This is a genomic window from Mesorhizobium sp. WSM4306, assembly GCF_007003975.1.
Classification (GTDB): domain Bacteria; phylum Pseudomonadota; class Alphaproteobacteria; order Rhizobiales; family Rhizobiaceae; genus Mesorhizobium.
This window is the reverse complement of the sequence record NZ_VFTC01000009.1, coordinates 54,028-109,424: the sequence shown is the minus strand read 5'-3', so window position 1 is coordinate 109,424 and position 55,397 is coordinate 54,028. Positions and strand designations below refer to the sequence as shown.

Below are 55,397 nucleotides of genomic sequence, written 5' to 3'. Positions count from 1 at the left end.
GCTGGCCGGCGACGTTTTCTACGACAGATCCTTTGCCGACACGCTGATGCCGTGGTTTTCGATACTGAAGGCGCGCGGCGCCGACGTCCTCGTTGGCGACCCCGGCCGCTCCTACATGCCCAAGGCCGGACTGGAGCCTTTGGCCGTCTATGAAGTGGCGGTGACGCGGGCGCTGGAGGATGCTCTGGTCAAGCGCACCACCGTGTGGCGCTTCGCTTGACGGCGCTGCCGAACAGGCGTTCCATCGCGAGATTGATTTGAAGAATACGCAAGTCGTTTTCCCAAACCGCTCGCGCTTTTGGGCGACATGCTTGAGGGGAGGACTTTATGGATTTTTCGGCAGTGAACTGGCTGGCGGTGGTTGTCGCGGCCGTGGTGGCCTGGCTGTTCGGCGCCGTCTGGTACATGGCTTTGAGCAAGCCGTGGCTGAAGGCGGCCAAGCTCGATCCGGCAACGATGAGCAGATCGAAGCTGCCCTTCGTCATCTCCTTCATTGCCGAACTCATCATGGCGCTGGTCGTGGCCCTGGTGGTTGGAGCGATGACGGGCGGCGAACCGGCCCTTACCGCCGGCCTGGTTTTCGGCTTCGTTCTTTGGCTCGGCTTTGTCGCCACGACGCTGTCGGTCAACCACCGCTATGAGAATTTCGGCTGGGACCTGACCCTGATCGACGGTGGCCACTGGCTCGGCGTGCTTTTGATCATCGGCGCGGTGATCGGCTGGTTCGGCGCACCGGTCGTCGCCGGCTGAGGCCTGCAGCAATCGTCAGGTCTTCGTCTTGGCGACTTCATCGAGGATCCATTCGCGGAAGGCGATGATGCGCGGATCGTCGGCAGCACTTTCGGGATAGACCAGGAAATAGCCGAATTCTGGCCCCACCCGCAGGCCGAGTTCAAAAGGTTGCACCAGCCTGCCCTGGGAAAGGTCGTTTGCCACCATGGCGAAGTCGGCGAGCGCGACGGCATTGCCGTCGAGCGCCGCCTGCACGGCATCGGTAGAGTTGCCGAACACGACGGTCCGGCTGTCATCGAAATCATTGACGCCGGCCGCCGCCATCCACATCCGCCAGTTTGGCCATGTCACGCCTTGGCGCGACCATTCGATATGGGCAAGCGTGTGATTGAACAGGTCGCGCGGCTCGCGCAGCGGCGGACCTGAGGTCAGCAGCGCTGGACTACACACCGGAATGAGGATGTTGTCGAACAGGCGATGGGCGCGAAGCCCCGGATATTTGCCGGCGCCGAAGCGGATGCCGACATCGACATCGTCGAGTTCGAAATCCCGCACTTCGTAGGCGATGTCGAACCGGAGCTCGATATTGGGCTGACGCTTGCGGAAATCGTCGACGCGCCGCATCAGCCATTTTGACGCGAACTGCGCGTCGAGCGTTACCTTCAGCAGCGCCGTGCCACGCGTCAGCTTGCGCGCCCGCGACACCGCCCGGTTGAGCAGGTCGAGCGCATCAAGCGAGGCTTCGAACAGCACCGTGCCTGCCTCGGTCAGCCGGATGGTGCGGCTGGTGCGGGTGAACAGCACGATGCCGAGCTGATCCTCGATTTCCTTGATCTGGTGGCTGACCGCGGCCGGCGTCAGCCCAAGCTCGTCGGCGGCACGGGTGAAATTAAGATGCCGGGCGGCGGCTTCCAGCGTCCTCAGCGCGCGGGTTCCAGGCAGCAGGCGAGACATCACCTTATCCTCAAATTAAACTTGACGATCCGAAAAGAACTACTCATTTCTCTCATAGATTTCAATGCGGCATGATGCATCCACCGACACACCATCAAGCCAGATTTGATATCTGGCGGAACACGGAGCACATCATGTCCATCATCGCTTTGAATTCGCAAGCCGCTCGCTCGAACTGGTTTGTCGCCGTAACGGATTGGCTTCGCCAGGCAAGGGTTGCAATCAACCTGCCACGCCAGGATGTCGAGGATCTGTCGGATCGCCAATTGCGCGACATCGGCGCCAAGCGCAAGGACGTAACCCGGGCAGTGGACCGGGAACTCGGCCGGCTGGGACTGCTGGATATCGGCTGGCAGAGGAACAGGCGGTAGTGAATAGGGAGTAGGGAGTAGGGAGTAGGGAAAATCCAGGCTGCGCCGACACCCGGCCCTACTCCCTACTCCCTACTCCCTACTCCCTACTCCCTACTCCCTACCTTACCACCCTCACCACCGTCCGGTCCGAAATCAGCGGAAATAGCCGCGCCATCGTCCGCGCGGTCACCGCCACGCAGCCTTGCGTCGGCGTGAAGCCGGGGCGCGCCAGGTGGAAGAAGATGGCGCTGCCGCGGCCGCGCCGCCGCGGCGCCATGTTCCAGTCCAGCACCAGGCAGGCGTCATAGAGGCGATCATCGCGCCGCATCCGCTCATGGCTGGCGCCGTAGGGGATTTTCACCGGCCGGTTATAGTTGCGGTCGTCCGGCACCTCGCACCAGCCGAGATCGGGCCCGATCGGCGCCATCGCCAGCCGGGTTTTGCGGGCCGCCGCAAAATGATCGCCCCGAAAATATCCCGATAGAATGCGCATCTCGCCAAGCGGCGTCGCGCCGTCGCCCTCGCGCTTGTTGGCGGAGATGCCGCCGCGTCCGAGCGCGCACGCGAACACCTTGCTGCCGGCCTGCAAAATCCCCTGGCTTGGGTTGCCGGGCCTCGCACGTACCACCAGCACCCGCAGCCCTTTAGGCAAAATTGCGCCGGCTGCATTGCGAACGCGTTTTTTCTTGTATGATCGTGTCACGGAACAAATCACTGTGATCGGACTGTTGCGCCGGTCAGCTTCCGCATAAATGGGGGTCGGTCAACTGAAAATTCTTTTCAAAACAACGGATTGATCCATGACATCACGTACCATTCTTATCGTTGACGACGATGACGACCTGCGCGGAACCCTCGTCGAGCAACTCGCCCTTTACGAAGAATTCGACGTCCTGCAGGAAGCGACCGCCGCCAAAGGTGTTGCTGCTGCGCGCGGTGGGCTCATCGACCTGCTCATCATGGATGTCGGCCTGCCCGACATGGATGGCCGCGAGGCGGTGAAGATCCTGCGCAAGGGCGGCTACAAGGCGCCGATCATCATGCTGACCGGCCACGACACCGATTCCGACACGATTCTGGGCCTCGAGGCCGGTGCCAACGACTATGTCACCAAGCCGTTCCGCTTCGCCGTGCTGCTCGCCCGCATCCGCGCGCAACTGCGCCAGCACGAGCAGAGCGAGGACGCCACCTTCTCGGTCGGTCCCTATACGTTCAAGCCCAGCCAGAAGCTTCTGATCGACCAGCGCGGCGCCAAGGTGCGGCTGACCGAGAAAGAGGCCTCGATCATCAAATATCTCTATCGCGCCGACCAAAAGGTGGTAACGCGCGACGTCTTGCTCGAGGAAGTGTGGGGCTACAATTCCGGCGTCACCACGCACACGCTGGAAACCCACGTCTACCGGCTCCGCCAGAAGATCGAGCGCGATCCTTCCAATGCTGAAATTCTTGTGACAGAAAGCGGCGGCTACAAGCTGGTTCCTTAAACATTTCATTATTCAATTGGCGGTCGGGGCGGGACTGTTTCAGGGTACGATCGGGCTGGAGGGCCTGGATCGACCCGCGCATCGGCCCGAAAATCGATTCGGTTTTTGGGAACAACGCTGCGCAGATTGAAAAATGTTGGAGCGTCCTTTGCGTGACCAGGAGGACGCGCGGCGCTCTAAGGGAGGGATTGGACTGACCGTTCGGGGACGCAGCTAGAGATGGCGCTGGATGACGACATCCGCATCCTGTCAGCCGTGAAGCTCTTTGAGGGTTTCACGCAGGAACAGCTGCGCCTGCTCGCCTTCGGCGCCGAAGCCACGCATCTGCAGGCCGACCACAAGCTTTACCGCGAGGACGACGAGGCCGATTCGGCCTATATCGTGGTCAGCGGCCGCATCGTGCTCTATCGCGAGCAGAATGGCGAACGCGTCCCGATCGGCACCGCCGGCCCCGGCACGATCCTGAGCGAACTGGCATTGATCGCCGACACCAACCGGCTGACCAGCGCATCGGCCGAGATCGATTCGGAAGTGATTCGGCTCAGCCGCAAGATGTTCCGTCGCATTCTCGAGGAATATCCCGACGTGGCGGTGAAACTGCACCAGCGCATCCTCGACGATTTCCAGGCCATGATCGCCCGCATCGAGAAACTGGCGCCACGGTTTGGGGGCTGACGGTCCCTACTCCAGATCGAACCGTGCAATCACCGGTACATGGTCCGACGGCCGGTCCCAGCCGCGTGCCCCGCGCAGGATTTCGTAGCCGGCAAAACTGGACACCAGGTTCGGCGACGACCAGACATGGTCGAGCCGGCGGCCGCGGTCGGACGCTTCCCAGTCCTGCGCGCGATAGCTCCACCAGGTATATAGCTTTTCTTCAAGCGGCACGTTGAGCCGCATCAGGTCCACCCAGTCGCCGGCGATGCGCATCGCCTCGAAATTTTCGGTCTCGACCGGCGTGTGGCTGACGACGTTGAGCAATTGCTTGTGGGACCAGACATCGTGCTCCAGCGGCGCGATGTTGAGGTCGCCGACCAGGATCGAGGCTGACACCTCATCGTGCGCCGCGCGGATGGCGTTCATCTCGGCGACGAAATCCAGCTTGTGGCGGAATTTCCGGTTGATCTCGGGATCGGGCTCGTCGCCGCCGGCCGGCACATAGAAATTGTGGATCAGGATCGCCTTGCCGCCGGCTTGTACCTTGACCGACAAATGCCGACTGTCGTCGATCTCGCAGAAGCGCCGCTTTTCGACAATCTCGATCGGCCGCCGCGCCACCGTGGCCACGCCGTGATAGCCCTTCTGGCCGTGGAAGGCGATGTGCTCGTAGCCGAGCTTGCGGAAGGCTTTTTCCGGAAACAGCTCGTCGGGAACTTTCGTCTCCTGCAGGCAAAGCACATCTGGAACATACTCGTTGAGCAGCCTCTCCACGATCGGCATGCGCAAACGCACGGAGTTGATATTCCAGGTGGCAACGGTAAAGGGCATGCGGCGGGGTCCGGACGGGCGCAAGGCCGCCAGGACCGGATGGTTCTGACGGGACCTTGTTTGAAGGGTCAATTCCGGAAACTACTGCCAGCCGGACGGTGCAAAGACAAGCCGGGTGCCGATTGTGAACCCCGGCGTCCTCAGGGCACCAGAAATTAGCGGTTGGCGCCGTTGGTGTTGACCTCGCGGTTCGCCTTATAATCGATGGCGAACGTGTCCGGCGGGAAGCTGACGCCTTCCTTGGTGTTGTAGATCATCACGGTCGTGTCCTTGCCCTGCGCGTCGGTGATGGTCCACTGGCGCAGATCATAGGATTTCGGATCGAACATCATGGTGATCTTCGAATTGCCGAACACCGACTTGTCGGCGAGCTGGATGGTGGTGAGGTCGCTCTCTTCCTTGATCGATTTGACGCGGCCACCGGAGAGGTCGATCCGGTTGTCGAGCAACAGCTTCAGCGGCGTCTTCGACAGCGGATAGAGATCGGACGTGTTCAGCCGCTTGTTGAGGATGACCACCGACTTGCCGTCGGAGATCACCCGGAAATTCGACTTGCCTTCATAGTTGAAGCGGATCTTGCCCGGCCGCTCGAGGAAGAACTTGCCGCCGGTCTGCTGGTTGTTGGGCCCGAACTGCACGAACTCGCCGCTCATCGATTTGACCGAGGAGAAGTGGTCGGCGATCTTCTGCGCCGCTGGCGGCACCGCGGCTTGCGCCGAGGCCAGGAGCTGGAACCCCGGCATGACATTGACAGCCGCGGCGCCGGCAAGAACCAGGCCGAGGCCTAGCAACTGGCGGCGGTTTGGAGCGAAATCGCTGAGGTCGTTTTTCATGCCGGTCACTCTCGTGTGGTGTATGTCTCGTTGCAGTCCGTGGACCCCCAGTTAGACTTAAGTTTGGCGGACCGGACAGCGCTCGGTCGCTGTAACGCACCAAAAGGTTCAAGGTTGCCCCCCGAGGGCTTGGCCCGGTCGTATCAGCTGATCAGAATTTGTCGTCCTCCGTCGGCACCAGGATCTCGCGTTTGCCGGCATGGTTGGCCGGGCCGACAATGCCTTCCTTCTCCATCTTTTCGATGATCGAGGCGGCGCGGTTGTAGCCGATGCCGAGCCGGCGCTGGATATAGCTGGTCGAGGCCTTGCCGTCGCGCAGCACCACGGCGACCGCTTGGTCGTAAGGATCGTCGGAATCCTCGAAATTGCCGCCACCGCCACCACCGCCCTTGCCTGACGGCTCGTCGTCTTCATCCTCGCCGTCATCCTCGGTGATGGCGTCGAGATATTCGGGCACGCCCTGCAGCTTCAGATGCGCGACGATCCTCTCGACCTCGTCGTCGGAAACGAACGGGCCGTGCACGCGCTGGATGCGGCCGCCGCCGGCCATGTAGAGCATGTCGCCCATGCCCAGCAGCTGCTCGGCGCCCTGCTCGCCCAGAATGGTGCGGCTGTCAATCTTCGACGTCACCTGGAAGGAGATGCGGGTCGGGAAATTGGCCTTGATGGTGCCGGTGATGACGTCGACGGACGGGCGCTGGGTTGCCATGATGACATGGATGCCGGCGGCGCGCGCCATCTGCGCCAGGCGCTGCACCGCGCCTTCGATGTCCTTGCCGGCGACCATCATCAAATCGGCCATCTCGTCGATGATGACGACGATATAGGGCATCGGCTCGAGATCGAGATTCTCGGTTTCGTAGATCGCCTCGCCGGTCTGGCGGTCGAAGCCGGTCTGCACGGTGCGCGAGATTTTTTCGCCCTTCTTCTCGGCCAGTTGCACGCGGGCGTTGAAGCCGTCGATGTTGCGCACGCCGACCTTGGACATCTTGCGGTAGCGGTCTTCCATCTCGCGCACGGTCCATTTCAGCGCCACCACCGCCTTCTTCGGGTCGGTGACGACCGGCGTCAAAAGGTGCGGGATGCCGTCATAAACCGAGAGTTCGAGCATCTTCGGATCGATCATGATCAGCCGGCAGTCCTGCGGCGTCAGCCGGTAGAGCAGCGACAGGATCATGGTGTTGATGGCGACCGACTTGCCGGAGCCGGTGGTGCCGGCGACCAGCACGTGCGGCATCTTGGCGATGTCGACGATGACCGCCTCGCCATTGATGGTCTTGCCCAGCGCCAGCGCCAGCTTGGCCTTGGTCGTTTCGAAATCGCGGCTGGCCATGATCTCCCTGAGATAGACGGTCTCGCGCTTGGCATTCGGCAGTTCGATGCCGATAGCGTTGCGGCCGGGCACCACGGCGACGCGGCAGGCGATGGCGCTCATCGAACGCGCGATGTCGTCGGACAGGCCGATGACGCGCGACGACTTGATGCCGGGCGCCGGTTCCAGCTCATAGAGCGTGACCACCGGGCCGGGCCGGACGGCGATGATCTCGCCCTTGACGCCGAAATCTTCCAGCACCCCTTCGAGCAGGCGCGCATTCTGCTCCAGCGCGTCCTTGGACAGGCTGGCGTCGCGCACCACATTCTTCGGTTCCGACAGGAAATGCAGCGACGGCATTTCGAACGTTTCCGAGCCGATCAGCGAGGTCTGCGCCTCGCGCTGGACGCGGGCGCCAGGGGCGGGACGCGGCGCAGGTGCTGCAACACGGGTCGCAGCATCGGAGCGGAAGTTCTGCACCTTGGCATTCGGCGAGGCACGGCGCTGGACCGGCTCGTCGTCGAGATCGACCTCTTCGTCACCATTGTCGAACCCGGCATCGAGAACGTCGTCATCGTCCGGATCGACGGAAACGCTGCGATCATTGACCATGGCTGCGAAGAATTCCGGCTCGACGCGGGCGCGCCCATCCGGGCTCATCCGCGCTTCGGCGAACTCGGCCGATTCGACCCGTTCAGCGGCACGGCGCCATGCGGTGGAGCGCTGCTCCATCTCCGGTTCGTACTCGTCGCGCTCCTGCTGGCGGCGCACAGCCCGGCGGTGCATCCACGCGCGGAAGGAGAGCCACCAGTGCGTGATTGCGCCGAGCGCCAATATGCCTTCATCGCCCTCATCCTCGTCTTCGTCGAAGAGCAGGTCGTCCTCACGGGGATCGGGCTCGGCAGTGCGCTCCATGACGGCAAAGCCGTTCTTGCGCGCAATCAGTGCCGAGCCATAGGCAAACAGCCACAGCGCCGGCGCAATGAGCACCATGGCAATGATGCTGGCAACGAGGCCGGTCGGGTAGCCGCCAATGAGCAGGCCCGGGACGTTGAGCACCATGTCGCCGAACACGCCGCCGAGGCCGGTCGGCAGCGGCCAGGTCTTGGGCGGCACCACGCAGCCGGCCATCGCCGCTGCATTGAGCGCGAAGCCGAACCAGGCGAGGCCGCGCTTCGGCAGCCTGTCGACGCCACGCGCCGAAAACAGGAGGAAGCCCCAGATCACCGCCGGCACCAGCGCGGCGACCGCGGCAAGGCCGAAGAACTGCATGGCGAGGTCGGAGAACACCGCGCCCGCATAGCCCATGGCGTTGGTGACGATGTTGTCGGTGGCGTGCGAGAAGCTCGGGTCGGCGACGTTCCAGGTGGCCAACGCCGCGACCCCAAAGGCGACCACCACAAACAGGCCAGCGCCCACAAGCCGCCCGACCTGGCGCCGCGCGAATGCCTGGATGCCGTGCCCCGTATCGGTCAGCGCGAGCGGTGCTGAAGCCCCTGAACGCATGCTCTTCCCCGTCTGCTTTTGCCTGGCCGGGCGCATGACGCACTCCGGCAGATTCGAACGCCAGACTATCGGGGGGAAGGTTAAGGCCGCATTAACTATAAGGCCGTGGGCGACGATCTTGCACAGAGCGCGCCACAGCCGTCTCGACTCATGCCTGCTGCGACAAAGGGATGCCAGCGGTGACACGGGACAGTTTTTCGCGCTTTGTCAGCGTCGGCTTCTCATAGGCTTTTTTCATGGTGAGTCTTCCTCTTGGAGCGAGTACTCGGCGACCTGCCCCCGCGCTTCGATCTCCCGCATGGGGAGAGCTGTAATAACAATCAATCTGCAGCTTCTGCGCCCGTTCCGAGAGGCGCGAGTCGAAGGTCACTCTATCGGCACCGACGCCATGGCGATGACGCGGGACAGTTTCTCGCGCTTTGTGAGCGTCGGCTTTTCGTAGATTTTTTTCATGCGTGCTTCCTGTTCGGACAAAGTCGCGGGTCTGGATGCCACACCCATCGGGCACTTTCATCCCCCGCGCGGGGGATGCGGACGACAATGGCGAGCCCTGGCCAGCCGGAATGCTTTGCCAAAAAAAGAGGCCCGGAATGACCCGGGCCTCAAAGCGTGAGCCCTTTTCGGGAGCGTCACGACGGGATGGGAGAATGCGGGGGCAGCCGAGGCCGCCCCCGGAAGGCTTACGAGTGATAGGCTGCTTCGCCATGCGCGGTCAGGTCGAGGCCTTCGCGCTCGGCGTCGGCCGTCGGCCGCAGACCGATGATCAGGTCGACGATCTTGTAGAGGATGGCGCTGCCGATGCCCGACCACAGCAGGGTCACCAGGACGCCCTTGCCTTGCGCCAGAAGCTGTGTGGCCGTGCCGGCATAGCCGGCGGCCAAGTCGGCGGTCGAATAATCGACGATGCCGGCGCCGCCGAGGGCGGGATTGACCAGTATGCCTGTGCCGAGCGCACCGATGATGCCGCCGATGCAATGGACACCGAAGACATCGAGGCTGTCGTCATAGTCGAACGTGTTCTTCACCACCGAGACGAAGAAGTAGCAGACGAAGGTGGCGACGATGCCAAGCACGATGGCGCCCATCGGGCCGGCATAACCGGCCGCCGGCGTGACCGCAACGAGGCCGGTGACCGCGCCCGAAACAGCGCCGAGCATGGAGGCTTTGCCGCGCAGCAGCGATTCAAGCACGATCCAGGTCACTGCCGCCGCCGCCGTGGCGACGAAGGTGTTGATCATGGCCAGCACCGCATAGGCGTTCGCTTCGAGGTTCGAACCGGCGTTGAAGCCGAACCAGCCGACCCACAGCAGCGAGGCGCCGACCATGGTCAGCGTCATCGAGTGCGGCGCCATGATGTCCTTCTTGTAGCCGATGCGCTTGCCGATCATCAGCGCGCCGACGAGGCCGGCAATGCCCGCATTGATGTGAACGACCGTGCCGCCGGCGAAATCGATGGCGCCGAAGCTGAAGATCAGGCCGGACGGGTCGGCATAGGCGCTCGGCCCCCCCCAGAACCAGACCATGTGCGCGATCGGGAAGTAGATGACCGTCACCCAGAGGATAACGAAAAGGATCAAGGCGGAGAATTTGACGCGTTCGGCGAAGGCGCCAACGATCAGGGCCGGCGTGATGCAGGCGAAAGTCATCTGGAAGACGACGAACACCAGTTCAGGAATGGCGACGCCCTTGCTGAAGGTTTCCGACAGCGTCGACACATTGACACCGGAGAGAAACATCTTGGAGAGGCCGCCGACGAAGGCGTTGCCCGGAGTGAAAGCGAGGCTGTAGCCGTAGAAAACCCAGATGATCATGACCACGCTGGTGATGGTGAAGACCTGCATCAGCACCGACAGCATGTTCTTGGTGCGAACCAGGCCGCCGTAGAAAAGCGCAAGGCCGGGAATGGTCATCAACAGCACCAGCACGGTGGAGATCATCATCCACGTGGTGTCGCCCTTGTCGACGGTAAAGGCCGGCGCTGCCAAGGCGACGGCGGGTGCCGCTTCCTGCGCCAAGGCAGCAACCGTGCCCAATGCTCCGAGCGCGAACGAGCCCAGCAGCGCGGAGCGCGCCACTGTCTTCAAGGTGGAAGGAATATTCATTGAACTCTCCATTGGAATACGTGTTCGCCGCTTAGAGCGCGTCGGTGTCTGTTTCGCCGGTACGGATGCGCACCGCCTGATCGATGCCGAAGACGAAGATCTTGCCGTCGCCGATCTGGCCGGTCTTGGCCGCCGCCGTGATGGCTTCGACAGCCTTGTCGACCAGGTCGGTGCCGACCGCGACTTCGATCTTGATTTTCGGCAGGAAACTGACCGCGTATTCCGCACCGCGATAGATTTCCGTATGTCCCTTCTGACGCCCGTAGCCTTTGACTTCGGTGACGGTCAGGCCCTGGATGCCGACGGCGGTGAGCGCTTCGCGCACCTCGTCGAGCTTGAACGGCTTGATGATTGCCATCACGATTTTCATAAGGTTTCACCCTTTGCTGTTGCGGTCCCCCGCGTTTGCACACCTTCACCGATCCCAAAAAGCCCGGAGAGTGCCCGACAGGATTCAAGCTCCGTGCCAGTTGCCGAAGCAGTGTGTTAACTCATTGTAAACAAACAGATTGCCGAGCACGCAGCAGCAAGGTGCACATCGTCACAAGACAGTCATTGATTAAAAAATAGGCAATTTTCAGAAAATGCCTATTCGGCAGGCGGGCGCTTCAGGCGGATCAGACCTTCCTGGGCAACCGAGGCAATCAGCATGCCGTCGCGGGCAAACAGCGAGCCGCGAGTGAAGCCGCGCGACCCTTGCGTCGACGGGCTGTCCTGCGTGTACAGGATCCAGTCGTCGAGCGGATGGCTGCGGTGGAACCACATGGCGTGGTCCAGGCTCGCCGCCTGGATGTCGCGGTCGAAAATGGCGCGGCCGTGCGCAAAGGTCGAGGTGTCCAGCAACGTCATGTCGGAGAGGTAGGCAAGCACCGCAGCCTGTATGCCACGGTCGGCCGGCACCGGGCCGGTGGTGCGGATCCAGATGTTCTGCTCCGGCTCCAGCTTTTCGCGGCTGGTGTAGTGTTTCAGCATCACCGGCTTCATCTCGATCGGCCGGTCGCGCTCCCAGTAGCGCCTGATGCCTTCCGGCACCGCCTCGCCGAATTTGCCCAGCAATTCGCGCTGCGACAACAGGCTGTCGGGCGCCGGCACGTCGCGCGGCATCGGCAGCTGATGCTCAAGCCCGACCTCGTCCTGCTGGAACGAGGCCTCCAGCGAAAAGATCGCCTGGCCGTGCTGGATCGCCACCACGCGGCGCGTGGTGAAGGAGCCGCCGTCGCGAATGCGGTCGACCTCGTAGACGATCGGCACCGTGGTGTCGCCCGGCCGCATGAAATAGCCGTGCAGGGAATGCACATGGCGCTCAGGCTCGACCGTGCGCTGCGCGGCGACCAGCGCCTGGGCGATGGTCTGGCCGCCGAAAACGCGCTGCCAGTCGAGCTTGGGGCTGCGACCACGGTACAGATTGTGTTCCAGCTGCTCGAGGTCGAGAATGCTGAGAAGCTCGTCCATGGCCGCTGTCATGCTTCGTGACCTCGTCGTAGGCAATTCCAGGAAAAGTGTGAGCGGTTTTTCCGTCCGGAATTGCGAAACAAAGACTTAGAGCGGTTCTGCGATTCCATGAAACGCAGAACCGCTCTAAGATGCTATGGCGGTTTCGGACAGGAATGGCGGGCAGTCAAGGGCGCAATGTCCCCGTGGGGGCAGGACGGTCATGGCTTCGAAAGGAATTGACATGGCAGACCGCAAGACGGACGCAAAAAACTCGCTCGACGTGCTGATCGCCGGCGCCGGCTATGTTGGCCTCGCCACCGCCGTGTCGCTGAAACAGGCGCGGCCGAACCTGGCAGTCGCCGTCGTCGATGCAGCCCCTGCCGGCGTCTGGCAGAAGGACGGCCGCGCCTCGGCCATCGCCGCCGCCGCTTGCCGCATGCTCGACCAGCTCGGCGCCTGGCAGGACATCGTCGGTCAATCGCAGGCCATCACCGAAATGATCATCACCGATTCGCGTACCGCCGATCCGGTGCGCCCGGTGTTCCTCACCTTCGACGGCGAGGTCGCGCCGGGCGAACCGTTCGCCCACATGGTCGCCAACCTCGATCTGAACGGCGCCTTGCGCCGCCGCGCGCAAAAGCTTGGCATCGATATCATCGAAGGTGTCGCGGTCAGCGCCTTCGACACGAACGGCGCTGGTGTCACCGTGCATCTGGCCGATGGCGCGACGCTCAAAGCGCGGCTGCTGATCGCCGCGGACGGCGTCAATTCCAAATTGCGCGACATAGCCGGCATCAAGACGGTGAAATGGGAATATGGCCAGTCGGGCATTGTCTGCACGGTGGCGCATGAGCGCCCGCACAATGGCCGCGCCGAGGAGCATTTCCTGCCCGCCGGCCCGTTTGCCACTTTGCCGCTGAAGCCGACCGAGGACGGCACCAACCGTTCGTCGCTGGTCTGGGTCGAACGCTCCGAGGATGCCGAAAAACTGGTCTCCGGCGACGACCTCGTCTTCGAGCATGAGCTGGAACTGCGCTTCGGCCTGAAGCTCGGCGAGATCCGCGTCACCGACAAGCCACGCGCCTGGCCGCTCGGCCTGACCATCGCGCGCGCCTTCGTCGCCCCGCGCATCGCGCTTGCCGGCGACGCCGCCCACGGCATCCATCCGATCGCCGGCCAGGGCCTCAATCTCGGCTTCAAGGATGTGGCGGCGTTGGCCGAAGTGATTGTCGAGGCCGATCGCCTGGGGCAGGACATCGGTGCGCTCGACGTACTCGAGCGCTACCAGCAATGGCGCCGCTTCGACACCGTGCAGATGGGCGTTGCCACCGACGTGCTGAACCGGCTGTTTTCCAACGACATCGGCCCGCTGCGCCAACTCCGCGACATCGGCCTTGGCCTCGTCGAGCGCATGCCCCGGCTGAAAGAGTTCTTCATCCGCCAGGCGTCCGGCCTGTCCGGCGACACGCCGCGGCTGCTCAAGGGCGAGGCGATCTAGCGGATTTTGTGGTGCGAGTGACAGACTATCGAAGGTCAGCGCCGCCCCTCATTGCCCTGCCGGGCATTTCTCCCCGTATAGTGACGGGGAGAAAGGGCGGACCGCACCCTCGGCACTATTTCTTGCAACGCTGGAGATTGGCGAAATCACCAAAGAGAGCGCCCCTCTCCCCGTCACTATACGGGGAGAGGATGCCGGCAGGCAGGTGAGGGGCGGCACCAACGATTGCAAGTGGATTGAATCCGAAGCAACCACCCCTCAGTTGACCTCAAAACCCAGCTTCTGCCGCAGCCTCAGCATGCGCTGGTCGGCAATCCTGAAGCTCTGCTCGCCGCCTTGCGCGACGCGGTTCAGCATCTGCAGCAGATCTTCCCGCTCGTGCGGATCGAGGCGCTCGCGCAGGAAAGGCGCCAGCTTGTCGATGACGATGGTCGTGTCGTCGACCTGCGCAGAGGCCCACTTGGCGTAGACGACGGCCTCGTCGGTTTTCTTCTGGTTCTCGGCGATCTGCGAAATCACTTCGCGGATGACGGTTTCGCGCTTCGGCAGGATCGGGCCGTGCTCCGCAGCCATGGCGGTGATCAGCGTTGCCGCCGCCACGACCGGGTCGTCGATCGCCGTCAGCGGCGACAGCGCCGCCTGCTTGCGCAGCTTCTTGCGGCGGATGTTGCCCTGGACGCGCCCGACGACATCGGCGACTTCGCGCGCGGCGTCGTTCATGGCCTTCATGCGGTACCACCAGAACGCCGCCGCTCCCAGCACGCCGAGAAGAGCTATCAGGAAAGGCATGTCGAAAAGTCCCCCGAAAATCCCGGCGACGATAAGAGAACTCCGACGTTGCTTCAACACGCAAGAATTGCGGCTGGTTAAGAAAACAGAGGGTTTCCCCTTGGAGCACCGACACCGAAACCGAACATCCTGGTTTCAGGTCGCCGGCCGCAAAGCCAATCGGACGATGCCCCTTTTGCGATGACGCCATAATCCGGCTCAGCACCTTCATGCAAGAAATTTCACTGCATGATATTTCATGCATTCTCATTGACACGCGAGAAATCCCGGCCTATTCAACCTCGCCAGGGATTTCATATGATGAAATTTCTTGCAAAAGCTGACGCGACGAGGCTTTCATCGTCGGGGAACCCGGAGGAGAGAATGAACAGGATTGGGCTGGCGGGCGCATTGAGCGCCGCCGTGATGACGCTGACCTTGGCAATGCCAGGTGCGGCTTCGGCAGAGAGCAAGTTTCAGTGCAAGCCGGACGAGACCTATGTGATGAACGTCATGGTCTCCGCGCATCCCTATTGGGTGCCGGTGTACCAGGGCTTCAAGCAGGCAGCGGCGGCGATGGGCTGCAAGACGGTGTTTTCGGGCACGCCTGACTATGACATCGCCAAGCAGATCGCTTCCTTCGAACAGGATCTGATCAAGAAGCCGGCTGGCGTGCTGCTGCACCCGATGCAGGCCGATCCGTTCATCGAGCCGATCGACCGCGCCATCGAGAATGGCACCACCGTCGTCACCTTCGCCGCCGACTCGCCGAAGTCCAAGCGTGTGTCCTACATCACCTCGGACAATCTGGCGGAAGCCAAATTCGCCGCCGAGGAAATCGTCAAGCAGGTCGGCGACGATGCCGAATATGGCGTTCTCGAGAACCCCGGCCAGAGCAACCACGATCTGCGCGTCACCGCCTTCATTGACTATCTCGCCAAGAACTATCCGAAGATGAAGCTGGTGGGACGCCAGGCCTCCAACCAGGATGCCAATGTCGCCAACAAGGCGGTGGCCTCGATGCTGCAGGCCAATCCGAACCTCAAGGCGCTGTGGATTCCGGAAGCCGGTTCGGCCGAAGGTGCGGTCGCTGCCGTCCTCGAGGCCAAGGCCAAGGTGCTGATCATGCATGCCGACATCACCCCGGCGACGCTGGAACAGATCAAGGCCGGCAACATCCATATGGCGTTGAGCCCGAACCAGGGCATGCAGGGCTATCTTGGCTTTGTCGCCACCTTCATGGCGGCGCATCCGGAATTGATCGACCCGTTCAACGACTACAAGACGTCGGGCTACAACCCGATGAGCATCCCCTTCGCCGATAACGGCTTTGCCGTCATCACCAAGGAGAATGCCGACTCGTTCGACCTGAACAAGTACATGGCAGGCCGCGATCCCAGCTGATCCGTCCCAAAGGCAATCGCGCCATCCGGCGCGGTTGCCTTATCCGCCCTGAGCACGCGAGCACACCAGTGGAAACCCCGGCCCTTCTCAAAATATCCGGTCTCAGCAAATCGTTCGGTCCCGTCCGTGCATTGCGCGATGTCTCCTTCGAGCTGCGCGCTGGCGAAATCCACGCCATCGCTGGCGAGAACGGCGCTGGCAAGTCGACGCTGATGAAGGTAATCGACGGCATCCTGCCGCCGGACAGCGGCGACATCCAGATCGATGGCCGCTCCGTCTCCATCCCGTCGCCGCTGGCGGCGCAGAAGCTCGGCATCGGCTTCGTGCACCAAGAAATCGCACTGTGCCCCGATGTCTCGGTGGCCGAAAACATTTTCATGTCGATCACCAACGCCAGCAAAGCGCTGCTGATGAACTACCGCGACCTCGAGAAACGCGCAGCCACGATCCTGGCGCGGCTCGGCAACATCGATCCGACCGTCATGGTGCGCAGCCTGTCGATTTCCCAGCAGCAACTGGTCGAGATCGCCAAGGCGCTGACGCTCGATTGCCGCATCCTCATCTTCGACGAACCGACGGCAGCGCTGACCGAGCGCGAGGCCAAGAAACTGTTCGAGATCATTCACCTGCTGGCCGGGCAAGGCATCGGCATCGTCTACATCTCGCACCGCATGGCCGAGATCTTCGACAATTGCGACCGCGTCACCGTGCTGCGCGACGGCCAGTACATCACCACGCTCGACATAGCGGCGGCGACGCCCGAGCAGGTGGTGGCGTCCATGGTCGGCCGCGTCATTGACAGCCTCTATCCCGAGAAACTGCGCGACGACGAAAAATCCGAAGACATCCTGCTCGAGGTCACCAATCTCTCAGAAGCGACCGCCTTCCGCGACATCAGTTTCCAGTTGCGCAAGGCCGAAATCCTCGGCATTGGCGGCCTGATCGGCGCCGGCCGCAGCGAGATCGTTAGAGGTATCTGCCGGCTGGAAGGTCAGGTGATCGGCGATGTCAGCCTGCACGGCAAGCCGCTCTCGCTGACCCACTATGGCGACAGCATCGCCGCAGGGATCGTCTACCTCTCGGAGGACCGCAAGGGCGACGGGCTGTTCCTCGACATGTCGATCGCCGCCAACATCTCAGCACTCGCGGTCGACCGCATCGCCACGCGTTTCGGCCTCATCAACGAGCGGCGCGAGAAGCATCGGGCCGAGAGGATCGGCAGGCAGCTGTCGCTGAAATGCGGCCATGTCGGCCAGCCGGTTTCGACGCTGTCGGGCGGCAACCAGCAGAAAGTGGCAATCGCCAAAATGCTGTCGGTCGACCCCAAGGTGATCTTCCTCGACGAGCCGACGCGAGGCGTCGATGTCGGCGCCAAGGCCGAGATCCACCGCATCCTGCGGAAGCTGGCGCGTGACGGCGTCGGCATCGTGGTCATCTCGTCCGAGCTCCCGGAACTGATCGGCGTCTGCGATCGGGTGCTGATTGTACGCGAAGGACGCATCACCGGCGAAGTCACCGGCGATGCGATGACGGAAGAAAACATCATGGTCCTGGCGTCGCTAGCCGATGAAGGCCGGGACCGGACCGCGGCATGAGCATCGTGGGGGAACGCATGGACAGCGCGACGCAAGCCGCACGGATCGGCTTCGGCGAAAGGCTTGGCGGCCTGATCAGGATGCGCGAGACCGGCCTCATCCTCATCATCGCCGTGCTGTTTGCCGTCATGTCGTTCGCCTCGCCCTATTTCCTGACCTGGGACAATATGCGGGCGATGGCGATGGCCTTCGCCGTCGAAGGTATCGTCGTCGTCGGCATGACGATCCTCTTGATTTCCGGCGGCATCGACCTTTCGGTCGGTTCGGTCACCGCACTCGCCATGGTGATCGCCGGCCTGCTGTTCCTCGGCGGTGTCGACCCCTGGCTGGCATCGCTGGTTGCCATCGCGGCCTGCGCCGGCATAGGCGCCTTCATGGGATTCTTCGTCACCAGAGTGGGGCTGCACCACTTCATCGTATCTTTGGCGGTGATGGTGATTGCGCGCGGGCTGTGCTTGCTCGGCACCGGCGGCCGCCCGCTCGGGCTCTACACTTTGCCGCCCGAGTTCAAGTTCATCGGTCAGGGCGCCATCGGCGGCATTCCGGTCGTCATCGTCATCTTCATCGTCTTCACCATCGCATCCGACTTCATGCTGCGGCGCACGACGATGTTTCGCAAAGTCTTCTACACCGGCAGCAACGAGAAGGCGGCGGCCTATTCCGGCATCCGCACCAAGAAGGTCGTGTTCCTGACGACGACGCTCTGCTCCACGCTCTGCGGCTTTGCCGGCGTCATCTACATGGCCCGCTTCGGTTCGGCCCAGCCGACCTTCGGCGCCGGCATGGAGCTGAATGTCATCGCCGCGGCTGTCATCGGCGGCGCCAGCCTGACCGGCGGTTCCGGCACCATTCTCGGCGCCATCCTGGGCACCATCCTGCTCTCCGTCGTCTCAAGCTCGCTAGCCCTGCTCGACGTGTCCGTCTATTGGCAGGACATCATCCGCGGGTCCATTCTGCTGACGGCGGTGACCGCCGATTACTATTTCAACAAGCGGCGGGGCTGAGATGGCGGACGGCAGGGAAGATTTCGAGGCGATCCGGCAGATCCACACCGTGCTGGTGCTGCATTTCGTCGACGGCATGAAGCAGAACGACATAGCCGCGACGCTCAATCTGTCGCCGTCCAAGGTCAATCGGCTGATTGCCCAGGGTCGCAAGCTCGGCATGCTGAGGATCGCGGTCGAGAGCCCGTTCCAGCGCCTGGTCGATATCGAAAAACAATTGATCGAGATCGCCCAGCTGGCGGGCGCGATCGTGACGCCAACCGTCGCCGGCAGTCCTGACAGCACGTTGCAGCAGGTGGGGCGCGCGGCGGCCAACCAGCTGCTCGAGACCTTGCGCGACGGCGATGTCATTGCGATCACCGGCGGCAAGGCGATCAGCGCTCTGGTCGAAAACCTGCAGCCGGAGCGCGCCTTCGACATCACCGTCGTGCCGCTGACCGGCGGCGTCCAGGGCAAGCACTATACCGACGTCAACCATCTGGCGACGCGCCTGGCCGAACGGCTCGGCGGCGCCAGCATGCTCTTGCATGCGCCGCTGTTCGCAGAAAGCCGGGAGCAGCGTGACCTTTTGCTGGAGATGGCCTCGGTGCGCGAAATCTTCGATCTGGCCCGCAAGGCCGCGATCGCGCTGGTCGGCGTCGGCTCGATCCAGACGCCGGGGTCGAGCTATTACGACCTGCACCCGGGCCTCGATCCCGACCGCGAAAAACTCGCCGCCAGCGGTGCGGTCGGCGAGTTCCTTGCGCATCTGATCCGCGACGACGGCACGCTTGCCGACTACCCGCCAAATGACCGCCTGGTGGCGCTGGCGCCTTCGGAACTCGGTCGCTGCCGCACGGTGATGGGTGTGGCCAGCGGCGCCGAAAAAGTCTGGCCGATCCGCGCCGCACTGCGCGGCGGCTATTTGAAATCACTGGTCGTCGACGAAGAGACGGCCAACGCAGTCCTGAGCAATGCGGGGAGCATACGCAATGTCGCCTGAAATGTTGACGCGCACCATCGGCGCGTCGGGATTATCCGCCTCCGCGATTGGCCTGGGCACCTGGGCCATAGGCGGCTGGATGTGGGGCGGCACCGACGAGGCGCAGTCCATCGACACCATCCGCGCCTCCATCGATGAAGGTGTTTCGCTGATCGACACCGCCCCGGCCTACGGCCAGGGCCTGTCGGAGGAAATCGTCGGCAAGGCGATCAAGGGCCGCCGCGACAAGGTCGTGCTCGCCAACAAGCTTGGGCTGGTCTGGCATACAAAGAAGGGCAACCACTTCTTCGATTATGACGGCGCGCCGGTGCATCGCTACCTTGGCGCCGACTCCATCGTCTACGAAGTCGAGCAAAGCCTGCGCCGTCTCGGCACCGACCATATCGACCACTACATCACCCACTGGCAGGATCCGACGACGCCTGTCCCTGAAACGATGGAAGCGCTCGACCGCCTCAAGACCCAGGGCAAGATCCGCTCCATCGGCGCCAGCAATGTCAGCGTCGGCGATGTGAAGGCGTATCTCGCGGCCGGCCAGCTCGACGCGGTGCAGCAGGAATACAGCATGGCGGTGCGCGACATGGAGCGCGACCTGTTGCCGTTCTGCGCGGAAAACAACGTGTCGGTGCTCAGCTATTCGTCGCTGGCGCTCGGCCTGCTCTCCGGCAAGATCGGTCCGGACCGCGTCTTTACCGGCGACGACCAGCGCAAGGACAATCCGCGCTTCTCGCTGGCCAACCGCCGCAAGGTGGCGGCATTGATGCAAGCGATCCAGCCGATTGCCGAGGCGCATGGCGCGAGCGAGGCACAGGTGGTCATCGCCTGGACGCTGCAGCAGCCGGGCATCACCTTTTCGCTGTGCGGCGCGCGCAGCCCGCAACAAGCCAGGGAAAACGCGCAAGCCGGCCGCATCAGATTGTCAGGACAGGAGGTCAACCAGATCAGCGAGGCCGCCAGCCGCCATCTGACCAATCTCACCGCCTGACGCCATCCATAACCGAAACCAGTTGAGCTGCCGTCCACCGGACGGCAGAACGGCCCAACCTTGCCCGGCAAAGCCATGCCAGACCAGAGAACCGTCATCCTCGACACGATCCGCCGTAACGGCGCGTTCGACGTCGTCGTCGTGGGCGGCGGCATCAACGGCATCGGCGTGTTTCGCGAGCTGGCGCTGCAGGGTCTCAGGGTGCTGCTGGTCGAACGCAACGATTTCTGTTCAGGCTGCAGTGCGGCGCCCTCGCGCATGATCCATGGCGGCCTGCGCTATCTCGAAAATGGCGAGTTCGGCCTGGTGCAGGAATCACTGCGCGAACGCGACGCGCTGCTGGCCAATGCGCCGCATATGGTGCGGCCGCTGCCGACGACAATTCCGATCCGATCCGTCTTCTCCGGGCTGATGAACGGCGCGGCGGGCTTTCTCGGGCTGTCGGAAACGCCCTCCAGCCGCGGCGCATTGGCGATCAAGGCCGGACTGGCGCTCTACGACTGGACGACGCGCAAGCGCCGTGTGCTGCCGCGCCACAATTTCCGCGGCGCCAGGGCGACCTTCGCGCAATGGCCGGCGCTCGACCCCAAGCTGCGCTTTTCCGCCACCTATTACGACGCCTGGATCAGCTACCCCGAACGACTCGGCATCGAATTGCTGCGCGACGCCGCGCGCCTGTCACCCGACAGCCTCGCGCTCAACCGCGCCGAGATCGCGCGGGGCGGGTCGGCTTTCGAACTCACCGACACTGCGGGTGGAGAACGTCTCACCGTGACTGCCAAGGCAATCGTCAACGCGACGGGCGCATGGCTGGATTCGGCGATCGCTCGGCTCGACGCATCGGAAAAGCTGGCGGCACCGCTGGTCGAAGGCACCAAGGGCTCGCACCTCATCCTCGACAATGAGCCGCTCTATCAGGCTCTCGGCGGCCATATGATCTTCTTCGAGAATGCCGATGGCCGGGTCTGCATCATGTTTCCCTACCTCGGCAAGGTGCTGGTCGGCTCGACGGATATCCGCGTCAGCGAGGCCGGGCGTGTGCGCTGCGAACCGGCTGAGACCGACTACATACTGGCGGCTGCGCGGCTGGTCTTCCCGTCCATTCCTGTCCATGCCGCCGATGTCGTCTTCACCTATAGCGGCATCCGGCCGCTGCCGAAGAGCGACCACGCCTTCACCGGCAGGATTTCGCGCGGCCATTCCGTGCATCGCATTGCCGGCGACATCCCGCACTTCTGCATGATCGGCGGCAAGTGGACGACCTTCCGCGCCTTCGCCGAACAGGCCGCCGACGAAGTGCTGGCCGAGCTTGGCCGCGACCGCCTTTGCGGCACGCTGACCCTGCCCATCGGCGGCGGCCTCGGTTATCCCCCCGACCCGGCGTCGCTGGCGGCCGATCTGGCGGGTGAGTTTGCGATCAGCGGCGAACGCGCCGCCTACCTCATCGATCGTTACGGCAGCGGCGCGCGCGACATCATCCTGTTCTGTCTCGGACGTCCCGACGATATCAGGCTGGACGGCAGGACCAAAACCACGGCAGCCGAGATCGTCTACCTCGCCCGGCATGAGTTCGTCACTTGCCTCTCGGACCTTGTCTTGCGCCGCACGTCGCTTGCCATTGCCGGCGACATCTCGATGGTTTCAATCGAACGCATCGCCGATGCTCTGGCCGCCGAGCGCGGCTGGAACCGCCGGCGTCGCGATGACGAGGTAAAAAGTCTGGTTGCCGAACTCGACACCTATCATGGCGTCTCGCGAGAGATGCTCGACCAACGCACAATCTCAGGAGCAGAAGATGAAAGTGAGCGCCAAGGCCCGGATGAACCGGATGTTCACCAACGGCAATTGCCTCGACGTGGCGCTCGATCACGGCGTGTGCAATGAACCGGGCTTCCTTGTCGGCCTGGAGGACATGCCCAGGGTCATCAACACGCTGATCGCGGCGGGGCCTGACGCGCTGCAGCTCGCCTATGGCCAGGCCGATCTCCTGCAATCACGGCCGGACAAGGACAAGCCGGCGCTGGTCATGCGCATCGACATGGGCAACCCCTACAACGCCCAGCGCCACCGCGTGATGTGGTCGATGCTGCAGAACCACGAGGAGCCGATCATCGGCGCGCTGGAGATGGATGCGGCCTGTGTCGTCGTCAATCTGTTCATGCTGCCCGACGAGCCGGAGCTGTTTCGCCAATGCGTCGAAAACATCAGCAAGGTCCGCGCTGCCTGTCACCGCTACGGCATGCCCCTGATGATCGAGCCGCTGGTCATGCTGCCCAATGATGTGCGCGGCGGCTACCAGGTCGATGGTGACGCTGAAAAGATCGTCACCCTGGTGCGGCTCGCCGCCGAGATGGGCGCCGACATCATCAAGGCCGACCCGACCGACCGGCCGGAGGATTTCCATCGCGTCGTCGAGGCAGCGCGCGTGCCGGTGCTGGTGCGTGGCGGCGGCAAGGACGACCTCAAGACGGTGCTGGTGAAATCCTCAGCGCTGCTGAGACAAGGCGCCAAGGGGCTGGTCTATGGCCGCAACATCTATCAGCATGCCAACCCGAAGGCGGTGGTTAGCGCGCTGATGGCGATGATCCACAACGCCGCCGGCGGCGAAGAGGCCTGGGACATCTACAACAATGGCTGATCAAGCCGCATATCTGCTCGGCCTCGATGCCGGCAACACCATCATCAAGGCGGTGCTGTTTGACCGTGCCGGGCGGCAGCTCACCATGCATGCCGTCGCCGGCCGCTCGCACACGCCGCAGCCCGGTTATGTCGAGCGCGACCTCGGCGGCATGTGGGCGGACGCGCGCGACGCCATCCGCGCCTGTATGGCTGAGGCCGGCATCGATGCCCGCGAAATCGCCGCCATCGGCTGCGCCGGCCATGGCAACGGCCTCTATCTGATCGACCGTGCCGGCGCCCCGCTGATCGGCATCCAGTCGCTCGACACACGCGCCGCCGGCGTGGCGGCAACGCTGGCAGCGCGCAACGCTGAAGCGCTGCATGCCATCTGCCTGCAAAAGCCGTGGCCGGCGCAGACCCCGACCTTGCTGGCCTGGGTCAAGCAGCATGCGCCGGACCTTTACTCTGCGACCGGCACGGCGATGCTGTGCAAGGATTTCATCACCTATCGCCTCACCAGCGAGCGGGTGAGCGATGTCTCCGACATGTCGGGTTGCGGCCTTGTCCGCATGCCCGAAGGCGTCTACGACGCCGAGCTTCTCGCGCTCTACGGCATCGAGGATGCGCAGGCAAAACTGCCGCGGCTGCTGGACAGCGCCGACATTGCCGGGGCGGTGACCGCGAAGGCAGCTGAAGAGACCGGACTGGCGGAAGGCACGCCGGTCATCGCTGGCTATTTCGACGTCGTCGCCAGCGCCATGGGGGCCGGCGTCGTGCGGCCCGGCGAAGCCTCTGTCATCGCCGGCACCTGGTCGGTCAATCAGGTTTTCTCGACCGCGCCTGTGGTCGATCCGAATGTTTTCATGGTCGCGCGCTTCGGCCCCGGCAGCTTCGTCAACATCGAATCCAGCGCGACATCGGCCGCCAATCTGGAATGGTATGTGCGCGAATTCATCGAGCGCAGCAATCACCATGACGATCCGTTCGGCCACTGCAACGCCGCGGTCGGCGCGGTAACGCCGGCCTGGGACGATCCGATTTTTCATCCGTTTCTCTACGGCTCGGGGCAAGGTGCGGAATTCCGCGCCGGGTTCTACGGCCTCGCCGGCTGGCACAAAGAAGGCCATTTGCTACGTGCGCTGTTCGAAGGCGTGATGTTCGAGCATCGGCGCCACATCGACGTCTTGAAGAACGCCGGCGTCGGCTTCGACAAGGCGGTGCTGTCCGGCGGCGGCTCGCGCAGCCAGCACTGGCCGCAAATCTTCGCCGACGGGCTTGGCGTGCCGATCACCGTCCCCGAGGCGCGCGAGACCGGCGCGCTCGGCGCGGCGATCGGCGCCGGCGTGGCAGTCGGCCTGTTCGCCAACTATGAGGCCGGCGTCGACGCCATGACCCGGTCAAGCGCCGCCTATCGTCCGGACCCGGCGATGCAAGAACACTACAACAGGCGTTATCGCGCCTATTGCGGCCTCGCCGATACGCTGCGATCGTTCTGGGCCGAACAGGCCGCAGGACCGAGTAGAACACCGCAATGACCCAACGGCTCGATGGCGACTACGACTACATCATCGTCGGTGCAGGCACCGCCGGCTGCGTGCTGGCCAATCGCCTGAGCGAGGATCCAGGCACACGTGTGCTGCTGCTCGAGGCCGGCGGCAGCGACAATTACCACTGGGTGCATATCCCCGTCGGCTACCTCTATTGCATCGGCAATCCGCGCACCGACTGGATGATGAAGACAGCACCCGAAGCCGGTCTGAACGGCCGCTCGCTGGTCTATCCCCGGGGCAAGGTTCTGGGCGGCTGCACCTCGGTCAACGGCATGATCTACATGCGCGGCCAGGCGGCGGACTATGATGGCTGGCGGCAGATGGGCAATGTCGGCTGGGGCTGGGACGACGTGCTGCCCTACTTCCTCAAATCCGAGGACCACCATGGCGGCAAGACGGAGCTGCATGGTTCCGGCGGCGAATGGAAAGTGGCGCGGCAACGCCTGTCCTGGCCGATCCTCAACACGGTGCAGGAGGCGGCGAAGGAATTCGGCATCATGCCGCGCGAGGATTTTAATGACGGCGACAATGAAGGGTCGGGCTTCTTCGAAGTGAACCAGAGCAAGGGCGTGCGCTGGAACACGGCCAAGGCCTTCCTGCGCCCAGCGCTGCGGCGTCCCAACCTTCGGCTGGTCGTCAACGCCCATGTTGAGAAGGTGCTGTTCGAGGGCAAGCGCGCGACGGGCGTCCACTACCGCGTCGGCGGCGAAACCATCGAGGCAAACGCCAGACGCGAGGTGCTACTGACGGCCGGCTCGATCAACACGCCGAAACTGCTCGAACTTTCCGGCGTCGGCCAGCCGGATCGCCTCGCCGCACTCGGCGTCGACGTGGTGCACGCCAGCCCCAATGTCGGCGAGAACCTGCAGGACCATCTGCAGATCCGCACCGTCTACAAAGTGTCGTCGGCGCTGACGCTCAACACGCTGGCCAACAGCCTGAGCGGCAAGGCGCGCATCGCGCTGCAATATGCCTTTGCCCGATCGGGGCCGATGTCGATGGCGCCGAGCCAGTTCGGCATGTTCAGCAGATCCGATCCGTCGATGGCGAGGCCGGACCTCGAATACCACGTCCAGCCTTTGTCGACCGACCGGCTTGGCGACCCGCTGCATCCGTTCCCGGCAATCACCATGTCGGTCTGCAATCTGCGGCCCGACAGCGTCGGCTCTGTCCATGCGACGACGCGCGAACTCAACGTGCAGCCGGAAATCCGGTTGAATTATCTGTCCACGGTCCGAGACCGCGAGATCGCGCTGCGCTCGGTACGCCAGGCGCGCTCGATCATGACCGCCAAGGCGCTTGAAGCCTTCCATCCGGAAGAAATCCTGCCCGGTCTCGCCCACCAGTCCGACGATGATTTGCTGCACCAGATCGGCTCGATCGCGACGACGATCTTCCATCCGGTCGGGACCTGCCGGATGGGCGTCGACGACCGCGCCGTGGTCAGCCCGGACCTGCGCGTCACCGGTCTCGAAAGCCTGCGCGTCATCGACGCCTCGATCATGCCACGCATCGTTTCCGGCAACACTGCTTCGCCGGTGGTGATGATCGCCGAGAAGGCGGCGGACATGATCCGCCGCTCTGTCTGAAGCTGCCGATGCGCGGACTGCTATGACCCCGGGACGTCGTAAATCGCCCTGATCTCGATGGTGCCGATTTCGGCAAGCGGGATCTCGCCGGCGATCTCCAGCGCTTCCTCGAGATCATCCGCCTCGATCATGACGAAACCAAGCAATTGCTCCTTGGTCTCGGCGAAGGGACCGTCGGTGATCAGCCGCTTGCCCTGGCGCCGCCGGACCGTCTTTGACGTCTTCACCGATTGCAGCGCCTGCGCGATGATCAGCTTGCCTTGCTGATCCAGTGACCGGTCATAGGCCATCGAATCGGCGTCGAGCTTGGCCAGACGCTGCGGCGTCATGGCATGGAGATCTTTTTCCTCGCCGTAGACGAGACAGACATACTTCATTTCCAGCTCCCTTGCTGCGATGAACCATAGGCGATCACGGTATCATTTGCGCCGTTGCCGGCAGCCGCATGGTCGAGAAGGATGACCGCAATGCCGATGACGGCAATTGCCGCGAGCAGCCGGCCGAAGCCGGACGGTCGCGGACAATCGATCTCTTGCAGCCATGGCCTTTTGCCGGTGCAGTTCCAATGGGCTGAAAACAGATTGTTCATGTGAACCTCCATCCGCCACGAAATCCGTGGCCGCCCGCAGGACGCTCGGCGCCACGACAAGTCGACATTTTTGCACGCAGATTTTTTGAAAATAATTTTGGCCGCATCGTTGGATCGCCATGCGCGCGCAAACAGCGCGGTGGTCTTCGCCCGCGCCCGCGCTATAGTTGTGAGGAACGCCGCCTGGCCGGCGCTATCGCTGCAATCAAGGAGGACTTCATGGACCGCACTGCAAACGCCGTCTGGAAAGGCAATCTGAAAGAGGGCAAAGGCACGCTCGACACACAGAGCGGCACCTTGAAGGCCACGCCCTATTCATTCAAGGCGCGCTTCGAGGACGAAAGCGGAAAATCCGGCACCAACCCGGAAGAATTGATCGCTGCTGCGCATTCCGGTTGCTTTGCCATGCAGTTCTCCCATTTCCTGGCCGAGAACGGCACGCCCGCCACCGAACTCGACGCCAAGGCGGTGGTCACACTGGTGCCTGGCACCGGCATCACCGGCAGTGCCCTCACGGTGATCGGCAAGGTGCCGGGCATCGATGCGGCGAAATTCAAGGAATTGGCCGAGAAGGCCAAGGCCGGATGCCCGGTGTCGAAGGCGCTTGGCGCCATCAATGTGTCGCTCGACGCGAAGCTGGGGTGAGACATACCACCGACTGCGAGTACCCACTCGTAGCAAAAGCCGGCGCTGCCCTCACCTGCCTGCCGGCATCCTCTCCCCGTATAGTGACGGGGAGAGGGACGCTGCCGCAGCCGGCTTCGCCAATCTCCAGCGTTGCCGGAAGAGCGCCGGCATTTAAGCTGCCCCTCTCTCCCCGTCACTATACGGGGAGAGATGTCCGGCAGGACAATGAGGGGCGGCGCAAACTTCTACAAGCAAGCCTTACGCCCCCAAGGCATCGAGCCGGGCGCGTAGGGCCGCGACTTCCTGCTCCAGTGCCTCCAGGCGAGCTTCCAGATCGGAAGCCGGCATCATCGACGCACTCCGTTGTGTCGCAAGTGCTGCAACATCCGCCGGTCCAGCGAGAAGATGCACGTAGCGGTCCTCGCGCTGGCCCGGCCCGCGCGGGATTTCCTGGATCAGTGGCGGCCGCCGGCCGATCAGCATGTCCAGTTCAGCGCGCAGATCCTCGATCGATGAAAACCGCGCCATGCGCTCGGCTCGCGCCAGCAGCTCATGCGCCGTCTGCGGCCCGCGCAGCAACAGCAGGCCGACCAGAGCGCTCTGCGCCGTGGTCAGCGAGAAGCGCTGCGCCATCTGATGCTCGTAGCGCTCGACGCGCGAGCCGAACATCTGCCGAACCAGCCCCTTCTGCTCGAGCAGCTTGAGCCCCCGATGCACCTCGACCTGTTCCAGCGCCATCACCGGCTCGCGCGCCGTCTTCTGGTTCGCGGCGGCAAGTGCTGCATTGAGCGTCAGCGGATAGACGTCAGGCGTCAGCTCCTTCTTCTCGATCAGGCAGCCGAGCACACGGGCCTCGACAGGAGAGAGGATTGGAAGGTCATCGCTCATTGCAGTTCAGCCTCCCGGCGATAAAATTCGGTTGCAAGGGCATGTTTGCGCGCCTGGCCGGCTTCGTCCCTGACTGCACCGGCGAGGTTCATTGCGTGGTGGCCGTAGCGCGCTTCGAGATAGCGCGCGATTGCGGTCGGGATGAGACCGGATCCCATCTCGCGTGTCCGGCTTTTGCGGTCGATCAGACCGCGGATTTCGGCGTTGGCCTGAGCTGGCATCTCGGTCTGGTCGAGGCACTCGCCAAGGTTCATCGGCGGCAGGCCGGCAAAACCGCGCTGCTCCATCCAGTCGAGCGCCACCAGCGGGCGGATCAGATAGAACAGTTTTTTCAACTTCACCTCATCGGCAAAACTGCCGATCTTGGCGACATGCGAACGCGCAAGGCCGAGATAGTGGTGCGATACCTTTGCCGGGTCGACGATCTCGGCCAGCAGGTCGAGAAGCTTCCGGCGAAAGCCGGAAATCTCTTCATAGACGATTGGTGATTTCGCCCATTCGACGATGACGGCATTGCCGCCGAGCGCCAGCAGCAGCGCCTTCCGCAAATCCCAGCCGCCGGCATCGATCTCGCCTTCGATGGGAAACTCGATCACGTCGCGCGCCTGCTGCAGCACGAGGTGATCGCTCACTGGCCTGACATAGACAAAGCGGCAGTCATAATCGCTGTCGGGAGACGGAAAGCCCCAGGCGCGGCTGCCGCTTTCAATCGCAAACAGGATCTTCACGCCCTGGCTTCGCACCAGATCGAGGCGGGTGCGAAGGGCCGCAACGGCCTCAGAGGAGAAGTCTGCAGGTAAGGCCGGCGTCAGACTCTGCGCTCCACCATCATCTTCTTGATTTCCGCAATCGCCTTGGCCGGGTTCAACCCCTTCGGGCAAGTCTGGGCGCAATTCATGATGGTGTGGCAGCGATAGAGCCGGAACGGATCTTCGAGATTGTCGAGCCGCTCGCCCTTGGCTTCGTCACGGCTGTCGATCAGCCAGCGATAGGCCTGCAGCAGCGTCGCCGGACCGAGATAGCGGTCGCCGTTCCACCAATAGCTCGGGCACGAGGTCGAACAGCAGGCGCACAAGATGCACTCGTAGAGCCCGTCGAGCTTCTCGCGGTCCTCATGGCTCTGCAGCCACTCCTTGGCCGGCGTCGGCGAAACCGTCTGCAGCCAAGGTTGGATAGAAGCATGTTGGGCGTAGAAATTGGTGAGGTCGGGCACCAGGTCCTTGACCACCTGCATATGCGGCAGCGGATAGACTTTGACGGCGCCGGAAATGTCGTCGCAGCCCTTGGTGCAGGCCAGCGTGTTGGAGCCGTCTATGTTCATGGCGCAGGAGCCGCAAATGCCTTCGCGGCAGGAGCGGCGCAAGGCCAGCGTCGGGTCGATCTTGTTCTTGATGTAGAGCAGCGCGTCGAGCACCATCGGCCCGCAATCGTCCATGTCGACGAAATAGGTGTCGATGCGCGGGTTCTCGTCATCGTCCGGCGACCAGCGGTAGATTCGATATTCGCGCAGGTTGGTGGCACCCTCCGGCTTCGGCCAGGTCTTGCCCGGCTGCACCTTCGAGTTCTTGGGAAGCGTGAGTTCGACCATTACCGCAGGTCCTTTCGGATGACGAGCTTCAGCCCGGACCAGATTTCATTGACGGCAGCAACCTTGATGTCGACCAGATCGCGCTTCAGTGCCTCAGCGCGGACGACGCCTTCGGTGATATCGGTCGGCACTCTCGATGCCTTCTTCGGCCAGGATACCCAGACCATGCCGTTACGCTTGATCGCGGCTTCGACATCGCCGAGGCGACCCTCGATCTCGGCACGCTGCCGGGTGAAGGCGTGCACGGCATCGTATTTCAGGGACGTTCCCGAAATCTCCGACCAGTCGCCCAGCCGGTCGACCTGAGCGAAGTTGACGGCCTCTGTGAGATCACTGAGATCGTCGGGCAGCGCGATGAACGCCGCGACCATCCCGTCCTTCAGGCCAAGCTTGGCCGGAAGCGGCGTGCCCGAATATCCCGAGGCCGCCAGCGCCATGGTCAATACACCCTGGCCTTGGGCGCGATCTTGGCGAGGCTGATGCCGCCGTCCTTCTCGGCCAGTAGCGGCTCGGTGTGCACGGGGCGGTAGCTTAGCCTCACCTTGCCGTCCTCATTGAGGTGGGCCAGCGTATGCTTGCGCCAGTTGGCGTCGTCGCGGGCCGAGAAATCCTCGCGCGCATGGGCGCCGCGGCTCTCCTTGCGGGCTTCGGCGCCGTAGACCGTGGTGATGGCATTGGCCATCAGGTTTTCCAGCTCCAGCGTCTCGACCAGGTCCGAGTTCCAGATCATCGAACGGTCGAAGACCTTGACGTCCTTGAGCTCGGTCCAGATCTCCGAAATACGCTTGCAGCCGTTCTCCAGCGATTCCTGGGTGCGGAACACGGCGGCATCTTCCTGCATCGCCTTCTGCATCTTTTCACGCAGCACGGCGGTCGGCGTCGAACCGTTGGCATGACGCAGCCGGTCGAAGCGGTCCATGATCTTTTCGACCGAGGCTTCGTTGGGCGAAGGGATCGCCGAATTGCGATCGATGACCTGGCCCGCGCGGATCGCCGCGGCACGGCCGAACACCACCAGGTCGATCAGCGAATTCGAGCCCAGCCGGTTGGCGCCGTGCACCGAGGCGCAGCCGGCCTCGCCCACCGCCATCAGCCCCGGCGACACCCGGTCCGGGTTTTCGGCGGTCGGGTTCAGCACCTCACCCCAGTAATTGGTCGGCACACCGCCCATATTGTAATGCACCGTCGGCAGCACCGGGATCGGCTCCTTGGTCAGATCAACGCCGGCAAAGATTTTTGCTGATTCCGAAATGCCGGGAAGCCGCTCGTGCAGCACCGCCGGATCGAGGTGATCGAGATGCAGGAAGATGTGATCCTTCTTCTTGCCGACGCCGCGGCCTTCGCGAATCTCCAGCGTCATGCAGCGCGAGACGACGTCGCGCGAGGCAAGATCCTTGGCCGACGGCGCGTAGCGCTCCATGAAGCGCTCGCCCTCGGAATTGACGAGATAGCCGCCCTCACCGCGCGCGCCTTCGGTAATCAGGCAGCCGGCGCCGTAGATGCCGGTCGGATGGAACTGCACGAACTCCATATCCTGCAAAGGCAAGCCGACGCGTGCCGCCATGCCGCCACCATCGCCAGTGCAGGTATGCGCAGAGGTCGCGGAGAAATAGGCGCGTCCGTAGCCGCCGGTCGCCAGCACCACCATCTTGGCCGAGAAGCGGTGGATGGTGCCGTCGTCGAGGTTCCAGGCGACGACGCCGGTGCAGGTGCCGTCCGGCTCCATGATCAGGTCGAGCGCGAAATACTCGATGAAGAACTGCGCATTGTTCTTCAGCGACTGGCCGTAAAGCGTGTGCAGGATGGCGTGGCCGGTGCGGTCAGCAGCCGCACAGGTGCGCTGCACCGGCGGGCCATCGCCATAGTTCATCATGTGGCCACCGAACGGCCGCTGGTAGATCTTGCCCTCTTCGGTGCGCGAGAACGGCACGCCATAGTGCTCGAGTTCGTAGACCGCGGCCGGTGCTTCGCGCACCATATATTCCATGGCGTCGACATCGCCGAGCCAATCCGATCCCTTGACGGTGTCGTACATGTGCCACTGCCACGAATCCGGACCCATATTGGACAGCGAGGCGGCAATGCCGCCTTGCGCCGCCACCGTGTGCGAGCGGGTCGGGAACACCTTGGTGATGCAGGCGGTGCGCAGGCCTTGCTCGGCCATGCCGAGCGTGGCGCGCAAGCCGGCGCCGCCGGCGCCGACGATCACGACATCGAATTTGTGGTCGACATAGGTGTAAGCCGGGTTGGCTGATTTTGCGTCCTTGGCCAACTCAGCCTCCGAATGCCAGCTTGAGCAGGGCGAAGATCGAGGCGACGCCGACCGCTATGGTGAAAAATGTGCTGAACGCGATCGTCAGCAGCTTCAGGCCTTCGCTGATCACATAGTCCTCAATGATCGCCTGCATGCCGAGCCGCATGTGGTAAAGCCCGGAAATCAGGAAAAGGATCATCACCAGCGCCACGAACGGATTGGCGAGCGCTGCCCGCACCTCGGTATAGCCGGCGCCGTTGAGCGCGATGAGGAAGCCGACGAAGAACAGTGTCAGTGGAATGTTGGCGAGCGCCGTCAGCCGCTGGCGCCAGAAATGCTGTGTCCCCTCGTGGGACGAGCCGAGACCACGGACTTTCGCCAGCGGCGTGCGCATGTCGTTGTTGCTGCCGCTCATCACAAGGCCCCCCGCGCTATATAGCCGGCGACCCAGATCAGCAGCGTGAGCACAACCGATCCGACGAGCGTCGCCCAGGCGATCTTCGATGCCGTGTGTTTCTCGAGCCCGGCGCCGGTGTCCCAGACGAGGTGGCGCACGCCACCCAGCATATGGTGCATCAAGGCCCAGGTGTAGCCGAACAGGATGAGGCGGCCGAGCCAGGTGCCGAAGGCCCAGTTGACCCAATCGAAGGCACCTTGCGAGCTCGCCGCCGCCATCAGCCAGGCCGCGACCAGGAGCGTGCCGAAATACAGCGCCCCGCCGGTGATGCGATGAATGATCGACATCGTCATGGTAATCGGCGGGCGGTAGATCGTCAGATGCGGCGAGAGCGGCCGTTCACGTCTGGCGGTTCGGGTGGCTGGTGATTTGCTCATGGCTGCCCCAGTTCGAAGTCCGGAGTCGCGATGGAATGCGGCGTTTGCCGCCTTCACGTATGACTTCAGACAGCCCGGTTTCTAATGCTCTTTTTGCACCGCGTCAAAGCCAGAAAATCGTTTTGGGAACGTCATTTAGTCTGACAAAAAGGCTGGCGATTGCTTCAATCGATTAGGGGCCGGCCCGAAGCCGGCGCAACGTTCGCTGCAGTGCGGAATAATCGTTCCGCGACGGCGCTATGACCCCGCCGCCGAGAGCAAGGCCAGGAAGGCCGAGATCGACCGAGCAACTCCAAGCGGCCTGACCAGGCCGACACCGGGGAGAAGGCGGCCGCCGATGGGGACCACCTTCGGGGATTCAATCAGCGCACGACGTACATAATGCGCCGTGTCTGCGGGTCGACCAGCGCAGGCTGGCCGTTCACATAGACATAGCGGTAGCGGTAATCGGGGATTTCGCGCAGTTCGACGGTGTCAGGCAAGGTCGCGCCGGTCACCACCTCGCCGTCGAGATAGACCGGGTCGAGCCGGTGCGTGCTGACATAGGTGCCGACTTCCGCCGGCGGCCTGTCGATGGCGTCGATGGGGCCGTCGTCGGAAAGGATCGCGCCGGTATAGGTGTCGGGATAATCATCCTGCGGCGGTGCAACGACGGTGATGGCGGCGTCGGCAGGGCGGCGCGTCAGCACGACGCGGCTGCCGCCGAACTCGGCCGTCACATAGTCGGAATAGACCCAGCCTTGGCCGCCGGCTTCGGCGATGGTGCACCATTTGCTGTTTTCGATGCAGCCATTGAGCGTCGCCGACTGGCCGGCGGCAAGCACGCCGATCACCGGATATTGCGGGCCGGGGCCGGCGCGCACGTTAAGATCGGTGACGGCCGAGACGGCAGTATCGGCAAGTGCCGCACCCGACATTGCGACAAGCGCCCCGGCGATGGCCGGAAACAGTATGCGTCTCATGGTTTCTCTCCGTTTTCATGGTCCCCTCGCGACCCCAAACGAAAACAGAGCGCATGCGTTCCGGCTAAAATGCCTGTGCCGGCTCACGATTTGTTCCGGTTTCTTTCGGCAAACCCGTCAGAAGCTCGTGTACGAAGGCGAGTTTCTGCGCCGTCACGTCCGAAATGACGAAGGGATAGAGATCGGGCAGGCCCATGCAGCGGTTGATAGAGTTGGAGGCTTCCGACAGCACCAGCCAGCGGGCGAGGATCTTTTCGAACGGCTCGGGCACGGCGTCAGGCTCGGCTGGGGCGGGCTGCAGGCGGCCGCCGGTGTCGCCCTGCGGCAGCACATTGGCGTCCATCGTCTCCAGCTGGCCGAGCGGAAAGTTCAGCGCGTGCACCATCTCCAGTGTGTCGGTGATGTGCAGATGGTGCGCCCAGGTCTCCGCCCAGTCCTCCCACGGATGCGATGTCGCATAGGCCGAGATGTGGTTCTGCTGCCAGTCGGGCGCCGCGCCATTGGCGTAGTAGGCCTGCAGCGCCTGTTCGTAATCGGCGCGTTCGTCGCCGAACAGCGCGCGAAAGGCGTCGAGCCTTTGCGGGTCGTCGCGGATCAGCCGGTCCCAATAATAGTGGCCGAGCTCATGGCGGAAATGGCCGAGCAGTGTGCGGTAGTTCTCGCCCATCTCGACGCGGCGCCGCTCGCGCTCGGCCGAGTCCGCCTCGGCGACATTGAGCGTGATCAGGCCGTTGTCGTGGCCGGTGAGGATGCGTTCGCCGCCGGGACCGCCGCCGATCGGGTCGGCCAGGAAGTCGAAGGCCAGGCCGATCTCGTCGCCGGGGTTTTGCTTGGGCGCCACCGGCAGGCCGACGGCAAGCAGGGAATAGATGGCGCGCTTCTTGGCCGCCTCGACGCGGATCCAGCGACGACGGTTGCCGTCGACGGAGAGGTCGGGGATCAGCTGGTTCAGCACGCAGGCGCGGCAGAAGGGGTGGCCCGGCTCGGCCATCCAGTTGCAGGCGCATTCATCGGCATTGGTGCAGTGGAAGATGCCGTCGATATCAGACAGGGCGAAGCGTGCATGCTCGGGATCGTAAAGCACGAGGTTCGAGCAATTCAGGCACTGCGCGTTCTCGAAATAGAGCCGGTGGCCGCAATGCGGGCAGTCGAACAGTTTCATCTCGGCCTCAATTCGTCACGGCAGCTATATGGGTATGCGCGGCGCGCTGCCCAAAACGCCAGTGACCGATGGGCGTTCCGCCTTCCCGGCGCTATTTCACGGCCAGCCGGGCGGCGACCTGGCGCGCCACGTTCTCGCCCGACAGGCGCGCGCCACCGCAGGTCTGGATCAGCGGCCCGGCCAGGTGCTCGCCGGCGAAGAAGATCTTCTCCGCCACCGGCTGCATCAGCGAAGCGCGGGCCTCAGAGCGTCCGGGGCGGGCCGCCGCATAGGCGCCGCGCACGAAGCGTTCTTCGCCCCAATTGGTCATCATGGCGCGCGCCACATGCTTTCTGGTGTCGCTGCCGAAAATGCCGCACAGCCGGTCGACGACGAAGTCGATGCCGGCCGCCTCGCCGGCCGCCGACATCTCCCAGGCAAAGTCGCCGCCGACGAAACCGACCATCAAATCGAGGTCGAAGGGAAAGCACAGGAAATAGATGTCGTGCCGGGCCATGCGTTCGATCAACAGGTCGTCGAAGGGTTCGAGGCCGAGCCTGGTGCCGCGGATCTCCACCGGCAGTTTGGTCAGCATGCCCATCGGCAAGTCGAAAAAGGCGCCGAAATGCGTGTCGGGAAGCGCTGGCGAAAACTCGATCTCCTCGAAGGCGAGAACCGCTGGCGAGGCGGTGACGATCACCGCCTTGGCGCGCACGGTGCCGCGATCGGTGACGCAGGCGACGCCCGGAACATCCCACAGGATCTTGCGCACCGGCGTCGACAGTTCGACCGGCAGGTCGTCGCCGAAGCGGGTGACCAGCGCGCCGAAGCCTTCCTTGCTGAAGTAGTTCGGGTCGAGGTCGGCGGCGGCCTGAAAATCGCGGATCGAGATCTCGTCCTCGTCGGCGCCGAAATCCATCGGTCCGGCGAAGGTGGCGGCGGCGCGCGGCGCCTGGCCCTTGGCCAGCAGCGTCGAAAGCCGGTCGTCATCGCCCTCTTCCACCTGATGGGTGGCCAGCAGCTCGAACAGCCGAGCATCGGCGGCCTTCATCTCTGCCTCCTCCTGCTCGCTCGCCTTGCGCTGGCGGTAGTAGAGATGGTCGACATTCATGTCGTGGTGATGCAGCGTCCAGCCGGCAGCCTGCGCTTCGGGAAAATAGGGATTGCGGTCGGCGGCATGCAGCCAGGCGCAGCCAATGTCGAACGGGATGCCGAAATGCTGGTCGCTGGTCCAGGCGCGGCCGCCGATGCGGCCCATGGCTTCGAGCAGCTTGAAGGAAAGGCCTGCGGCACGAATGGTCCTGGCGGCAGCCAAGCCCGCTGAACCGGCGCCGATGATAACGACATCCACGTCTTCCATGGTTTCCCCGCCACAATAAGCCCTTGATCGTAGGCAAATTCCGCTGCATTGGCCAGCGTGGCGCCGGGTACGGTGACAATGGCGCGTTTCACTGGCAAGTTCACAACCGGGACGTGATTCAGGCAATCAGGAGAGAAACATGGCATTGTTTGCCAAGGGAAAGATTTTTGCTGCCACGCTGGTGGCGGTGCTTGCGCTGGCGACGGGCGCGCAGGCGGGGGCCAGTTGCGGCAAGACCGGCGCCGGTTTCGAGGCGTGGAAGCCGGAGTTCGCCGCAGAGGCCAGGTCTGAAGGCGTTGGCCCCAAGGGGCTTGCCGCTCTGGCCGGCGCCAGCTACGCGACAAAGACGATCTCCGTCGACCGCGCAATCCACAAGGCGTTCAGCGGTTCGGTGGACGCTTTCATGAAGCGCCGTGGCGGGGCCTCGATCATTTCCAGGGGCCGTTCGCTGAAAAAGCAGAATGCGGCCATGTTCGACAGGATCGAGAGCAATTACGGAGTCTCGCCGGGTGTGCTGCTTGCCATCTGGGGCATGGAGACGGGCTTCGGTTCCGCCATGGGCAACCAGAATACGGTCTCTGCCATTCTTACGCTTGCCTATGATTGCCGCCGTCCGGGGTTCTTCTACCCGCATGCCATTGCGGCGCTGAAGCTGGTCGATCGCGGCGCGCTGAGCGCCTCGTCGGTGGGTGCCGCGCATGGCGAGATCGGCCATACGCAGTTCCTGCCGGGCAATGTCCTGAAGTATGGCGTCGGCAACGGAAATCTGCGCGACAAGGCGACCGCGCTGGCGTCCACCGCCAACTTCCTCAAGGCTCATGGCTGGCGGGCCGGTGCCAGTGCGAGTTCGAATATGGGCGCAATTGCCGGATGGAATTCCGCCAGCGTCTACCAGCAGGCCATCGCCCAGATCGCCGATGCAATCGACGGCGGTTGATAAGACCGTCTACTCGGCATGAGCCCGGCCATGTGCCGGGCTTTTTTATCGATGCGTGTGGCATGACAAGAGCGGCGAGCGCCTGGGCTCTCAATTGTTCACGTAACCGCCGCCCAAGGGGCATTTCTTGGAAGCGGGAACCTCGAAGGAGCCGCCGTAAAGATTCGAGCAGGTACGGAACCTGGGGTTCCGCGGCTTTGGAGGAGCCGCCTTTGGCCTGCCCTCGATCACCGTCGGGACTCCGGCAGCTTGCGAGTAGCTGCCGCCCAAGGGGCATTTCTCGGAAGCCGCAACCTCGAAGGAGCCGGTGATAACATTTGAGCAGGTACGGAATTTGGAGTTCCGCGGCGCCGGCGTGGCGCTGGCAGCCGCCTTTGACTTGCCCTTGATGACCAGCCAGATTTCGGTCGATTGGTCGAGCTGCAGCCGGTTTAGGTCGGAGTAGGTAATCCGCCCCCTGCGAATCCCTTCGCCAATGCGCTGACAGAACAGGGCTGGCATGCGCTCCTGCGAGACGCCCATGAAAGAGGCGATCTCGTGCTTGAACGAGATGCTCCATAAATGGACGGCGGAGATGCAGCCGTCCGAATTCTGCTCGCGTTTCGCGGCCGCCTGCGAGGAATGGCCTCCGGTAAAGACAATGGCCGCCGCAAGCAGGAGAAAAATGGTGTTTTTCACTATCAGAATCCCTCGTCCCGCGAGGGAATTTAGATGAAGCTTTTAGAAGGTCAACAGGAGTCGCCTGGCTGGTTTGACTTTTCTTATATTAGAGGCGCCAAATAAAAACCCGGCGTCTCCGCCGGGTTCTCCTAAAATAGTAGTTAGGCTCAACCCTTGCGGTTGCGTGCTGCCAGTGTCCTCAGCCGCAGCGCGTTGAGGCGGATGAAACCGGCGGCGTCCTTCTGGTCGTAGGCGCCACGGTCGTCTTCGAAGGTAACCAGTGCGTCGGAATAGAGTGTCTTCTTCGACTTGCGGCCGGTGACCATGACATTGCCCTTGTAGAGTTTCAGGCGCACCGTGCCTTCGACATCTTCCTGGCTCTTGTCGATCATCGCCTGCAGCATCAGCCGCTCGGGCGAGAACCAGAAGCCATTGTAGATCAGCTCGGCATAGCGCGGCATGAACTCGTCCTTGAGGTGGCCGGCACCCCGGTCGAGCGTAATCGATTCGATGGCGCGGTGGGCGACGATCAGGATCGTGCCGCCTGGCGTTTCGTAGACGCCGCGCGACTTCATGCCGACGAAACGGTTCTCGACCAGGTCGAGCCGGCCGATGCCATTGTCGCGGCCAAGATCGTTGAGGGCCGTCAGCATCGCAGCCGGCGACAGCTTCTTGCCGTTCAGCGCGATCGGATCGCCCTTCAAAAATTCGATCTCGATCTCGGTGACCTTGTCCGGCGCGTCCATCGGCGAGACGGTGCGCTGGTGGACGAATTCCGGCGGTTCGCTCCACGGGTCTTCCAGCACCTTGCCCTCGGAAGAGGAGTGCAAGAGGTTGGCGTCGACAGAGAACGGTGCTTCGCCGCGCTTGTCCTTCGCCACCGGGATCTGGTGCTGCTCGGCGAAGTTGATCAGGTCGGTGCGCGACTTGAACGACCAGTCGCGCCACGGCGCGATGACCTTGATGTCGGGGTTCAGCGCATAGGCCGAAAGCTCGAAACGGACCTGGTCGTTGCCCTTGCCGGTGGCGCCGTGGGCAATAGCGTCGGCGCCGGTCTCTTTGGCGATCTCGACCAGGTGTTTCGAGATCAGCGGCCGGGCGATCGAGGTGCCGAGCAGATAGGTGCCTTCATAGACGGCGTTGGCGCGAAACATCGGGAAGACGAAGTCCGATACGAACTCCTCGCGCACGTCGACGACGCGGATATCCTTGATGCCCATCATCTCGGCCTTCTTGCGCGCCGGCTCCAGCTCACCGCCCTGGCCGAGATCGGCGGTGAAGGTGACGACCTCAGCTCCGAGTTCGGTCTGCAGCCATTTCAGGATGATGGAGGTGTCGAGGCCGCCGGAATAGGCGAGCACGACCTTCTTGACGTCTTTTGTCTTCGACATTGTTGGCGGTTCCGCGACAGGGTTCTTCGCGGGCGAGGTATCACGGGCTTTCCAGGCAGCGCAAGGGACGAACGCTGATCCAGTCTGGACCAGAGGCTGCCGCCGCCAGCTGCTGGAAGGGACCCCGCGCCTGCGCTATAGGGCTGCGCATCCTTTTTGTTTAAGCATCGGATGCTCCCAAACCGGCTTCCACTTTTGGGTCCGATGCTCTGCCAGGGGCCGCCAATGTCCTTTATCCCCGACACCACGACGCTGATCCCGTTCGCCGTCGCCACCATGATCCTGGCGATCACGCCGGGGCCGGACATGACGCTTTTCGTCTCGCGCACGCTGAGCCAGGGCCGCGCTGCCGGCTTGGCCTCGCTGACCGGGGCGCTGTGCGGCACGCTCATCCACACCACTTTGGTGGCCGTCGGCATCTCGGCGCTGATCGTCGCCTCGCCAATGGCCTTCCTCGTGCTGAAGATTTTTGGCGCCGCCTATCTCGTCTTCCTGGCCTGGCAGGCGCTCACCAAAGGCTCGGCATTTTCGCCGGAGAGGAAGAGCGGGCCGCAGATTTCGCTGTTTCGCAGCTGGGCCGCCGGGCTCGGCGTCAATCTGCTCAACCCGAAGATCATCCTGTTCTTCATGACGTTTCTGCCGCAATTCGTCTCGGCGCATGACCCGAACGCACCGGGAAAACTGTTCTTCCTCGGCGTCATGTTCATCGTGCTGTCGATCCCGGTGACGGCGCCAATGGTGTTCGCGGCGGAAAAGTTTTCGGCGGCGATGAAGGCAAGCCCGCGCGTGACGCGGGTGGTCGACTATCTCTTCGCCGGGGTGTTTTCGGCCTTCGCGCTCAAGATCCTGACCGCTCAGGCGAAGTAGGCTTGCGCCAGCCTGCGCTGCGCCCTGCGACCGCCCAATAGGCCAGACCGGCGATCAGGCCGACGACAAACAACGTTCTGCCGGACCTTAAAAGCGGGACAATCTGCAAGGGCATTTCGTGTGCGGCAACATGTCTTGACGACCAGACCCAGAAGACGAGCGCGCTGCCAGCCAATGCGCACGCGCCGCCCATGATCGCATAGTAGATTGGTATCCTGATCGATCTGGTTTCGGCGATCAGAACCATCAGACCGAAAGGCGGAAAACTGAAGATGGCGACGCCTATCGCCAGGTAGATGGCCATGAACAGGGCTGTCGCCACTGGCGCTAGCGGGTCCCCCATCAGCCACGGCCCAGGGTCCGTCCAGACAGTGAGGGTTGTTATTGCAGCGGCGACTGTCATGCTGGACGCCAATACGGCCGCGATGAAACCGATCACTATAGTTGCAAACCGGGTTGCGATGAATTGAGCCAAGCTGAAACCCGAGAGGTTGAAGCGAGATGGTTCCCGCCGCTCAATAGACCATAACCGTTAAGATAGGTTGTTCCACGTCGCGAACGGGTTGCTGCGCAACGGGGGTATTTGTTGTTGCGAGCATGGCCTTCTCGGTTAGCGAAGGGAGGCATCACTCTGCCACCAGCTTCCGGCCCAGCGGCCGGCGGAAAGCCAGTAGAAGATGCCGCCGACCATGCCGCAGCCGATCACCGCGGCGATGGCGTGCGGATCGGTGACGTCGAAATTGATGTCGGCATTCTGGTGGACGAAGCCGAGGAACACCGCGGCCACGATGCCGCCCGCAAGGGCATAGAACAGCCAGTCGCGGCGGCTGAGTATTTCCGAGATCAAGATGACGATGGCCGCCGGCATGAAGGCGAAATAAGCGATGAACAGCGCCACGAAGGGGATCGAAAAATACAGCGATGCGGTCGCCGTCGGGGGAGCATGCTCGGGCGCGTAACCGAGCGAGGCCAGGAACAGGACATTGAGAAAGGCGCTCGCCGCCAGCGAAGCGACGATATAGCCGAACAGGATGACGGCGAAGCGGACGAGATAGGCGATGACGCGGCTCACGCCTCGCCGTGCCCCGCGATCATCATGGCTTCCAGTGCCAGCCGGTCGACCTTGCGCATGCGCTCAGATTCCGACTTCAGCTGGCCGCACGCGGCGAGGATATCGCGGCCGCGCGGGGTGCGGATCGGCGAGGCATAGCCGGCATTGTTGATGTAGTCGGCAAATTTCTCGATCGTCTCCCAGTCCGAGCACTGGTAGTTGGTGCCCGGCCACGGGTTGAACGGGATCAGGTTGATCTTGGCCGGAATGCCCTTGAGCAGTTTGATCAGCCCCTTGGCGTCCTCGATGGAGTCGTTGACATCCTTCAGCATCACATATTCGAAGGTGATGCGCTTGGCGTTGGAGAGGCCGGGATAGGCGCGGCACGCCGCGATCAGTTCCTTCAGCGGATACTTCTTGTTGATCGGCACCAGCAGGTCGCGCAGATCGTCATTGGTGGCGTGCAGCGAGATCGCCAGCATGACGCCGATTTCTTCACCGGTGCGCAGGATTTCCGGCACCACGCCGGAGGTCGACAGCGTGATGCGGCGCTTGGACAGGGAGAGCCCGTCGCCGTCGGAGGCGATCAGCAGCGCCTTCTTCACCGCCTCGAAATTGTAGAGCGGCTCGCCCATGCCCATCATGACGATGTTGGAGACTTTGCGACCCTCGGCCGGCACGATGGCGCCGTCGGGCGTGTCGCGGTCGGGGAAATCGCCGAGCCGGTCGCGCGCGGTGAGCAACTGGGCGAGGATCTCTTCCGCAGTCAGATTGCGCACCAGTTTCTGCGTGCCGGTGTGGCAGAACGAGCAAGTCAGCGTGCAGCCGACCTGCGAGGAGATGCACAGCGTGCCGCGGCCTTCCTCGGGGATGTAGACGGTCTCGATCTCGACCGGACGGCCAGCGCCACGCGGCGGAAAGCGGAACAGCCATTTGCGCGTGCCGTCGGACGAGATCTGCTCCTCGACGATTTCGGGCCGGGCGACGGTGAAATGCTTGTCGAGCTCGCCGCGCAGATCCTTGGAGATGTTGAACATGCCGGCGAAATCGGAAACGCCGCGAACATACATCCAGTGCCACAGCTGCTGGGCGCGCATTTTCGCCTGGCGCTCGGGCACGATGCCGGCACTGATGAGGGCCTCGCCGAGTTCGGCCCGGGTCAAGCCGATCAGCGACGGCTTTTCAGCCAAAGCTGTGCGGGCGCGCAACGCATCGCGTGCGCCCTCAGTGGTGAGATCGAAGGAAAGGGTCATATCAGCGCCAATATAAGCGAATTGCGGCCGATTTCATCCATCGTGCCGAAAAGAAGCGCGGCGCATAGCACAGGTTGGAGTGAGAGTCATGCAGGGCGGTTGGTCCCCAGCTAACGGATGCCAGAGAAGGCAGTGCTTAAGTTGCCAAAATGCGCATCAAAATTCTTACTCCAGCCAAACCGCCCATGCCGAGCATCGCGCCGACAATCCAGCCTGCAAAACCCAGAGCTATTGCTCCAACGTATCCGGCGGCGTGATAGCCGGCCTTACCGCCAAGCAGCGTTCCCGCTGCGCATAGCGCGACAATCCATACCGTTCGCAGGATCTTTCCCGATTTGCTCATTCGAACCGAGTGCAGGTGTTTCTCGGATGGAGTTCGAGAGCAGGCTTTTCAGCGCCGGCAACTACTTGCACTTGGCGATCGACGACAGCGCCGCCGAGATGCCCTTCAGCGAAAACACATAGGTCGTCGGGTTGCCGCGGCCGGACTTCGCCGACACCTTCATGTCGGTGCCGGTCTTCATGGCGGCGATCAGCACGGGTTCCTCGGCAGCGTTCTCGACCCAGGCCGACTTGCCGCGGGTGAACATCGAGAACGTCTTCTTGTCGATGGTGACGGTGGCCTTGGAGCCTTCCTGGAAGGTGTAGCCAGCGATGAATTGCGGTTCGTAGGACACCTGCTGGCCCGGCCGCTGGCTGACGAAGAAGAACATGTCGCCATGGTCGAGCGTCGGCGGCTGCTTGTCGGTCGGCACGGTGAGCACATAGCAGACCTTGCCGCCCTGCGCCTGATAGCTGTAGGTGCCCCAGGCATTGTGCTGGCCGATCTTGGTTGCCTGCTGCGCCAGCGCCGGCGCGGCAAAGGCCACCAGGACCAGGCTCGAGACTAGTGCAATCAATCCGCGCATCGTTTTTCCTGTATTCCAAATGGTGCGGAGGCAGGCCGGCTTGGCGTCCTGCCCGTCGCTTCATTTTGATTTAATCTGGGTTACCAAACGGTGAATTTCCCTCGGAAAAGGACATTCATCCCTGGAAACCACCGCCATTTTCACGCTGCCTTTGTGAAAAGCCGCTGTCGCAATGTCCCTGCGGCGACTTGGAGGCCACGAAAGCGGCAAGAGTTTGACTTTTTCAACGGCCGCAGCGGAACCCGAAGCCAAGCGACTATCGCCCTGTTTGAACGCCGGATTTCTGGAAAACAAGTTCGCTGATGGGACGGCCGACGGTTCAGCTCTTGTCGGCGATCGCTTCCTTGGCGGCCTTGCGGTGGGCAGGCGTGATATGGGCGCTGACGGCAGTGATCGCCGCGGTCAGCACGGCGATGTCGTCGGTGAAGCCGAGGCCGAGGACGAAATCGGGGATGACGTCGGTCGGCAGCACGAAATAGCCAAGCGCTGCCAGCAATATGCCCTTGGCGCGCAAAGGCGTCTTCTTGTCGAGCGCGCAGTAATAGGCGGCGACCACCTCTTCCATGAACGGTATCTGCCGCGCCGCCTTCTTGGCCGTGCGCCAGAATTTCGCGCGCACTTCGCTTTCATCGCCCAGCCCGTTGCCGAAGCCGAAGAAATCAAAACCGGGTTGTTGCGCCATCAATGTCTCCTCTGCTGGCCGTCACGCACCGTGTTGCGCGCGGCCGGCACGGGAAAATGTGGTGAAAGCCGAACCTCCCTGCAAGAGGATGGTTCCGATTTGCCGTTGCCGGCACGTCGCTGCGCCCGACGTTCAGCCGCCGAAATAACCGTTCATCTTCTTGGCCAGCGCGATGTCAAGCGCAGTGACGCCGCCGGCGTCGTGGGTGTTCAGCGTCACGTCGACGGTCTTGTAGACGTTCGACCAGTCGGGGTGATGGTCCATTTTTTCCGCGGCCAAAGCGACGCGGGTCATGAAGGCGAAGGCTTCGGAAAAGTTCTTGAAGACGAAATTGCGCTTGATGGAGGCGCCGTCCGCGGCCAACGACCAGCCGCCGAGGTCGGCCAGTGCGGCTGTAATGGCGTCCTTGCTGAGTTTTTCTCTCGTCATGATGATGTCCCGTGCTATCCCGATTTTGACCCTCACCATAGTGCAAGTCGCCCAAACGTGCTTTGCGTTTTGGGGTTCCAAATGCACAAACGGCGCATATCGAATGAGCGTAAAGCCAATAAATTCCATTCTGTTCGTCTGCCTCGGCAACATCTGCCGCTCGCCACTCGCCGAAGGCGTGTTTCGCGCCGTGCTGGCCGAGCGGGGCCGCGCCATGATGCTGGACTCGGCCGCGACCGGCGGCTGGAATCTCGGCGAAGCACCAGACCCGCGCTCGGTCGCGGTCGCTGCCCGCCACGGCATCGACATTTCCGGGCAGCGGGCGCGGAAGGTCCGGCCGGAGGATTTTGCCCGCTTCGACCTGATCCTCGGTATGGACCGGCAGAATGTCCGAGACCTGAAGGTGATGGCGCCGGCCGGCGCCGGCGAACGCATCCATCTGCTGGCGGAGTTCGCGCAGGGAAAAGCCCGCGACGTGCCGGATCCCTATTACGACGGGGCGGAAGCCTTCGCTTCGGTCTACCGCATGATCCGCGAAGCGTCGGAGGCGCTGGCAAAGCTGCTCGAGGAGCGCGCATCGGCGCCGGACAGCGGCCAGGCTTCCTCGACGATGTAGGGACCGCCGCCGACCGAATCGCGCGACGACATCAAGACGAAGCGGCCGACGCGGAACGGCAGTGTCGAGAAATTGCCGCGCGCCGACAAGTACTGCGCTACGTCGAGCGGGCTCGAATTGCGTAGACGCGCCAGCGTCACATGCGGCGTGAATTTGCGTGGGTCCGCCGGCAGGCCCAGCCGCTGGCAGATGCGGTCGATTTCGCCTTGCAGGGCGGAGAGATCGGGTGAGGCGAAAACGCCGGCCCAGACGGCATGCGGCTTTTTCTGGCCGAAGGCGCCGACCCCGGACAGCGTAAGCGAGAAGGATGGGCGGTGAACCCGGTCGAGCGCGTTGGCGATCTCGTCAGCGACATGGCCCTCGACATCGCCGATGAAGCGCAGCGTCATGTGGTAGTTTTCGACATCGATCCAGCGCGCCCCGGGCAGGCCGCCCCTGAGCAGGGACAGCGAAAGAGCGGCGTCACGCGGTATTTCGAGGGCGGTGAAAAGACGCGGCATGGTGAGCCTCCCTTCCTCGAATCGAACTATGCCCCTACCGAATCATCGATATTCAAGCGGGGCAAGTGATTTGTTGGTCGCAGGCTTTCCCTAATGTTTCCCTTACGGAAGGTGCCGTCAGAAGCGAAGATCCCGTTTCAGGCGCCGCCCTCGACCGCTGCAATTGCCTTTTCCACGATGGGCAGGATGCGCTCGACCATGCGGTCGACGCCCTTGGCATTGGGGTGCAGGCCGTCCTCGAGTTGGAACCCGCTCTCGCCGGCAACGCCATCGAGAAAGAACGGATAGAGCGGCACATCGTATTTCCCGGCCAGCTTCGGATAGATCGCATCGAAGGCGGTCTGGTAGTCGGCGCCGAGATTGGGGGCGGCGCGCATGCCGGCCAGAAGCACGGCGATCTTGCGCGCTTTCAGCTTCGCCAGCATGTCGTCCAGGTTCTTTTCAGTAATGCTGGGCGAGACGCCACGCAGCATGTCGTTGGCGCCGAGTTCCAGGATGACAAGCTTGGTGCCGTCCGGCACCGACCAGTCGAGCCGCGACAGGCCACCGCTCGACGTATCGCCGGAAACGCCGGCATTGGCGACGCTCACATCAAGGCCCTTGGCGCGAAGGGCTGCCTGCAATTTGTCGGTGAAGCCTTCGCCAGGCCCCAGGCCAAAGCCCGCCATCAGGCTGTCGCCGAAGCCGACGATGGTGAATGTCTCGGCCCGCGCCGACGAAATGGCGCCGCAAAGGGTGAGGAAAAGGATGAGCCCTGCGGCAATCGAGCGTTTGAAAGACATGCAGCAGGCCCCATATGACCAAGAATTCTTCCGGCGACGGCTTCCGGCAGGCAGAGCCTTCATCCCCATATAGGACGCTTTAATTGTGACAGAAGCCGTCATCGAGCTGAAAGACATATCCCTGACCCTCGGCCAAGGCGCGTCGTCCGTGCATGTGCTGAAAGGCGTCAGCCTCGACGTCACGCGCGGCGAGGCGACGGGCATCGTCGGGCCTTCGGGATCCGGCAAGTCGACCTTGCTGATGGTTCTGGCCGGACTGGAGCGGGTCGATTCGGGCACGGTGCGCATCGCCGGCGAATTGCTTAACGGCAAAAGCGAGGACCAGATTGCATCGTTTCGGGGCCGAAACATCGGCATCGTCTTCCAGTCTTTCCATCTCATTCCCAATATGACAGCGCTGGAAAATGTCGCGGTGCCGCTGGAGCTGGCCGGCCATGCCGATCCGTTCGGCGTGGCCGCGCGTGAACTGGCAGCCGTAGGCCTGAGCGACCGAGTCACCCACTATCCCGGCGAACTCTCCGGCGGCGAACAGCAGCGCGTGGCGATTGCTCGGGCGCTGGCACCCGCGCCGCGCATTCTCATCGCCGACGAACCGACCGGCAATCTCGACCAGGCGACGGGGCGGCAGGTGGCCGACCTTTTGTTCGCCATTGCGGCCGAGCGCGGCATGACGCTGGTGCTGGTCACCCATGATCCAGCCCTTGCGGCGCGCTGCTCGCGCCAGGTGTCGATGCGCTCGGGCCGCATCGAGGATGCGCCTCTGCTCAAAGTGACGGCGTAGCCATGGCTGAAAAGACCCCCTCATCCCACCTTCTCCCCGCTGGGGAGAGGAGGCCGACGTCGCAGCTGGTGACCTCTTCTCCCCTCGGGAAGAAGGTGGCCGCGAAGCGGCCGGATGAGGGGGCGACCTGGCCCCGCACCCTGAAGCTGGCGTTTCGGTTCTCGCTACGCGAAATGCGCGGCGGGCTGTCGGGCTTCATGATCTTCCTGGCCTGCATCGCGCTCGGCGTGGCTGCCATCGGCGGCGTCAATTCGGTGGCGCAGGCGATCACCGCCGGCGTTGCCGACCAGGGCCAGACGCTGCTCGGCGGCGATCTGCGCTTCCAGATCAACCAGCGTGATACGGTGCCGGCCGAAAGCGCCTTCCTTGGTGGCCTGGGTGCGGTGTCGCACAGCGCTAACATGCGCTCGATGGCGCGGCTCGAGGACGGCACCAACCAGGCGCTGGTCGAGGCCAAGGCAGTCGACGACGCCTATCCGCTCTATGGCGCACTGCAGACCGAACCGCGGCTTGGCCGGCAGGATCTGTTCGGTGAGAAATCCGGAATCTTCGGCGCCGTGGCGCCCGACCTGCTGTTCGATCGGCTCAATGTGAAGATCGGCGACCGGCTGAAGCTCGGCAGCGCGACATTCGAATTGCGCGCCAGGCTGGTGAGCGAGCCGGATGCGGTGTCGGACGGTTTCGGCTTCGCGCCGCGGCTGATGGTTTCGACAGCAGGGCTCGCCGCATCCGGGCTGATCCAGCCGGGCAGCCTGGTCGAGAATGCCTACAAGGTTCGCCTGCCGGTCGGCGTCAGCGAGGCCGATCTCAAAAGCATCCAGAAACGGGCCGCGAGCGATTTCCCCGAAGCCGGCTGGTCGATCCGCACGCGTTCCAACGCCGCACCCGCACTGTCCTCCAACATCGAACGCTTCTCGCAGTTCCTGACGCTGGTCGGGCTGACGGCGCTGGTGGTCGGCGGCGTTGGCGTCGCCAATGCGGTGCGCGCCTATCTCGACGGCAAGCGCGGCGTCATCGCCACCTTCAAGAGCCTCGGCGCTTCCGGCGGCTTCGTCTTCACCGTCTATCTCGTACAGATCCTGATGATCGCCGGCCTCGGCATTGTGCTCGGTCTTATCCTCGGCGCCGCCATGCCGTTCGCGGCGAGTGCCGCGCTGCAGTCGGTCATTCCGGTCCCGGCCGAAGGCGGTTTCTATCCCGGCGCGCTCACCATGGCGGCGCTCTTCGGGCTGCTGGTGACGCTGGCTTTCGCGCTGCTGCCGCTCGGCCGCGCCCGCGACGTGCCGGCAACGGCGCTGTTTCGCGAAATGGGGTTTGAGGGTCGCGGCTTTCCGCGCCTGCCCTACCTTGCCGCAGCGGTCGTCATCGCGATCGCTCTGGCGGCTTTGGCCATCCTGTTTTCCGGCGACCAACGCATCGCCTCTATCTTCGTCGGCGCGACGATCTTTGCCTTTCTGGTGCTGCGCCTGGTTGGCGCGCTGGTGCAATGGGCGGCGCGCAAAAGTCCGCGCGTGCGCTCGGTTGCGCTCAGGCTCGCCATCGGCAACATCCATCGGCCTGGCGCGCTGACGCCGTCTGTCGTGCTGTCGCTGGGGCTCGGGCTGACGCTCTTGGTGACGCTGGCGCTCATCGACGGGAATCTCAGGCAGCAGATCTCCGGCAGCCTGCCGGAACGGGCGCCGAATTTCTTCTTCGTCGACATCCAGAACGGCGATGTCGACGCCTTCTCGGCGCTGGTCGGCAAAGAGGCGCCCAAGGGCACGCTGGTCAAGGTGCCGATGCTGCGCGGGCGGGTGATGGCGCTGAACGGCGTCGATGTCGACAAGGCCAATGTGCCGTCTGAAGGCGCCTGGGTGCTGCGCGGTGATCGCGGCCTGACCTATGATGCCAAACAGCCGGCCAACGCGACGCTGACCGAAGGCAGCTGGTGGCCGGATAACTATACCGGCGAGCCGCTGGTTTCGTTTTCCAACGATGAAGGCAAGGCGCTGGGGCTGAAGCTCGGTGACACCGTCACCGTCAATGTGCTGGGCCGCAATGTGACGGCCAGGATCGTCAGTTTCCGCGAAGTGCAATGGGAGACGATGGGCATCAATTTTGTCATGGTGTTCTCGCCCAACACTTTTGCAGGCGCCCCGCATGGCTGGCTGGCGACGCTGACGGAAAAGGATGCCACGGCGGCCGATGATGCCCGACTGCTCAACGCCCTCACCCGTGCCTTCCCGGCGGTGACGACGGTGCGGGTCAAGGATGCGCTCGATCTCGTCAACCGGCTGGTCGGCCAGCTCGGCACGGCGATCCGGGCGGCGGCCGGCGTGGCGCTGATCGCTTCGGTGCTGGTGCTGGCCGGCGCGCTCGCCGCCGGAAATCGCGCCCGTATCCACGATGCGGTCGTGCTGAAGACGCTGGGCGCCACGCGGCGGACGCTGATCACGGCGTTTTCGCTCGAATACATGCTGATTGGGCTCGCCACCGCGGTGTTCGCACTTGCCGCCGGCGGCATCGCGGCCTGGTACATCGTCGCCCGCATCATGACGCTGCCATCGCATTTCATGCCGGAGGTGGCGGTGGCGACTTTGATCTTCGCGCTGGTGATCACCGTCGGCATCGGCCTGGCCGGCACTTGGCGGGTGCTCGGCCACAAGGCGGCGCCGGTGCTGCGCGACCTCTGAGTTTTGAGGTGGGAATCCCGGCCGAATCCGGCCCGTCCGGTTAAATCTTGGTAATGTGCGACGTTGGAAGCCCAAGAAAACCGGCTTCCAGCGATTCACCAGGCGTTGCAGGCCGTTACGGTCTTGTTCTTGACGTCAAGAACCATCATATTTCGCCACAGGCATGCTGGAGCCCCGCCAGCGGCGCCCAGGTCCTAAAAGGGCCTGACACCGTACGGGGCAGAAGCAACAGAGGATTCCAATGGCTGAGCCCATTCGCAACTACCAAACTTCGGCCGTGCCCGGCGCGCGCGCCGACATCGACCAGGGCCTGCGCAGCTACATGCTGAAGGTCTACAATTTGATGGGGCTTGGTCTCCTCATCACCGGCGTCGCCGCTTGGGGCGCTTTCCAGCTCGCCGTCACCGGCGACGGACAGCTGACCGCTTTCGGCACGCTGATCTACGCCAGCGCCTTCCGCTGGGTGGTCATCCTGGCCCCGCTCGCCGCCGTCTTCTTCCTGTCGTTCAGGATCCAGTCGATGAGCGTGGCTGCGGCCCAGACGACCTTCTGGGTCTATTCGGGCCTGGTCGGCCTGTCGCTGTCGACCATCTTCCTGGTCTACACCGGCGCCTCGATCACCCAGACCTTCTTCGCCACGGCGGCCGCCTTCGGCGGACTGTCGCTCTATGGCTACACGACCAAGCGTGATCTTTCGGCGTTCGGCTCGTTCCTGGTCATGGGCGTGGTCGGCCTGGTGATCGCCATGCTGATCAACATCTTCCTGCAGTCGTCGGCGCTCGGCTTCGCCATCTCGGCGATCGGTGTGCTGATCTTCGCCGGCCTCACCGCCTATGACACGCAGACCATCAAGGAAATGTACTACGAAGGCGACCAAGCCGACGTTGCCGGCCGCAAGGCGATCATGGGCGCGTTGAGGCTCTATCTCGACTTCATCAACCTGTTCATGTTCCTGCTGCAGTTCATGGGCGACCGCCGCTAAGCGGTTTCCTATCCAGGCAACTGGACCAGCTGATATCGAAAGGGCGGCCCAACGGCCGCCCTTTCCTTTTGTACCGACCTTTGCTGTGATGGCAGGCAGATGAATCGTTTGCACAAATTATGAGCACTGTTACCATACGAGCGGCCCTGGAGGGCGACCTCGACCGAATCACCGAGATCTATGCCGATGCGGTGAGGCATGGCACGGCGAGCTATGAACTGGAGCCTCCCAGCCGCGCCGAGATGGTCGCGCGCTTCGACAGCCTGACGGGAGGCGGCTTTCCCTATCTGGTCGCCGAAAAGGATGGAGCGTTGCTTGGCTATGCCTATGCCGGCGCGTTCCGCCCGCGCCCAGCCTACCGCTTCATCGTCGAGGATTCGGTCTATGTCGCGCCTGATGCCAAGGGCCAGGGCGTCGGGCTGCTGCTGATGCAGGCGTTGATCGAGGCCTGCCGGGTCGCAGGTTTTCGCCAGATCATAGCTGTGATCGGCGACGGCCATGCCGACAGCGCCTCCGTGCGGCTGCATGAAAAGCTTGGTTTTCGCCACTCCGGCCGCCTGGAGGGCTCAGGCTACAAGCACGGGCGCTGGCTGGACACGGTGTTCATGCAGCTGTCGCTGAATGGCGGCGCAACAGTCCCGCCCGATCCGGATTCGTTGCCGGAGCGGAAATTTCGCAAGAGTCTTGGCGGGAAGTGAGTGGGGGTTGACGAACTTAGGAACTGGAAAATTGATGAATTGAAGAATTGGAGAAAGGGACTCAGTCCTGGAGAAATCCCGTCTTCTTAATTCCTCAGCTCTCTATTTCTTCAATTCCCCAATTCCTAAGTTCTTCAATTCCCCAACTCAGGCCTCGACAACTTTCAGCTTGGGATCGAACACTCCAAGCACGCGGCCGAGTTCCTGGCCGCGCTTGAGGATGCGGCCGCCAGCGGCGATGACGGCGAAGGCGCCTTGCCGGCGCGCCAGTTTCGGATCCTTGACGATCTGGAACAGCGGCACTTCGCTGGCCCGGCGGAAGACCGAAAACACAGCGCGATCAGCGAGATGATCGATGGCATAGTCGCGCCATTCATTGGCGGCGACCATGCGTCCGTAGAGTCTCAGGATCTCATCGAGTTCACGCCGATCGAAGCGAACCGGCTGGTCGAGGCGTTCGCGTCGCGCCTCCTGCAGCGGGATCAATATTGCGGATGCGTCCCCATCCTCCGTCCCACCGCTGCGATCGGTCATACCGCGATCCCTTGAAAAAATGAATCTCGCTTGCAGAAGTTGGCGTGTTCGCCGTGGAATTGCAAGACCCGGCTAACCATCCCGGGGCTGCGCTGTTTTCGCAGCGTCCAGTCACTTTTATAAAACGCGGTGTGTGAATTGGTGATGCTTCGCCACATTCCTGCCTTATTTTATCCGCGCTCATGCCCCAATGTCCGACGAATTTACCGGCGTTGCCTGAGACGGTTCGGTCCGGCACCGGCTCGTAAACCCCAAGCCCCCCGCCCACGGGTCTGCGTCGGATCGAACCAACCTCGGACTTTCCCCAGGGAAAGACCGGGTGCGACGATCCCAAAACCTAAATGACCGACGTCAGAAGCAAGCTGACGTCGGTTTTTTGTTGGCTGAACGATTTCGAGCTACCGCACGACTTCGTCATCCACGGGCGGAGCGGAAGCGAAGCGGACGCGCAGACCCGGGGATCCATGCCGCGACATTTGTCGAAGCGTGCCGCCTATCAGAATGGTCAGCCGGTGCGCACCTATCTCGAAATGGACAGCCAAGGCGGGCGGTCACTCGATTCTGGGCCGCTTTCGTGCGTAGCCGATGTCGCGGCATGGATCCTGGGGTCTCCGCGACGGAGCTCCGCTCCTGCTTCGCCCCGGGATGACGAAGGCAGGGGCCGTTTCGACAGATTCTGTTTAAGGCTTATGAATAAACGCCGCCCCGAGAATCGGACCCGGCAGGCCGTCCTTGCCGACGGATTGCAGCAGCACGGCGCAGCCGCCTTTCTTGGCGATCTCGGTCATCGGCAATTCGTAGCGCTGCGCCTTGCCATGCCACATGCCGGCGGTCTGGATGCCGGTGACGGCGTTCCAGTAGGTCATCGAGCGGCCGGTGTTCTCGCCCTTGGCGATGGTGACCGTCTGCGGCGGTTCGAAATAGACGATGACGACATGGGCGTCGGTCGGGCCGCTGCCGGCGTCGCCGGCATCGATCATGACGCGGTCGCTGGTGCGGCTGACCTTGATCGAGACCCGCATGCCGTCGCCGGATTTCTCCATGCGGGCAAGCGCGCCGTCGACTTCCCTGCGGCTGGCGCCGTTGACGTGGCTGCGGCCATTGATGACGGCTTGCGGCGTGTAGACCGAGCGGGTGCCGAAGGCGCGCATATAGTCATATTGCCGGTCGGTGTTGTCCTTGCTGCTCAGCGTGTCCTGCCAGCCGAGATAGTCCCAGTAATTGACGTGATAGGCGAGCGCGACGACGTCGTCCTTGGCCGCGAGCTCGGCAAAGAAAGCGTCGGCCGGCGGACAGGAATTGCAGCCCTGGCTGGTGAACAGCTCGACGACGCCCAAGGGCCTGTCAATCTGGGGCCTGTCAATCTGGAGCTTGTCGGTCTGCGGCTTGTCTGCCTGAGTGGTGCCGGACTCCCCGGCAAAGCCGGTCCCGGCAAGCGCCGAGAAGGCCAGCGCGAAAGCCGCAAGCCGCAGAGGTTGTCGAGGTGCCATGGCCGTTCCGATTCCCGCCGGTGACGCCGGCCTTGTTCTGGTTGCCCAGATTTGTGGCAGAAGCGACAGTCAACGGGAAGTCACGTTGCGGTGAAATTTTTGCTGCCGCACCCGTGGGTATGGCCGCTATGGGCGGAGCACTTCACCGCCCGGTTCGATCAGGAGCATGCCATCAGGAGCTTGCGGCAGATCTTGCTGAGCCCAACCGATTTTTACTGCGGGCGGACAAGGCGAAACTTCCGGCCGGCCAGCCAATGCTTTGGAAAGACTGGGCGGTAGGCAGTAGGCAGTAGGCAGTAGGAGGCCTTATTCCCTACTGCCTACGCCCTATTCCCTACGCAGCCAGATCGCGCAGCACGTATTGCAGGATGCCGCCGTTCTTGAAGTAGTCGAGCTCGTCCAGCGTATCGATGCGGCAGATGATCGGCACGTTCTTCACCGTGCCGTCACCATAGGTGACCTTGGCGATCATGGTCTGGCGCGGCTTGATTGTGCTCAGGCCGTCGATCTCGACCATTTCATCACCCTTGAGGTTGAGCGAAGCCCAGGAGGTACCTTCCTCGAAGACGAAGGGGATGACGCCCATGCCGACCAGGTTCGAGCGATGGATGCGCTCGAAGGACTGGGCGATGACGGCACGGACACCCAAGAGATTGGTTCCCTTGGCTGCCCAGTCGCGCGACGAGCCGTTGCCGTATTCGACGCCGGCGAAGATGACCAGCGGCACGCCTTCCCTTTTGTACTCCATCGCCGCGTCGTAGATCGATTCCTCTTCCTTGCTGGGGTAGTGGATGGTGTAGCCGCCCTCGCGGCCGTTCTCGCCCAGCATGTGGTTGCGGATGCGGATGTTGGCGAAGGTGCCGCGCATCATCACCTCATGATTGCCGCGCCGTGTGCCATACTGGTTGAAGTCGGCAACGCCGACGCCGTGGTCGGTGAGGTATTTGCCGGCCGGCGAAGCAGCCTTGATCGAACCAGCCGGCGAAATGTGGTCGGTGGTGATCTTGTCGCCGAACAGGCCGAGTACGCGGGCGCCCTTGATGTCGCCGATCTTGCCGAAACCGGCGGTCATGCCGGCGAAATAGGGCGGGTTCTGCACATAGGTCGAATTGTCGTCCCAGGCATAGGTCTGGCCTTCCGGCGCCTTGACGTTCTGCCAGTACTCGTCGCCCTTGAAGACGTCGGCATATTTGCGGGCGAAAAGTTCGCGGGTGACGTTCTTCTCGATGAACTCCTGGATCTCGGCCGAGCTCGGCCAGATATCCTTGAGGTAGACCGGCTTGCCGTCGCGGCCTTCGCCGAGCGGTTCTGTGGTGAGGTCCTTGGTGACCGTGCCGGCCAGCGCATGCGCGACGACCAGCGGCGGCGAGGCCAGATAGTTGGCCTGCACGTCGGGCGAGACGCGGCCTTCGAAATTGCGGTTGCCGGACAAAACCGCGGCAGCAATCAAACCTTTATCATTGATGGTTTTCGAGATTGGCGCCGGCAGCGGGCCGGAATTGCCGATGCAGGTGGTGCAGCCGAAGCCGACCAGGTTGAAGCCGATCTGATCGAGCTCCTTCTGCAGGCCGGATTTTTCGAGATATTCGGCGACCACCTGGCTGCCCGGCGCAAGTGAGGTTTTTACCCACGGCTTCTGCTTGAGGCCAAGCCGGTTGGCGTTGCGCGCCAAAAGGCCGGCGCCGATCAGCACGCTCGGGTTCGAGGTGTTGGTGCACGAGGTTATGGC

General features: G+C 63.1%; 58 protein-coding genes (2 of these 58 only partly in view). 23 read left to right on the top strand and 35 right to left on the bottom strand.

The genetic code is table 11. The features are described 5' to 3' along the window. Both FJV77_RS13385 and FJV77_RS13380 read left to right on the top strand, forming a co-directional pair. A protein-coding gene (locus FJV77_RS13385; protein ID WP_185970300.1) for a methyltransferase crosses the window boundary here: on the top strand, positions 1-220 show its 3' portion. It extends 479 nt beyond the left edge of the window; only the last 220 of its 699 coding nucleotides appear in the window; its start codon lies off the left edge, out of view; the stop codon is at positions 218-220. Between the two features lie 107 nt (positions 221-327). After that, complete coding sequence (locus FJV77_RS13380; protein ID WP_142867270.1) at positions 328-750, top strand: DUF1761 domain-containing protein; 423 nt, start codon at positions 328-330, stop codon at positions 748-750. Between the two features lie 15 nt (positions 751-765). On the opposite strand, the gene gcvA is transcribed toward FJV77_RS13380, so the two are convergent. Continuing rightward, positions 766-1,686, bottom strand: a complete 921-nt coding sequence (gcvA, locus tag FJV77_RS13375; protein ID WP_142867269.1) for a transcriptional regulator GcvA — start codon at positions 1,684-1,686, stop codon at positions 766-768. A gap of 134 nt (positions 1,687-1,820) precedes the next feature. Here gcvA and FJV77_RS13370 point away from each other — a divergent pair, with 134 nt between their 5' ends. After that, positions 1,821-2,057, top strand: coding sequence for a hypothetical protein (locus tag FJV77_RS13370; protein ID WP_142867268.1), 237 nt, complete (start codon positions 1,821-1,823; stop codon positions 2,055-2,057). 100 nt (positions 2,058-2,157) lie between these two features. On the opposite strand, the gene FJV77_RS13365 is transcribed toward FJV77_RS13370, so the two are convergent. Further along, complete coding sequence (locus tag FJV77_RS13365; RefSeq protein ID WP_246691252.1) at positions 2,158-2,673, bottom strand: L,D-transpeptidase; 516 nt, start codon at positions 2,671-2,673, stop codon at positions 2,158-2,160. A 166-nt stretch (positions 2,674-2,839) separates the two neighbouring features. Here FJV77_RS13365 and FJV77_RS13360 point away from each other — a divergent pair, with 166 nt between their 5' ends. Further along, the gene (locus FJV77_RS13360; protein WP_112561232.1) at positions 2,840-3,523 is read left to right on the top strand and encodes a response regulator transcription factor; all 684 of its coding nucleotides are present in this window, start codon (positions 2,840-2,842) and stop codon (positions 3,521-3,523) included. A gap of 219 nt (positions 3,524-3,742) precedes the next feature. Beyond that, the gene (locus FJV77_RS13355) at positions 3,743-4,198 is read left to right on the top strand and encodes a cyclic nucleotide-binding domain-containing protein (RefSeq protein WP_142867266.1); all 456 of its coding nucleotides are present in this window, start codon (positions 3,743-3,745) and stop codon (positions 4,196-4,198) included. Positions 4,199-4,204: 6 nt separating this feature from the next. Here FJV77_RS13355 and FJV77_RS13350 read toward each other — a convergent pair whose 3' ends face one another. From FJV77_RS13350 to tesB, 6 genes are all read right to left on the bottom strand, one after another. Next, positions 4,205-5,011, bottom strand: coding sequence for an exodeoxyribonuclease III (locus tag FJV77_RS13350; RefSeq protein ID WP_142867265.1), 807 nt, complete (start codon positions 5,009-5,011; stop codon positions 4,205-4,207). 155 nt (positions 5,012-5,166) lie between these two features. Further along, positions 5,167-5,754 (bottom strand): outer membrane lipoprotein carrier protein LolA, encoded by a 588-nt coding sequence (locus tag FJV77_RS13345; RefSeq protein WP_246691254.1) that lies wholly within the window; start codon positions 5,752-5,754, stop codon positions 5,167-5,169. Positions 5,755-5,995: 241 nt separating this feature from the next. Next, entirely contained in the window at positions 5,996-8,662 is a 2,667-nt protein-coding gene (locus FJV77_RS13340; RefSeq protein WP_142867263.1) for a DNA translocase FtsK, read from the bottom strand. Positions 8,663-9,342: 680 nt separating this feature from the next. Beyond that, on the bottom strand, positions 9,343-10,764 hold the full coding sequence (locus FJV77_RS13330; RefSeq protein WP_142867262.1) for an ammonium transporter: 1,422 nt from the start codon (positions 10,762-10,764) through the stop codon (positions 9,343-9,345). 31 nt (positions 10,765-10,795) lie between these two features. Further along, positions 10,796-11,134, bottom strand: a complete 339-nt coding sequence (locus FJV77_RS13325) for a P-II family nitrogen regulator (protein WP_142867261.1) — start codon at positions 11,132-11,134, stop codon at positions 10,796-10,798. A 218-nt stretch (positions 11,135-11,352) separates the two neighbouring features. Beyond that, entirely contained in the window at positions 11,353-12,228 is an 876-nt protein-coding gene (gene tesB, locus FJV77_RS13320) for an acyl-CoA thioesterase II (RefSeq protein WP_142867260.1), read from the bottom strand. Between the two features lie 211 nt (positions 12,229-12,439). Between tesB and FJV77_RS13315 the strand changes: the two genes are divergently transcribed. Further along, the gene (locus tag FJV77_RS13315) at positions 12,440-13,696 is read left to right on the top strand and encodes a ubiquinone biosynthesis hydroxylase (protein WP_142867259.1); all 1,257 of its coding nucleotides are present in this window, start codon (positions 12,440-12,442) and stop codon (positions 13,694-13,696) included. A 258-nt stretch (positions 13,697-13,954) separates the two neighbouring features. Here FJV77_RS13315 and FJV77_RS13305 read toward each other — a convergent pair whose 3' ends face one another. Then, complete coding sequence (locus FJV77_RS13305; RefSeq protein WP_142867258.1) at positions 13,955-14,485, bottom strand: hypothetical protein; 531 nt, start codon at positions 14,483-14,485, stop codon at positions 13,955-13,957. 363 nt (positions 14,486-14,848) lie between these two features. Here FJV77_RS13305 and FJV77_RS13300 point away from each other — a divergent pair, with 363 nt between their 5' ends. The 9 genes from FJV77_RS13300 (at position 14,849) to FJV77_RS13260 (ending at position 26,192) form a co-directional block, all read left to right on the top strand. Continuing rightward, positions 14,849-15,868, top strand: a complete 1,020-nt coding sequence (locus tag FJV77_RS13300) for a substrate-binding domain-containing protein (RefSeq protein ID WP_142867257.1) — start codon at positions 14,849-14,851, stop codon at positions 15,866-15,868. A 68-nt stretch (positions 15,869-15,936) separates the two neighbouring features. After that, the gene (locus FJV77_RS13295) at positions 15,937-17,463 is read left to right on the top strand and encodes a sugar ABC transporter ATP-binding protein (protein WP_142867256.1); all 1,527 of its coding nucleotides are present in this window, start codon (positions 15,937-15,939) and stop codon (positions 17,461-17,463) included. Between the two features lie 17 nt (positions 17,464-17,480). Next, on the top strand, positions 17,481-18,467 hold the full coding sequence (locus FJV77_RS13290; protein WP_142867356.1) for an ABC transporter permease: 987 nt from the start codon (positions 17,481-17,483) through the stop codon (positions 18,465-18,467). A 1-nt stretch (position 18,468) separates the two neighbouring features. Then, complete coding sequence (locus tag FJV77_RS13285) at positions 18,469-19,449, top strand: sugar-binding transcriptional regulator (RefSeq protein WP_142867255.1); 981 nt, start codon at positions 18,469-18,471, stop codon at positions 19,447-19,449. Further along, a complete protein-coding gene (locus tag FJV77_RS13280) occupies positions 19,439-20,434 on the top strand; it encodes an aldo/keto reductase (RefSeq protein WP_142867254.1) in 996 nt (331 codons plus the stop codon). The genes FJV77_RS13285 and FJV77_RS13280 overlap by 11 nt, the downstream gene beginning before the upstream one ends. 75 nt (positions 20,435-20,509) lie before the next feature. Further along, on the top strand, positions 20,510-22,318 hold the full coding sequence (locus FJV77_RS13275) for a glycerol-3-phosphate dehydrogenase/oxidase (RefSeq protein WP_142867253.1): 1,809 nt from the start codon (positions 20,510-20,512) through the stop codon (positions 22,316-22,318). Further along, on the top strand, positions 22,230-23,072 hold the full coding sequence (locus FJV77_RS13270) for an aldolase (RefSeq protein WP_142867252.1): 843 nt from the start codon (positions 22,230-22,232) through the stop codon (positions 23,070-23,072). The genes FJV77_RS13275 and FJV77_RS13270 overlap by 89 nt, the downstream gene beginning before the upstream one ends. Further along, positions 23,065-24,588 (top strand): FGGY-family carbohydrate kinase, encoded by a 1,524-nt coding sequence (locus FJV77_RS13265; protein ID WP_142867251.1) that lies wholly within the window; start codon positions 23,065-23,067, stop codon positions 24,586-24,588. Before FJV77_RS13270 ends, FJV77_RS13265 begins: the two co-directional genes overlap by 8 nt. Then, on the top strand, positions 24,585-26,192 hold the full coding sequence (locus FJV77_RS13260) for a GMC family oxidoreductase N-terminal domain-containing protein (RefSeq protein ID WP_142867250.1): 1,608 nt from the start codon (positions 24,585-24,587) through the stop codon (positions 26,190-26,192). The genes FJV77_RS13265 and FJV77_RS13260 overlap by 4 nt, the downstream gene beginning before the upstream one ends. Before the next feature lie 20 nt (positions 26,193-26,212). Here FJV77_RS13260 and FJV77_RS13255 read toward each other — a convergent pair whose 3' ends face one another. Further along, positions 26,213-26,569, bottom strand: a complete 357-nt coding sequence (locus tag FJV77_RS13255) for a YciI family protein (protein ID WP_142867249.1) — start codon at positions 26,567-26,569, stop codon at positions 26,213-26,215. Then, a complete protein-coding gene (locus tag FJV77_RS13250; protein WP_142867248.1) occupies positions 26,566-26,781 on the bottom strand; it encodes a hypothetical protein in 216 nt (71 codons plus the stop codon). The genes FJV77_RS13255 and FJV77_RS13250 overlap by 4 nt, the downstream gene beginning before the upstream one ends. Positions 26,782-27,000: 219 nt before the next feature. On the opposite strand from FJV77_RS13250, the gene FJV77_RS13245 reads away from it, so the two are divergent. Then, positions 27,001-27,426, top strand: a complete 426-nt coding sequence (locus FJV77_RS13245; protein ID WP_142867247.1) for an OsmC family protein — start codon at positions 27,001-27,003, stop codon at positions 27,424-27,426. 240 nt (positions 27,427-27,666) lie between these two features. Here the strand turns inward: FJV77_RS13245 and FJV77_RS13235 are convergent, their stop codons facing one another. The 10 genes from FJV77_RS13235 to FJV77_RS13190 form a co-directional block, all read right to left on the bottom strand. After that, positions 27,667-28,296 (bottom strand): DUF480 domain-containing protein, encoded by a 630-nt coding sequence (locus FJV77_RS13235; protein ID WP_142867246.1) that lies wholly within the window; start codon positions 28,294-28,296, stop codon positions 27,667-27,669. Further along, the gene (locus tag FJV77_RS13230; protein WP_142867245.1) at positions 28,293-29,039 is read right to left on the bottom strand and encodes a nucleotidyltransferase domain-containing protein; all 747 of its coding nucleotides are present in this window, start codon (positions 29,037-29,039) and stop codon (positions 28,293-28,295) included. The genes FJV77_RS13235 and FJV77_RS13230 overlap by 4 nt, the downstream gene beginning before the upstream one ends. 65 nt (positions 29,040-29,104) lie before the next feature. Further along, positions 29,105-29,884 carry a succinate dehydrogenase iron-sulfur subunit gene (locus FJV77_RS13225; RefSeq protein WP_142867244.1) on the bottom strand — a complete coding sequence of 260 codons (780 nt, stop codon included), beginning with the start codon at positions 29,882-29,884 and terminating at the stop codon, positions 29,105-29,107. Then, the gene (locus FJV77_RS13220) at positions 29,884-30,321 is read right to left on the bottom strand and encodes a DUF3052 family protein (RefSeq protein ID WP_142867243.1); all 438 of its coding nucleotides are present in this window, start codon (positions 30,319-30,321) and stop codon (positions 29,884-29,886) included. Before FJV77_RS13220 ends, FJV77_RS13225 begins: the two co-directional genes overlap by 1 nt. Positions 30,322-30,323: 2 nt before the next feature. Further along, positions 30,324-32,156 carry a succinate dehydrogenase flavoprotein subunit gene (sdhA, locus tag FJV77_RS13215; RefSeq protein ID WP_142867242.1) on the bottom strand — a complete coding sequence of 611 codons (1,833 nt, stop codon included), beginning with the start codon at positions 32,154-32,156 and terminating at the stop codon, positions 30,324-30,326. Position 32,157: 1 nt separating this feature from the next. Then, entirely contained in the window at positions 32,158-32,553 is a 396-nt protein-coding gene (gene sdhD / locus FJV77_RS13210) for a succinate dehydrogenase, hydrophobic membrane anchor protein (RefSeq protein ID WP_142867241.1), read from the bottom strand. Then, the gene (gene sdhC / locus FJV77_RS13205; RefSeq protein WP_142867240.1) at positions 32,553-32,972 is read right to left on the bottom strand and encodes a succinate dehydrogenase, cytochrome b556 subunit; all 420 of its coding nucleotides are present in this window, start codon (positions 32,970-32,972) and stop codon (positions 32,553-32,555) included. The genes sdhD and sdhC overlap by 1 nt, the downstream gene beginning before the upstream one ends. A gap of 362 nt (positions 32,973-33,334) precedes the next feature. After that, entirely contained in the window at positions 33,335-33,934 is a 600-nt protein-coding gene (locus FJV77_RS13200; RefSeq protein WP_142867239.1) for a DUF1236 domain-containing protein, read from the bottom strand. Positions 33,935-33,998: 64 nt separating this feature from the next. Beyond that, a complete protein-coding gene (locus FJV77_RS13195; protein ID WP_142867238.1) occupies positions 33,999-35,096 on the bottom strand; it encodes a putative zinc-binding metallopeptidase in 1,098 nt (365 codons plus the stop codon). A 91-nt stretch (positions 35,097-35,187) separates the two neighbouring features. Then, entirely contained in the window at positions 35,188-36,435 is a 1,248-nt protein-coding gene (locus FJV77_RS13190) for an NAD(P)/FAD-dependent oxidoreductase (RefSeq protein ID WP_142867237.1), read from the bottom strand. Between the two features lie 139 nt (positions 36,436-36,574). Here FJV77_RS13190 and FJV77_RS13185 point away from each other — a divergent pair, with 139 nt between their 5' ends. Next, entirely contained in the window at positions 36,575-37,372 is a 798-nt protein-coding gene (locus tag FJV77_RS13185; protein WP_142867236.1) for a lytic transglycosylase domain-containing protein, read from the top strand. Positions 37,373-37,462: 90 nt separating this feature from the next. Here the strand turns inward: FJV77_RS13185 and FJV77_RS13180 are convergent, their stop codons facing one another. Together FJV77_RS13180 and FJV77_RS13175 are read right to left on the bottom strand one after the other, a co-directional pair. Next, complete coding sequence (locus FJV77_RS13180; RefSeq protein WP_246691250.1) at positions 37,463-38,050, bottom strand: hypothetical protein; 588 nt, start codon at positions 38,048-38,050, stop codon at positions 37,463-37,465. Positions 38,051-38,199: 149 nt separating this feature from the next. Beyond that, entirely contained in the window at positions 38,200-39,423 is a 1,224-nt protein-coding gene (locus FJV77_RS13175; protein WP_142867235.1) for an argininosuccinate synthase, read from the bottom strand. Positions 39,424-39,648: 225 nt separating this feature from the next. Here FJV77_RS13175 and FJV77_RS13170 point away from each other — a divergent pair, with 225 nt between their 5' ends. Next, on the top strand, positions 39,649-40,290 hold the full coding sequence (locus tag FJV77_RS13170) for a LysE family translocator (protein WP_142867234.1): 642 nt from the start codon (positions 39,649-39,651) through the stop codon (positions 40,288-40,290). Here FJV77_RS13170 and FJV77_RS13165 read toward each other — a convergent pair. The 7 genes from FJV77_RS13165 to FJV77_RS13135 form a co-directional block, all read right to left on the bottom strand. Then, complete coding sequence (locus FJV77_RS13165; RefSeq protein ID WP_142867233.1) at positions 40,262-40,594, bottom strand: hypothetical protein; 333 nt, start codon at positions 40,592-40,594, stop codon at positions 40,262-40,264. The genes FJV77_RS13170 and FJV77_RS13165 overlap by 29 nt on opposite strands. Positions 40,595-40,900: 306 nt before the next feature. Further along, entirely contained in the window at positions 40,901-41,362 is a 462-nt protein-coding gene (locus FJV77_RS13160) for a hypothetical protein (protein WP_142867232.1), read from the bottom strand. After that, complete coding sequence (rlmN, locus tag FJV77_RS13155) at positions 41,359-42,594, bottom strand: 23S rRNA (adenine(2503)-C(2))-methyltransferase RlmN (protein ID WP_142867231.1); 1,236 nt, start codon at positions 42,592-42,594, stop codon at positions 41,359-41,361. The genes FJV77_RS13160 and rlmN overlap by 4 nt, the downstream gene beginning before the upstream one ends. Positions 42,595-42,730: 136 nt before the next feature. Beyond that, a complete protein-coding gene (locus FJV77_RS13150; protein WP_142867230.1) occupies positions 42,731-42,937 on the bottom strand; it encodes a hypothetical protein in 207 nt (68 codons plus the stop codon). Positions 42,938-42,998: 61 nt separating this feature from the next. Next, the gene (locus FJV77_RS13145) at positions 42,999-43,502 is read right to left on the bottom strand and encodes an invasion associated locus B family protein (RefSeq protein WP_142867229.1); all 504 of its coding nucleotides are present in this window, start codon (positions 43,500-43,502) and stop codon (positions 42,999-43,001) included. Positions 43,503-43,821: 319 nt separating this feature from the next. Continuing rightward, complete coding sequence (locus tag FJV77_RS13140; protein ID WP_142867228.1) at positions 43,822-44,184, bottom strand: YkvA family protein; 363 nt, start codon at positions 44,182-44,184, stop codon at positions 43,822-43,824. Positions 44,185-44,316: 132 nt separating this feature from the next. Further along, complete coding sequence (locus FJV77_RS13135; protein ID WP_142867227.1) at positions 44,317-44,613, bottom strand: 4a-hydroxytetrahydrobiopterin dehydratase; 297 nt, start codon at positions 44,611-44,613, stop codon at positions 44,317-44,319. A gap of 103 nt (positions 44,614-44,716) precedes the next feature. Between FJV77_RS13135 and FJV77_RS13130 the strand changes: the two genes are divergently transcribed. Beyond that, the gene (locus FJV77_RS13130; RefSeq protein ID WP_142867226.1) at positions 44,717-45,229 is read left to right on the top strand and encodes a low molecular weight protein-tyrosine-phosphatase; all 513 of its coding nucleotides are present in this window, start codon (positions 44,717-44,719) and stop codon (positions 45,227-45,229) included. On the opposite strand, the gene thpR is transcribed toward FJV77_RS13130, so the two are convergent. Together thpR and FJV77_RS13120 are read right to left on the bottom strand one after the other, a co-directional pair. Continuing rightward, a complete protein-coding gene (gene thpR, locus FJV77_RS13125) occupies positions 45,133-45,729 on the bottom strand; it encodes an RNA 2',3'-cyclic phosphodiesterase (RefSeq protein ID WP_112560072.1) in 597 nt (198 codons plus the stop codon). The genes FJV77_RS13130 and thpR overlap by 97 nt on opposite strands. 137 nt (positions 45,730-45,866) lie before the next feature. Next, on the bottom strand, positions 45,867-46,511 hold the full coding sequence (locus FJV77_RS13120) for an arylesterase (protein WP_142867225.1): 645 nt from the start codon (positions 46,509-46,511) through the stop codon (positions 45,867-45,869). A gap of 85 nt (positions 46,512-46,596) precedes the next feature. Between FJV77_RS13120 and FJV77_RS13115 the strand changes: the two genes are divergently transcribed. The 4 genes from FJV77_RS13115 (at position 46,597) to FJV77_RS13100 (ending at position 51,644) form a co-directional block, all read left to right on the top strand. After that, the gene (locus tag FJV77_RS13115) at positions 46,597-47,292 is read left to right on the top strand and encodes an ABC transporter ATP-binding protein (RefSeq protein ID WP_142867224.1); all 696 of its coding nucleotides are present in this window, start codon (positions 46,597-46,599) and stop codon (positions 47,290-47,292) included. Between the two features lie 173 nt (positions 47,293-47,465). Continuing rightward, on the top strand, positions 47,466-49,964 hold the full coding sequence (locus FJV77_RS13110; RefSeq protein ID WP_185970308.1) for an ABC transporter permease: 2,499 nt from the start codon (positions 47,466-47,468) through the stop codon (positions 49,962-49,964). A 241-nt stretch (positions 49,965-50,205) separates the two neighbouring features. Then, positions 50,206-50,946, top strand: a complete 741-nt coding sequence (locus tag FJV77_RS13105; protein WP_142867222.1) for a Bax inhibitor-1/YccA family protein — start codon at positions 50,206-50,208, stop codon at positions 50,944-50,946. Positions 50,947-51,065: 119 nt separating this feature from the next. Beyond that, the gene (locus FJV77_RS13100; RefSeq protein ID WP_142867221.1) at positions 51,066-51,644 is read left to right on the top strand and encodes a GNAT family N-acetyltransferase; all 579 of its coding nucleotides are present in this window, start codon (positions 51,066-51,068) and stop codon (positions 51,642-51,644) included. Between the two features lie 147 nt (positions 51,645-51,791). Here FJV77_RS13100 and FJV77_RS13095 read toward each other — a convergent pair whose 3' ends face one another. The 3 genes from FJV77_RS13095 to acnA all read right to left on the bottom strand — a co-directional run. Then, positions 51,792-52,178: a DUF2794 domain-containing protein gene (locus FJV77_RS13095; RefSeq protein WP_142867220.1), complete on the bottom strand. Its 387-nt coding sequence runs from the start codon at positions 52,176-52,178 to the stop codon at positions 51,792-51,794. Between the two features lie 680 nt (positions 52,179-52,858). Further along, on the bottom strand, positions 52,859-53,668 hold the full coding sequence (locus tag FJV77_RS13090) for a thioredoxin family protein (protein WP_142867219.1): 810 nt from the start codon (positions 53,666-53,668) through the stop codon (positions 52,859-52,861). 334 nt (positions 53,669-54,002) lie between these two features. Then, positions 54,003-55,397, bottom strand: partial view of an aconitate hydratase AcnA gene (gene acnA / locus FJV77_RS13085; RefSeq protein WP_142867218.1) — the 3' portion only. It continues 1,296 nt past the right edge of the window; the window shows 1,395 of its 2,691 coding nt (coding positions 1,297-2,691); its start codon lies beyond the right edge, outside the window — the gene reads right to left on this strand; its stop codon occupies positions 54,003-54,005.

Excerpts from the sequence above, each read along its gene's own strand:
- FJV77_RS13360 (WP_112561232.1), top strand. The coding sequence starts at position 2,840 with ATGACATCACGTACCATTCTTATCGTTGACGACGATGACGACCTGCGC.
- FJV77_RS13265 (WP_142867251.1), top strand. The coding sequence starts at position 23,065 with ATGGCTGATCAAGCCGCATATCTGCTCGGCCTCGATGCCGGCAACACC.
- FJV77_RS13170 (WP_142867234.1), top strand. The coding sequence starts at position 39,649 with ATGTCCTTTATCCCCGACACCACGACGCTGATCCCGTTCGCCGTCGCC.
- FJV77_RS13355 (WP_142867266.1), top strand. The coding sequence starts at position 3,743 with ATGGCGCTGGATGACGACATCCGCATCCTGTCAGCCGTGAAGCTCTTT.
- FJV77_RS13280 (WP_142867254.1), top strand. The coding sequence starts at position 19,439 with ATGTCGCCTGAAATGTTGACGCGCACCATCGGCGCGTCGGGATTATCC.
- FJV77_RS13200 (WP_142867239.1), bottom strand. The coding sequence starts at position 33,934 with ATGAGACGCATACTGTTTCCGGCCATCGCCGGGGCGCTTGTCGCAATG.
- FJV77_RS13190 (WP_142867237.1), bottom strand. The coding sequence starts at position 36,435 with ATGGAAGACGTGGATGTCGTTATCATCGGCGCCGGTTCAGCGGGCTTG.
- FJV77_RS13260 (WP_142867250.1), top strand. The coding sequence starts at position 24,585 with ATGACCCAACGGCTCGATGGCGACTACGACTACATCATCGTCGGTGCA.
- FJV77_RS13130 (WP_142867226.1), top strand. The coding sequence starts at position 44,717 with ATGAGCGTAAAGCCAATAAATTCCATTCTGTTCGTCTGCCTCGGCAAC.
- gcvA (WP_142867269.1), bottom strand. The coding sequence starts at position 1,686 with ATGTCTCGCCTGCTGCCTGGAACCCGCGCGCTGAGGACGCTGGAAGCC.
- FJV77_RS13165 (WP_142867233.1), bottom strand. The coding sequence starts at position 40,594 with ATGGCCATCTACCTGGCGATAGGCGTCGCCATCTTCAGTTTTCCGCCT.
- FJV77_RS13325 (WP_142867261.1), bottom strand. The coding sequence starts at position 11,134 with ATGAAAATCGTGATGGCAATCATCAAGCCGTTCAAGCTCGACGAGGTG.
- FJV77_RS13285 (WP_142867255.1), top strand. The coding sequence starts at position 18,469 with ATGGCGGACGGCAGGGAAGATTTCGAGGCGATCCGGCAGATCCACACC.
- FJV77_RS13345 (WP_246691254.1), bottom strand. The coding sequence starts at position 5,754 with ATGCCGGGGTTCCAGCTCCTGGCCTCGGCGCAAGCCGCGGTGCCGCCA.
- FJV77_RS13140 (WP_142867228.1), bottom strand. The coding sequence starts at position 44,184 with ATGGCGCAACAACCCGGTTTTGATTTCTTCGGCTTCGGCAACGGGCTG.
- FJV77_RS13380 (WP_142867270.1), top strand. The coding sequence starts at position 328 with ATGGATTTTTCGGCAGTGAACTGGCTGGCGGTGGTTGTCGCGGCCGTG.
- FJV77_RS13120 (WP_142867225.1), bottom strand. The coding sequence starts at position 46,511 with ATGTCTTTCAAACGCTCGATTGCCGCAGGGCTCATCCTTTTCCTCACC.
- FJV77_RS13305 (WP_142867258.1), bottom strand. The coding sequence starts at position 14,485 with ATGCCTTTCCTGATAGCTCTTCTCGGCGTGCTGGGAGCGGCGGCGTTC.
- FJV77_RS13235 (WP_142867246.1), bottom strand. The coding sequence starts at position 28,296 with ATGAGCGATGACCTTCCAATCCTCTCTCCTGTCGAGGCCCGTGTGCTC.
- FJV77_RS13220 (WP_142867243.1), bottom strand. The coding sequence starts at position 30,321 with ATGGCGCTGGCGGCCTCGGGATATTCGGGCACGCCGCTTCCGGCCAAG.
- FJV77_RS13340 (WP_142867263.1), bottom strand. The coding sequence starts at position 8,662 with ATGCGTTCAGGGGCTTCAGCACCGCTCGCGCTGACCGATACGGGGCAC.
- FJV77_RS13145 (WP_142867229.1), bottom strand. The coding sequence starts at position 43,502 with ATGCGCGGATTGATTGCACTAGTCTCGAGCCTGGTCCTGGTGGCCTTT.
- FJV77_RS13250 (WP_142867248.1), bottom strand. The coding sequence starts at position 26,781 with ATGAACAATCTGTTTTCAGCCCATTGGAACTGCACCGGCAAAAGGCCA.
- FJV77_RS13270 (WP_142867252.1), top strand. The coding sequence starts at position 22,230 with ATGAAAGTGAGCGCCAAGGCCCGGATGAACCGGATGTTCACCAACGGC.
- FJV77_RS13350 (WP_142867265.1), bottom strand. The coding sequence starts at position 5,011 with ATGCCCTTTACCGTTGCCACCTGGAATATCAACTCCGTGCGTTTGCGC.
- FJV77_RS13135 (WP_142867227.1), bottom strand. The coding sequence starts at position 44,613 with ATGACGAGAGAAAAACTCAGCAAGGACGCCATTACAGCCGCACTGGCC.
- sdhC (WP_142867240.1), bottom strand. The coding sequence starts at position 32,972 with ATGAGCAAATCACCAGCCACCCGAACCGCCAGACGTGAACGGCCGCTC.
- FJV77_RS13195 (WP_142867238.1), bottom strand. The coding sequence starts at position 35,096 with ATGAAACTGTTCGACTGCCCGCATTGCGGCCACCGGCTCTATTTCGAG.
- FJV77_RS13225 (WP_142867244.1), bottom strand. The coding sequence starts at position 29,884 with ATGGTCGAACTCACGCTTCCCAAGAACTCGAAGGTGCAGCCGGGCAAG.
- FJV77_RS13245 (WP_142867247.1), top strand. The coding sequence starts at position 27,001 with ATGGACCGCACTGCAAACGCCGTCTGGAAAGGCAATCTGAAAGAGGGC.
- FJV77_RS13185 (WP_142867236.1), top strand. The coding sequence starts at position 36,575 with ATGGCATTGTTTGCCAAGGGAAAGATTTTTGCTGCCACGCTGGTGGCG.
- FJV77_RS13290 (WP_142867356.1), top strand. The coding sequence starts at position 17,481 with ATGGACAGCGCGACGCAAGCCGCACGGATCGGCTTCGGCGAAAGGCTT.
- FJV77_RS13150 (WP_142867230.1), bottom strand. The coding sequence starts at position 42,937 with ATGAGCAAATCGGGAAAGATCCTGCGAACGGTATGGATTGTCGCGCTA.
- FJV77_RS13300 (WP_142867257.1), top strand. The coding sequence starts at position 14,849 with ATGAACAGGATTGGGCTGGCGGGCGCATTGAGCGCCGCCGTGATGACG.
- FJV77_RS13370 (WP_142867268.1), top strand. The coding sequence starts at position 1,821 with ATGTCCATCATCGCTTTGAATTCGCAAGCCGCTCGCTCGAACTGGTTT.
- FJV77_RS13090 (WP_142867219.1), bottom strand. The coding sequence starts at position 53,668 with ATGGCACCTCGACAACCTCTGCGGCTTGCGGCTTTCGCGCTGGCCTTC.
- FJV77_RS13275 (WP_142867253.1), top strand. The coding sequence starts at position 20,510 with ATGCCAGACCAGAGAACCGTCATCCTCGACACGATCCGCCGTAACGGC.
- sdhD (WP_142867241.1), bottom strand. The coding sequence starts at position 32,553 with ATGAGCGGCAGCAACAACGACATGCGCACGCCGCTGGCGAAAGTCCGT.
- FJV77_RS13100 (WP_142867221.1), top strand. The coding sequence starts at position 51,066 with ATGAGCACTGTTACCATACGAGCGGCCCTGGAGGGCGACCTCGACCGA.
- FJV77_RS13095 (WP_142867220.1), bottom strand. The coding sequence starts at position 52,178 with ATGACCGATCGCAGCGGTGGGACGGAGGATGGGGACGCATCCGCAATA.
- FJV77_RS13110 (WP_185970308.1), top strand. The coding sequence starts at position 47,466 with ATGCGCGGCGGGCTGTCGGGCTTCATGATCTTCCTGGCCTGCATCGCG.
- rlmN (WP_142867231.1), bottom strand. The coding sequence starts at position 42,594 with ATGACCCTTTCCTTCGATCTCACCACTGAGGGCGCACGCGATGCGTTG.
- FJV77_RS13175 (WP_142867235.1), bottom strand. The coding sequence starts at position 39,423 with ATGTCGAAGACAAAAGACGTCAAGAAGGTCGTGCTCGCCTATTCCGGC.
- FJV77_RS13315 (WP_142867259.1), top strand. The coding sequence starts at position 12,440 with ATGGCAGACCGCAAGACGGACGCAAAAAACTCGCTCGACGTGCTGATC.
- FJV77_RS13330 (WP_142867262.1), bottom strand. The coding sequence starts at position 10,764 with ATGAATATTCCTTCCACCTTGAAGACAGTGGCGCGCTCCGCGCTGCTG.
- FJV77_RS13255 (WP_142867249.1), bottom strand. The coding sequence starts at position 26,569 with ATGAAGTATGTCTGTCTCGTCTACGGCGAGGAAAAAGATCTCCATGCC.
- thpR (WP_112560072.1), bottom strand. The coding sequence starts at position 45,729 with ATGCCGCGTCTTTTCACCGCCCTCGAAATACCGCGTGACGCCGCTCTT.
- FJV77_RS13105 (WP_142867222.1), top strand. The coding sequence starts at position 50,206 with ATGGCTGAGCCCATTCGCAACTACCAAACTTCGGCCGTGCCCGGCGCG.
- tesB (WP_142867260.1), bottom strand. The coding sequence starts at position 12,228 with ATGACAGCGGCCATGGACGAGCTTCTCAGCATTCTCGACCTCGAGCAG.